Raw genomic sequence first — 56,686 nt, 5'->3', positions numbered from 1 at the left:
GCCTGTTTTCAAGCGGATCGACACCTGCGCCGCCGAATTCGAGGCGAAGACGCCTTATATGTATTCGACCTACGAGGCGCCGAGCTTCGGCGAGCCCGAGGACGAGAGCCAGCCTTCCGACCGGCGGAAGATCGTGATCCTGGGCGGGGGGCCGAACCGGATCGGGCAGGGGATCGAGTTCGATTATTGCTGCTGCCACGCCTGCTACGCGCTGGGCGACGCTGGCTTCGAAACGATCATGATCAACTGCAATCCGGAGACGGTATCGACCGATTACGACACGTCGGACCGGCTCTATTTCGAGCCGCTGACCGTCGAGGATGTGCTTGAGATCCTGCATGTCGAGCAGACCCGAGGCGAACTGGTCGGCGTCATCGTTCAGTTCGGCGGGCAAACGCCCCTGAAACTTGCAGCCGCCTTGGCGAAGGAGGGGATTCCGATCCTCGGCACCTCACCCGATGCCATCGACCTTGCCGAGGACCGGGAGCGGTTTGCAGGGCTGGTCGACAAGCTGAAGCTGAAGCAGCCCGCCAACGGCATCGCCCGGAGCCGGGAGGAGGCGCTCAGCGTTGCGGAGCGCATCGGCTACCCGGTGCTGACGCGGCCAAGCTACGTTCTCGGCGGGCGCGCAATGGAGGTGGTCGACGGCCCCGCCCAGCTCGAAGATTATATCGTCACCGCCGTGCAGGTGTCGGGAGACAGCCCCGTCCTGATCGACCAGTATCTCCGCGACGCCATCGAGGTGGACGTGGACGCCATTTCGGACGGCACCGAAGTCGTCATCGCCGGCGTCATGCAGCATATCGAGGAGGCGGGCGTCCATTCGGGCGACAGCGCGTGCTCTCTGCCGCCCTATAGCCTTGACCCCGCCATTGTGATTGAGATCGAGCGGCAGGCGAAGGAGCTTGCGCTGGCGCTCGGCGTCGTCGGCCTGATGAACGTCCAGTTCGCGGTGAAGGAGGGGCAGGTCTACCTCATCGAGGTGAACCCGCGCGCCAGCCGTACCGTGCCGTTCGTCGCCAAGGCGATCGGCACGCCCATCGCCAAGATCGCGGCGAGGGTAATGGCGGGCGAGCCGCTCGCTACCTTCCTGCCGATCAAGCGTGACGTTCCGCATATGGCGGTGAAAGAAGCTGTCTTCCCGTTTGCGCGCTTCCCGGGCGTCGATCCGGTGCTCTCACCGGAAATGAAGTCCACCGGCGAAGTCATGGGAATATCAGGCGATTTCGCTACCGCGTTCCTGAAGTCACAGATGGGCGGCGGCATCGAACTTCCGACTGCAGGCACATTGTTCGTGTCGGTGAAAGACAGCGACAAAACCTATATCGTGCCGCCGGTGCGTGCGCTTATGGAGTTCGGCTTCCGTGTCGTCGCCACGGGCGGAACCGCCGATTATCTTGAGGCTGAAGGGCTGGAGGTCGAGCGGGTCAACAAGGTCGCGCAGGGCCGCCCGCACATCGTCGACAAGATTAAAGACGGCGAGATCGACCTTATCTTCAACACGACCGAAGGGTGGCAGAGCCACAAGGATTCGGCGTCCATCCGCGCCTCGGCGCTGATGGCGAAGGTGCCTTATTTCACCACCGCCGCGTCCAGCGCCGCGGTCGTCCGTGCGATCGGAGCCCTCCGGAAGCACAGCCTTGAAGTCCGATCGCTTCAGGACTATTATTCCGCCTCCAGGGCATAATCTCACCACAACCTAATCGAGATTGAGTTGTCTTAGTAAAAGGCAGCTAAAACAGGGTTTTGACGAAAGGCGTAAGTTATGGCGACGGTAGACAAGATGCCGATGCTGGCTGAAGGCTATGAGAGGCTTCAGAACGAAGTGCGGCACCTGAAAACCGTTGAGCGGCCGTCGATCATCGACGCGATCGAGGAAGCGCGCGCCCATGGCGACCTTTCCGAAAACGCTGAATATCACGCCGCCAAGGAGCGCCAGGGCCAGGTCGAGGCGCAGATCGCCGACCTTGAGGACCGCCTCAGCCGCGCGATGATCATCGACCCGACGACCTTATCGGGCGACAAGGTGGTGTTCGGCGCCACCGTTCATCTGCTCGATGAGAATGACAAGAAGATCAAATATCAGATCGTCGGCCAGACCGAGGCGGACGCGAAGATCGGGCGCATCAGCTATTCCTCGCCGCTCGGCCGCGCCCTCATCGGCCGCAGCGTCGGCGATGAGGTCGAGGTGTCGGCGCCGTCGGGTGACAAATATTACGAGATTGAAAAGATCGAGTTCATCTAAGCTCCGGCTGCGATGAGGCCTCCGGAGAGCTGGCGCCGTGCCCGGGCGACGCTTGTCATCGCCGCAATTATCGCCGTCGCCTGGACCATAGCGGCGGCACTGGGCATCAATGATTATTTCGCGATTGGCGGCGGGTTCATTCCGGCGCGTGCGAGCGGCCTTGGGGTGGATTTTCCCGCCGCGCCGGTTTTCCTGACGCCGCTTACAGCCACCTTCGTGCATGCCGGGTTCGTGCACTTGGCCTTTAATCTTCTGATACTGCTGTTCTGCGGCAGGGCGGTGGAGAATATCCTTGGACCGGCGGCTTTGGTTGTCCTGTTCGTCACCGGAGCCTATGCGGCCGCCGCCGCGCAATATCTGGTCGGACCGCAGGACGTGACCCCGATGGTGGGGGCGAGCGGCGCCATCTCGGCGATCATCGGCACCTATGCGATCCTGTTCGGCCGCAACCGGGTGAAGATCGCCAATCCGAAACTTGCTCTATGGGTGAATGCGCTCTGGCTTGCTGCCGCCTGGGTGGCGCTGCAACTGCTGATCGGCCTGACGCTTGGAGACGGCGTGGAGCGCATAGCCTATGCAGCCCATATCGGCGGCTTCCTGTCGGGATTGCTGCTGGCCAAGCCGCTGCTGATCTTCCGCTACCGGAAGGCTTAAGCCTTCTTCTCGGCCAGTTCCGGCTCGAGGAGGCGGTGGAGGTGGACGACGACATATTTCATCTCGGCGTCGTCGACCGTGCGCTGCGCATTGGCGCGCCACGCATCAAGCGCGCTCGCATAATTGGGGTACACGCCGACGAGATCGATGGTAGAAAGATCGAAGTCGGTTCCCTGCGGATCCTTCACCCGCCCGCCGAAAACGAGATGCAGTCTGCTCATGCCGTGCCTCTGAAAGGAAAGTGGCGACCGCACCTAGCACGGTCGCCACTTGAGGCAAGGCCGCGAAGCCCTGCCAAGCCGAAGCTTATTGCTGAGAGGTGCTCTTCGCTTCCTGAGCGGCAGCGCTCGCCACCTCACGTGCGTCTCCCTTCAGTCGCTGGGCGGCAGCGCCGGCGATGTCGGCAAAGTCGCTGCGAAGCGTTTCGAATTTCTGCTTGGCGTTTTCCTTGTTGTAGCCAAGCTCGTCGAGCTTGCTGGTGCCGGCTTCCTTTGCGGCACGGGCCGCTTCGCGGGCGCGGCTGTTGATCTGCCGGCTATAGTCGCCGAGCATTTCTTCCTCGCGCCGCGTCTTCGGCAGGATCGCTGCAAGCAGGCCGCCGAGGGCGAGGCCGCCGATCAGCGCCGCCACCGGATTGGCGTCGATCCCTTCCGACGTCTTCTGGCGGGCGCGGCTCGCGCCGTCGCGGGCGCTGCCATAGGCCGAGCTGGTCCGTTCGCGGGCAGCATAATAAGCATCGCTCGCCTTGGTGCGGGCGCCGCTGAGGCGGCCACCACGGCCGTCGGTGCTGCTGCCCGTGCCGGTGTAGTTGTCCGTTTCCGTCATCGTCATGCGCTCACTCCTTCTTTCACGGACCTCGAGACCGTCGGAGCGGCGAGGTCGTAATTTTCGTCTTTCTTGTGGATCTTCGTCTTGACGAGGTCACTGTCGTCCTCGCCGCGGATCAGCTTGGAAATCGCGGTCCAGAGCGAATCCCGGGCGAGGAAGATCACGATCGCGGCGATCACGCCCGACACTGTGAGCCGCCTGTCCTTCACGGTCTGAAGGGCGCTGTCCGTCATGGTGCCCGTCTTGTCCTTGACCCCGGTCCAGGCATCGTTGGCGAGCGTTCCAGGCTTCAGCCGGTACTGAAGCGTGTGAAGCGTTGTAGTGAAGCGCTGGCGGGCCAGCTCCTGCTCGCGCTTCGCGCGCTCCAGCGCTTCGGCGTCGGGATGGGGCTTGTTCTTGCTCATAACCTCGTCTCCCCGGCAGCGAGCGCCTGACGCTCTTCATTGTCGCCCGACAAAGCCGCCATCTTGCCCGAGCCCCAGCGGACCAGGAGGAAGGCGATGATGCCCGTGACTGCAAAGACGATCAGGCCCGCCGCGACGCCGCCGACCAAGTCGGTGAGGCCGATCACAAAGCCGACTAGGAGGGCGATGAGACCGGCAAAGGCGAGCAAGCCGCCCGCCACCAGCGCGGCGACGCCGAGCTTCGCCTTGTTCGCCCGGTAAACAGCGATCTGCTTGTAAAGCCCGACCTCGGCACGGACGAGCGCGCGGCCGTCATCGGCGAGGCGCCCGAACAGCTCGCCTATCGAGCTGTCGGTTGGGTTCTGAACCCGCGCATCCATGATCAGATCTCCGAGCCGCTGGTACCGGTGCCGCCGACCGTGGTAGTGCCGGTGGTCGTGCCGGCGCTCCCGCCGGTCGAACCGGTGCCCGTGCCGGTGCTTCCGGTGGCGCCAAGACCGCTCGTACCGGTAGTGCCGTAACCGGTGGACCCGGTGGAGCCGAGCTGCGCGTCGGGCTGGAACTCAATCTCGCGTTCGCCGCGGCTTCCGCCGCCGCCATTGCTGTCCATGCCGGCCTTGATCAGCCGGACGAGCGAGAAGCCGACCACCGCCGCGACGCCGAGCGCGACGCCCGGACTTTTGCGGACGAGGTTGCGGCCGTCGTCGAAGAGCTCGTCCACTTCCTTGTTGCGGAGCGTGTCGGCAAAGCCTGCAACCGCATCGGCCGCGCGGCGCGCATATTCACCATATTCGGAGCCGAGCTTTTCATCGATCGTGCCTGCGGCCTCGTCGACGATCTGCCGGAGGTCGTCGAGCGCGCTTGTCGCACGGTCCTTGCCGGTTTCGGCATAAGCGCGGATCTGCTCGCCCGCCTTGTTCTGCAGGTTGCCGACGCCGTCGCGAAGCTGCGCCTTGATGTTGCCGCCGCTCATTCCGCCGGAGGAGCCGGAGCCGCCCGTGGAGCCGCTGCCGAAGCCGCCGCTGCCGCCGCTGCCGCCGCTGCCGCCGCCGAAATCGCCTCCGCCCGAGCCGCCAAGGCCCGAAGATCCAGTCGTTCCGCCCATATTGCCACCTCCCGTGCCAGTGCTCATGCCGCCCGTATCGTCGCCGCTTCCCGTGCCGACGAAGCCGGAACTGGCGCCGCCGCTGCCAAGGTCATCCATGTTGCTTCCTTCCGTCTCCATCGCGCCGTTGATGATGTGATCGGTACCTTCGGGAAGTTCCGGATTGCGAGGGGGCATGGCTGTTATCTCCATCGTTTGAGGGGGACGTAATTCGTTGATGCGCAAACACATGTCGCGTGCCTTCCGTTCCGTTCCCGGAAAGGAAAGTTGCGTCTGCGCACCCGCCCAGATAAGCGGCCTCATCAACCCCAATATAGATCATAACGAGGCCGTAACAATGACCGCCATTCTCGACGTCCACGCGCGCCAGATCCTCGACAGCCGCGGCAATCCGACGGTGGAGGTGGAAGTCTATCTGGAGGATGGCAGCTCGGGCCGCGCGGCAGTGCCTTCGGGCGCTTCGACCGGCGCCCATGAAGCGGTCGAAAAACGCGACGGAGACAAGGGCATCTATCTCGGCAAGGGTGTCATTCAGGCGGTCGAGGCGGTGAAGGGCGAGATATTCGAGGCGCTGGTCGGCCTCGAAGCGGAAGAGCAGGGCGAGATCGACCGGCTGCTGATCGACCTCGACGGCACGCCCAACAAGTCGCGGCTCGGCGCCAATGCGATCCTCGGCGTCAGCCTTGCCGTGGCGAAGGCAGCAGCGGATGCCCGCGGCCTGCCGCTCTACCGCTATGTCGGCGGCGTCGCGGCCAACGTTCTGCCGGTGCCGATGATGAACATCATCAATGGCGGCGAACATGCCGACAACCCGATCGACTTCCAGGAATTCATGGTGATGCCGGTCGGCGCGGAAAGCCTCGCTGAGGCGGTCCGCTGCGGCGCCGAGATCTTCCATACGCTGAAGAAGAATTTGCACGACGCCGGCCTTGCCACGGCCGTTGGCGACGAAGGCGGCTTCGCGCCGAACCTCGCCTCGACGCGCGATGCATTGGACTTCATCATGAAGTCGGTCGAGCAGGCCGGCTACAAGCCCGGCGACGATGTGGTGCTCGCGCTCGATTGCGCGGCGACCGAATTCTTCCGCGACGGCGCCTATCACATCCCCGGCGAGGGCAAGGTTCTGAGCCCCGGTGAAATGGCCGAATATCTCGCCGCGCTTACCCGAGACTATCCGATCCTTTCGATCGAGGACGGGATGAGCGAGGACGATTTTGAAGGCTGGAAGGCGCTGACCGACCTCGTCGGAAACAAGGTGCAGCTGGTCGGCGACGACCTCTTCGTCACCAATCCGAAGCGACTTGCCGAGGGCATCGAACGCGGCCTCGCCAACTCGCTGCTCGTGAAGGTCAACCAGATCGGAACGCTCACCGAGACGCTGGATGCGGTCAACATGGCGCATCGCGCCCGCTATACTGCCGTCATGTCGCACCGTTCCGGCGAGACCGAGGACACGACCATCGCCGACCTCGCCGTCGCCACCAATTGCGGGCAAATCAAGACCGGCAGCCTCGCCCGCTCGGACCGGCTCGCCAAGTACAACCAGCTCATCCGGATCGAAGAGGAACTGGGCGATCAGGCGAAATATGCGGGCCGGGTGATCTTTTCTTCAAAAACCGCTTGATTCCGGGGCCTTTTCCTGATTCTGTTAACCACATGGCCGGGGCAACGCGAAATTCGCTGGAATTGATCAAACGGGCGGCGCTGCCAGCGATCGCCGTGCTGATCATCGCGAACTTCCTCGGCTATGCGATCTTCGGCTCGAACGGCATCCTCTCTCTCGGCGATTACAAGCGGCAGAAGGAAGATCGGGCGGTGCAGCTCGCGGCGCTGAGCGAAGAGCGGGCGCGGCTCCAGCACCGGGCCCAGTTGCTCGACCCGCGCAAGGCCGATCCCGATCTCGCCGACGAGATGGTACGGAGCGAACTCGGCCTCGTCCGCCCGGACGAAGTGATCATCCCGCTCGAGGAATAATCCTCCCGCATTTCCGGCGTGCAGCCATGTTGCGCGTCCCGGCGTTTGCCGCCATAGAGCCGCCACTTTAGAGACGTGAAGGAAGGGCCGTTACCTTGGCCAAGGCATCCGCGCCGAAGCGCTCCGAATCCAAATCCGCCGCACCGCCGGCCACGCCAAACCGGGAACGTCCGCCCGAGCCGCAGCGGCATTCGGCCGACAAGGCGGAACTGCTCGAATATTATCGGCAGATGCTGCTCATCCGTCGCTTCGAGGAAAGGGCGGGGCAGCTTTACGGCCTCGGCCTGATCGGCGGCTTCTGTCACCTCTATATCGGCCAGGAAGCGGTCGCCGTGGGCCTTCAATCGGCGCTCGATCCTGACAAGGACAGCGTCATCACCGGCTACCGCGACCACGGCCATATGCTCGCCTACGGCATCGATCCGAAGGTGATCATGGCCGAGCTGACGGGACGCCAGGCCGGCATCTCCAAGGGCAAGGGCGGCTCGATGCACATGTTCAGCGTCGAGCATAAATTTTACGGCGGCCACGGCATCGTCGGCGCGCAGGTGAGCCTCGGCACCGGCCTTGCCTTCAAGCACAAATATGCGAACGACGGCGGCGTCTGCATGGCCTATTTCGGCGACGGCGCCGCGAACCAGGGCCAGGTTTACGAGAGCTTCAACATGGCCGAGCTCTGGAAGCTGCCGATCATCTTCGTGATCGAGAACAACCAGTACGCCATGGGCACCAGCGTCAACCGCGCCTCGGCCGAGGACCAGCTTTACAAGCGCGGCGAAAGCTTCCGCATCCCGGGCCTGCAGGTGGACGGGATGGACGTGCTCGCGGTCCGCGGCGCCGCCACGACTGCGCTTGAATGGGTGCGGGCGGGCAAGGGCCCCATCCTGCTCGAGCTCAAGACCTACCGCTATCGCGGCCATTCGATGTCGGACCCCGCCAAGTACCGAAGCCGCGAGGAGGTGCAGGCGGTGCGCGACAAGTCCGACCCCATCGAGCTTGTGAAGCGGGAGCTTGCTGCGCTCGGCGTCGGCGAGGAAGAGGTCAAGAAGATCGACAACGAAATCAAGCGGATCGTCGTCGAAGCTGCGGACTTCTCCGAACAGTCGCCCGAGCCCGATCCTTCCGAACTTTACACCGATGTTCTGGTCGAGACTTACTGATGCCCATCGAACTCAAGATGCCCGCTCTCTCTCCGACGATGGAGGAAGGCACGCTCGCCAAATGGCTGGTGAAGGAAGGCGACACCGTCGCGTCCGGCGACATCCTCGCCGAGATCGAGACCGACAAGGCGACGATGGAGTTCGAGGCTGTCGACGAGGGCACTGTCGCCAAGATCCTGGTTGCCGAGGGCACTGACGAAGTGAAGGTGGGCACCGTCATCGCCATCCTTGCCGGCGACGGTGAGGAGGCGAACAGGGCCGGGGCGGCGCACGAGGTCGCCTCGAACGAAGATAACGGCCAGGCCATCGCCGCTTCACCCGCCGAGGAGGAGCAGGCGCAGCAATCGACGGTCAATTTCTCCGCTAAGGAAGAGCATCGGCCCGAAAGCCTTCGCGTCGAGCCGGACGTTCCGGAAGGCACGGAGATGGTCCGCACTACTGTGCGTGAAGCGCTCCGCGACGCCATGGCGGAAGAGATGCGCGCCGACGACCGGGTCTTCGTGATGGGCGAGGAAGTCGCCGAATATCAGGGCGCCTATAAGGTGACGCAGGGGCTGCTGGAGGAATTCGGCGCCCGCCGCGTGATCGACACGCCGATCACCGAATATGGCTTTGCCGGCGTCGGCACCGGCGCAGCGATGGGCGGTCTGAAGCCCATCGTCGAGTTCATGACCTTCAACTTCGCCATGCAGGCGATCGACCACATCATCAATTCGGCGGCCAAGACCAATTATATGTCTGGCGGCCAGATGCGCTGCCCGATCGTGTTCCGCGGCCCGAACGGCGCCGCGTCGCGGGTGGCCGCACAGCACAGCCAGAATTTCGGTCCTTGGTACGCCAGCGTCCCGGGCCTGATCGTGGTCGCGCCTTACTCGGCGGCAGACGCGAAGGGGCTGCTCAAGGCCGCGATCCGGTCCGAAGACCCGGTCGTGTTCCTCGAAAACGAATTGCTCTACGGCCAGAGCTTCGACGTTCCGAAGCTGGACGATTACGTCCTGCCGATCGGCAAGGCGAACGTGGTGCGTGAAGGCCGCGATGTGACTTTGGTCAGCTATTCGATCGGCGTCGGCGTTGCGCTTGATGCGGCGACCCAGCTTGCCGAGCAGGGGATCGAGGCGGAGGTCGTTGACCTTCGCACGCTCCGCCCGCTCGACAAGGAGACGGTGCTGAAGAGCCTTACCAAGACGAACCGCCTCGTCTGCGTCGAGGAAGGCTGGCCGGTCTGCTCCGTCTCGTCCGAGATCATGGCCATCTGCATGGAGGAAGGCTTCGACGATCTCGACGCGCCGGTGATGCGCGTCACCAATGAGGACGTGCCGCTGCCTTATGCCGCCAATCTCGAGAAGATGGCGCTGATCAAGGTCGCCGACGTGGTCGAGGCCGCCAAGAAGGTCACGTACCGCTGAGGCTTTGGCAGGTAGAGTGACTCCGCTCGACCCCGACCGAACGCTCGCCCTTTCATATGTGCCGGCGCGGCATCGGCCTGCCATAGAAGCATTGTGGCGGCTCGATGCGGCGCTGGGGGCGGTGCTCGCCGCCGGTCGAGAGCCGATGATCAGCCGCATCAAGCTGGTCTGGTGGCGCGATGCGCTCGTCAAGCTCGACATCGACAAGGCACCTTCCGAGCCCGTCCTTCAGGCACTCGGCGAGCGTGTCCTGCCGCGCGGCGTCACCGGCATCGAGCTCAGCGCCATGGAGGAGGGCTGGGCGCAGCTCCTTACCGAAGGTGCGCTGGAGCCGGATGAGTTGCACGCTTATGCAAGGCAGCGGGGTGGTGTCCTGTTCCGTCTGTCGGCGCGGCTGATTGGTGGCACCGCTACGACCCAAGAAGAGTTAGCAGGGGAAGTCTGGGCTCTGTCCGATCTCGGCCGTCACAGCGGAGAGCCGGATGCGTCTGCCGCCTTCGAAGCGGCCCGGGCGATAGAACTGCCAGCGCGTTGGCCGACCGCCCTACGGCCGATCGGTATGCTGGCGGTACTTGCCCGCCGGGATGCCGCGGGACCGCCGCCGGAGCCGCAGGGCTCGCCGGGCCGAATGCTCCGCATGCTGCGGCACCGGATCACCGGGCGCTGATCGCGCTTGGCTCGACAGAGGCAGTCGGTTAGCCTCGGTGCCAAACAGGAGGGGGCATGCTGAAATTCGTGTACGGCGCCGTGTCGGCGATGCTGCTGATGGCTGCCGGCTTCTTCATCTGGAAGAGCCAGGCCCAGAGCGACAATCCCGTTCCACCCGCGCCGCCGCCTGCCGCCAATTATGTGACGCCGCTCCAGCAGCCCGTGCCGATGCCGCCTTCGGCGCCTGCCAAGTCGAAAGAAGAGAAGCGCTTCGCCCGCGCCGACAAGGATGACGATGGGCGCATCACCCGCGCCGAGCTGATGCAGCCGCGCCAGAAGGCCTTCGCCAAGCTCGACAAGAACGGCAATGGCAGCCTCAGCTTCGAGGAATGGGCGGTGAAGACGGGCGAGAAGTTCGCCGGCGCCGACAAGGACCGCTCAGGTTGGCTCACGCCCGCCGAATATCAGACCACGGCGCCCAAGCCTGCGAAGCCGAAACGCTGCGCCTGCTAAACGCGGCCTGCCACTCCTTCAGCGCGTCACGGGCGCGCGAGGTGTAGGCCGCCTTACGGTCCGATTTTTTCTTTCCTTCCACCGGCGGGAAAAGGCCGAAATTGACGTTCATCGGCTGATAGCTGTCGGCCTCCGCTCCGCCGGTGATATGACCCAGCAGGGCCCCAAGCGCCGTCTCGGGCGGGGGCGGGGCGATGTCGAAGCCGAGGATCTCGGCGGCTGCGAAGCGCCCCGCCAGCAGGCCGATCGCCGCGCTCTCGACATAGCCTTCGCAGCCGGTGATCTGGCCTGCGAAGCGGATGTGCGGTGCAGCCTTCAGGCGTAGCGTGCGGTCGAGCAGCTGGGGCGAATTGATGAAGGTGTTGCGGTGGAGGCCGCCGAGCCGCGCGAACTCGGCATTTTCGAGGCCGGGAATGGTGCGGAAGATGCGGACCTGCTCGGCATATTTCAGCTTGGTCTGGAAGCCGACCATGTTCCAGAGCGTGCCGAGCGCATTGTCCTGGCGGAGCTGCACGACGGCATAAGGCCAGCGCCCGGTGCGCGGGTCGTCGAGGCCGACCGGCTTCATCGGTCCGTAGCGGAGTGTATCGACGCCGCGCTCCGCCATCACTTCGATCGGCATGCAGCCTTCGAAATAAGGCGTGTCCTTCTCCCACTCGCGAAACTCGGTCTTCTCCCCGTCCATCAGCGCCTGGTGAAAGGCGAGATACTGCTCCTTCGTCATCGGGCAGTTAATGTAATCCTTGGTCTCGCCCTTATCCCAGCGCGAGGCCATCCAGCAGACGTCCATGTCGATGCTGTCGCGATAGACGATGGGCGCGATGGCATCGAAGAAGGCGAGGGCGTCGCTGCCTGTCGCCGCGCCTATCGAGCCCGCGAGATTGGCGGCAGTAAGCGGGCCGGTTGCCACGATGGTGGAGCCGGACGAGGGGAGGGCGTCCACCCGCTCCCGCACCAGTTCGATGTTCGGGTGCGCCGCAAGTTTCGCGGTCACCGCTTCCGAAAAGCCGTCCCGGTCCACGGCCAGCGCCGAACCTGCAGGAACCTTATGTGCGTCGGCCGAAGCCATAATGATGGAGCCGAGCGCCCGCATCTCAGCGTGGAGCAAGCCGACGGCGTTGCTCACCGCGTCGTCCGAACGGAAGCTGTTTGAGCAAACCAACTCGGCAAGCCCGTCAGTCTGATGCGCGGGAGTCATCTCGCCCGACCCGCGCATTTCGCTGAGCCGCACCTTCACGCCTGCCTCGGCAAGCTGCCACGCCGCTTCCGAGCCTGCGAGACCGCCGCCGATGATGTGTACCTGATGACTCATGGCCTCGAAATGCACGGTTCTGCGTCGAAGTGCACGATGTGCATGGGGTGAGGCGCCTTTTCCGTGAACTTTGCGGCGATTGAAGATGAGCCCGAGACACTTGGCTGCAGATATGAAGCTTTTATGTGAGTTCCGGTGCGCATCATATTGAAATAAATAGCAAATCCATTCTGAACCATGTAACAGCCTAACGCACAGCCCTCCTGTAGGAAAGCCGGGCTACCGGCTTCCTGCAGGGGGTGGCGCGTTACAGCCGGAGGTTCAGCCTTCCTCGTCGCCGCTGATGACCGCATCGCTCGCGGCAAGCGTCTGATCCTCGACATCGACCACGGCTTCGGCTTCGTCCTCGCTCTCCTCGATCCGGGCGGCGGAGACGACATGCTCGTTCTCGGCGACGCGGAAGAGGGTGACGCCCTGCGTGTTGCGGCCCGCAATGCGAATGTCGCCGACAGTGGTGCGGATGAGCTTCGCCTGATCGGTGACCAGCATCAGCTGCTGCCCGTTATGGGCGGGGAAGCTTGCCACTACGCAGCCGTTCCTGGCCGATGTTTCAATATTGGTAATGCCCTGCCCGCCGCGATTGGTGCGGCGATATTCATAGGCCGAGGTGCGCTTGCCGTAGCCGTTGGCAGTGACGGTGAGGATGAACTCCTCCGCTTCCTGGAACTCGGCCATGCGCTCGGGCGAGAGGGTGGGGGCGTTCTCATTCTCCTTCCACGGCGCGGCGCGGAGATAGGCGTCGCGCTCCTCGGTCGTCGCGGGGAAGCCCTTGAGGATCGAGAGCGAGATCACCTCGTCGCCGTCGCGGAGGGTGATGCCGCGGACGCCGGTCGAGGTGCGGCTCTGGAATTCGCGTACCGCAGTCGCCTCGAAACGGATCGCCCGGCCCTGCTTGGTCGCGAGCAGGACATCGTCCTCCTCGGTCAGGAGCGCGACGCCGATCAGGCAGTCGGTCGCATCCTCGTCGAACCGCATCGCGAACTTGCCGTTCGACGGCACGTTGGCGAAGGCGTCCATGCTGTTGCGACGGACGCCGCCATGCGCGGTGGCGAAGATGACGTGGAGATTCTTCCACTCCTCCTCATTCTCCGGAAGCGGAAGCACGGTTGAAATCGTCTCGCCCTCGGCCAGAGGCAGAAGGTTCACCATCGGCCGCCCGCGGGCCTGCGGATTGCCTTCGGGCAGGCGCCAGACCTTCAGGCGATAAACCTTGCCGTGGGTCGAGAAGAACAGGACCGGCGTGTGCGTCGAGGTCACGAACAGGTTGGTGACCGCATCCTCGTCCTTCGTGTTCATGCCGGCGCGGCCCTTGCCGCCGCGGCGCTGGGCGCGGAAGGCGTCGAGCGGCGTGCGCTTGATGTAGCCCGACATGGTGACGGTCACGACCATGTCCTCGCGCTCGATCAGATCCTCATCCTCGATCCCGTCCCAAGCCGGCGCGATCTCGGTGAGGCGCGGGGTCGCATATTGCTCCGCAATCTCGTCGAACTCCTGCAGCATGACCTCATAAAGTTTCTGCCGGTCGCCGAGGATTTCGAGCAGCTCTCCGATCGAGGTCGCAAGCTCTTGAAGCTCGCCGCCGATCTCGTCGCGTCCGAGTGCCGTCAGGCGGTGGAGGCGGAGTTCTAGGATGGCGCGGACTTGCGCATCGGAGAGAGTATAGCTGTCGCCTTCGACCTCATGTTCGACCGCTTCGACGAGGCGAATGTAGGGCGCGATCTCCGCCACCGGCCAAGCGCGAGCGAGAAGGGAGGCGCGTGCCTCCGCGGGCGAGGCCGAGGCGCGGATCATCCGCACCACTTCGTCGAGATTGGTGACGGCAATGACGAGACCGAGCAAGATATGGGCGCGGTCGCGCGCTTTGTTCAGCTCGAACTTCGTCCGGCGGGTGATCACTTCCTCGCGGAATTTGACAAAGCTTTCGATGATGTCGCGGAGGTTCAGCGTTTCAGGGCGGCCGCCGCGAATGGCGAGCATGTTGGCCGGAAAGCTTGATTGCGCCGGCGTGTGCCGCCAGAGCTGGTTCAGCACCACTTCCGGCGTGGCGTCGCGCTTTAGGTCGATGACGACGCGGACGCCTTCCCGGTTGGACTCGTCGCGAATGTCGGCGACACCCTCGATGCGCTTGTCCTTGGCCGCCTCGGCGATCTTCTCGACGAGGCCGTTCTTGCCGACCTGATAGGGGATGGCGGTCAGCACGATCGAGCGGCGGTCGTTCCGCCCTTCCTCGACAATGTGGCGCGAGCGCATGATGATGGAGCCGCGGCCCGTATGATAGGCGCTGCGCGCACCCGCCTGGCCGAGGATCAGCGGTCCGGTCGGGAAGTCAGGGCCCGGCACGATCTCGATCAGCTCTTCGATCGTGATGCCGGGATTGGCGATATAGGCCCTGCAGGCGGCGATCACCTCGCCGAGATTGTGCGGCGGGATATTGGTCGCCATGCCGACGGCGATGCCACCGGCACCGTTGACGAGGAGGTTGGGGAAGCGGGCGGGGAGCACCTGCGGCTCTTCGCGGCTGCCGTCATAGTTGGGCGTGAAGTCGACCGTATCCTTGTCGAGATCGTCGAGTAGGGTCATGGCGACCTTGGCGAGCCGCGCCTCAGTGTAACGCATGGAGGCTGGCGGATCGGGATCCATCGAACCGAAATTGCCCTGGCCATCGATCAGCGCCACCCGCATCGACCAGTCCTGCGTCATGCGCGCAAGTGCGTCGTAGATCGCGCTGTCGCCGTGCGGGTGGTAGTTGCCCATCACGTCGCCGACGATCTTGGCCGACTTGCGGTAGGGACGTCCGGGGACGAAGCCGCCTTCCTGACAGGCGAAGAGGATGCGGCGATGCACCGGCTTCAGGCCGTCGCGCACGTCCGGAAGCGCGCGGGCGACGATCACCGACATCGCATAGTCGAGATAGGAGGTCTTCATCTCGTCGACGATGGAGACGGGCGTGATGTCGCTGGGTTCGATGGTCGGCGGTGCGCTGGCCAATGTCTGTTCCTAAGGCTTTCTTGAATAGGAGGCGCTTGGCGCCGGATAGAGGCTGGAGCCTAGCCGATGCCTCGGCCCGGCGCCACCCCACGCGCGTACGCGCGCGAGAATTTCTGGGGACAAAAAGCGGCGGCAGGGGCCGGGTAGAGGCCCCCGTCATTCGGGTCAAACGGGCGGGATTTTTCCCGCTTTTCCGGCTGCTTGCGGTTCAAGCGGGGTTCAGCGCCTTTCGGATAGCAAGCCCATGCGATTGGCGATAGAAGCAGCCCCGTCCTCAAGGAGGCGTGACTCGCCAGGGGCATCGGAGAGAGAAAGACATGAAGCTGGGTAAGCGCGCTGCTTTCTGCGCCGCATTGTTCGTAGGTGCCGCGACGTTCGCAGGCCAGTCCGCAACGGCGCAGCAGGGCCGCACCTTCACCCTCAACGCGCAGGAGCGGGCGGCAATCTTGCCGCTTCAGAACGCGATCCTCACCAACAATTTCGCAGCGGCGGCGGCGGCGCTTCCCGCGGCGCGTTCGGCAGCGCAGGGCGCCGATGCACGCTATATGGTCGGCCAGTATCAGCTCCGCACAGGCATCGCGACGGCGAACCTCCAGATGCAGGCGCATGCCATTGAGATCATGCTGAGCAGCGGTGTTGTGCCCGCCGCCGACCTTCCGCAGCTGGTCGCCAATCAGGCGGCGCTTGCGATCCGCAATAACGATATCAAGAGAGCCGAAGCGGCTTATGCACGCTATGTCGAGTTGGCTCCGAATGATGCCAATGCGGTTATGGCGCTCGCCGAGATCCGGCACGACATGGGCAATGTCGCGGCGTCGGTACCGCTAATGGAGCGGGCAATCGACCTTCGCCAGGCGTCAGGCCAGCCGGTGCCGGAAAGCTGGTATAAGCGTGCGCTGAAGACCGCGTTCGACGCCAAGGTGGCGCCTCAGAGCCTGAAGTTCAGCCGCGCGCTGGTCGCGACCTATCCGAGCGACGAGAATATCCGTGACGCGGCGCTGGTCCACCGGGACCTAGGCGGGTTCGACAATGATGCCCGGCTCGACCTCTATCGCCTGCTTCGTGCATCGAAGTCGATGGCGGGGGAGCGGGATTATTTCGAGAGCGCGCAGGCGTTCACGGCTGCGGGCCTCGGCAACGAAGCCAAGTCCGTGCTGGACGAGGGCGTTTCGCAGCGCATGGTCGACGCCAGCAAGGGTGCGGCCAAGGATCTGCTGGCGGCCTCTGCGAAGCGCGCGACCGGCAAGGCCGCGCTTACGGGACTCCAGACCAAGGCCATGGCCTCGGCGACCGGCACGGCCGCCCTTTCGGCGGGCGACACCTTCTTCGGAAGCGGTGACTATGCCGCTGCGGCTTCGCTCTATCAAGCGGCGCTGCAGAAGGGGTCAGTGGACCCCAACGTGGCCAACACCCGCCTCGGCATCGCTCTTGCAATGGCCGGGCAGCGGGCGGAGGCGGAGACCGCCTTCCGCGCCGTCACCGGCCCCCGCGCCAACCTCGCTTCGCTCTGGCTTGCCTGGCTTAGCCGCCGCGCCTGACGCTCAAGTCCAAACAGGAGAAAAGTTCTCATGAAGTCGATCTCGACCCTCGCCCTCGCGGCTGCCCTTGCCGCCGCCGGTGCCTCGGTTCCCGCAGCCGCCCAGAACAAAGCGGCAGCGCCCGCCGAAGCGCCAACGCGCAAGTTCGACCTGAGCGCTGAAGGGCGTAAGGCGATTGCCCCGCTTCAGGCGGCGGTGAACGCCAAGGATGCAGCAGCCTATGTGGCGGCGCTTCCGGCGGCCCAGGCGGCGGCGAAGACGGCGGACGATCGCTACGTTATTGCTCAGCTTCAGCTCAGCCAGGCGATCAACATCAATGACGATGCGGCCAAGCTCGCCGCCCTCGAGGCTCTCCTTGCTAGCGGCGGTGCGACGGCTGCGGAGCTTCCCCGCCTCTACCGGAACATCGGCGCTCTGAGCTACAACGCCAAGAATTTCGACCGTTCGGCGACGGCCTTGGAGAAGGCTATCGAGCTCGAGCCGAACCACACGGATTCGGTATTGCAGTTGGCGGAAGTCCGGGCTCAGCAAAAGCGGCCTGCGGATGCAGTCGCTCTGATCGATCGCGCGATCGGCCTCAAGAAGGCTGCGGGTGAGACTGTTCCTGAGACCTGGTACAAGCGCGGCCTGAAGTTCGCTTATGAAGGCAGGCTTGCGCCGCAGAGCCAGAGCTTCAGCCGGAGCCTCGTTCAGGCTTACCCGACTGCAGACAACTGGCACGATGCGCTGCTGATCTTCCGTCAGGCCGGGGGCCTCGATGCCGAGGCGGAGCTGGACCTGCTTCGCCTGTCTCGCGCGACCAAGTCGCTCCGGTCCGAAAACGATTATTACGTCCTTGCCAGCACGCTTGACCGCGGCAGCTATTTTGGCGAGCTGCAGGACCTTGTCCGTGAGGGAACTGCCGCCGGTAAGGTCAAGGCAAGCAATCCGAGTTTCGGCGAACTGACGAAGAGAGCGTCGGCAAGAGCGGCGGAAGACAAGGCGGCGCTTGCGGGTCTCGTCGCCAAGGCGCAGGCGGATGGCTCCGGCCGCACCGCCCTTCGCGTTGCCGACGGTTATTTTGGCCATGGCGACTATGCGAAGGCGGCGGAGCTTTATCGCACTGCTGCCGCCAAGGGATCGATCGACACCGATCTCGCAAAGACGCGGCTCGGCATCTCGCTCGCTATGCTCGGACAAAAGGCTGAGGCCGAGGCCGCCTTCAAGTCGGTCGGAGGCAAGCGGGCCGATCTCGCTGGGTTGTGGTCGCTCTGGCTCGCCCAGAAGAGCTGATCTTCCTTCAGATTTGACGAGGGGCGCCTGCGGCAAGCGGGCGCCCCTTTCTTTTGCTTGCCGTCCCAAAACGTTACGGTCCGTTTTGCGGGCTTCCGCATGGGTGAACGCAGCGCTAACCAACGCCTTTACAAGCGGGGGATGGGGTGCGTTTCGACGACAGGATCGCGACGGTGCTTGCGCAGCCGGAAGGCGGCGAGGCAATCGTTCGCGCCAAATGGCACCAGCTCGTCGATCTTCTCGCACAGCGCCCGGACAGCGCCGGCGGTCCCCAAGTCGATCAGGCGCTCGCCTATATCCAGTCGCAGCGCGCATATATTCCGGTAGAACAGCGCCGGCGTATCGCTGCCTCTTTCGTCGGCAGGATCTCGCCGGAGCTCGACAGGATACTGAAAGACGAGGAAGAGAAGGCGACGCCTGAGCCTGCCGCTCCTTGGCCTATACCGGCTCCGGCGTCGCCGGAGCCAGCTCTCAGCCCTGCAGCCGCCAAGAGCGAAGCACATATCAGGGACTTGCTCGCCCGCATCGAAGCGGTTCGAAAGCGAAAGCATGAGGCAGACGCTCCGCCGCAGGGGCCGCTGAAGAGCTTCCGCTGGGAAACGGGTGCGGACGGCGTTCTCCTTTGGGTCGATGGCGCGCCGCGGGAGCCGCTGGTGGGGCAGAGCATCGCCAGCGCCGCGGCCCCTGGCGAATTCGGCGTGGACGGGCAGGCGGTCGGCGCCTTCAAGCAACGGTCTCCCTTCCGGGATGCGCGCTTCACCGTGGCGGGGGAGGGGCCGGCTTCCGGCGATTGGCGCCTGTCGGGCGTGCCCTTCTTCGATGCCGCGCAGGGCCATTTCGTCGGTTATCGCGGCAGCGCCCGAAGGCCTCGCCTGGACGAAGTCGCCGCCCCCGTCGCACCGCTCGCCGCTCGGGCGGAAGGCATGTTTGGAACGAAGATGGAGCCAGACGCGCTTCGGCAGCTGGTGCACGAACTTCGCACCCCGCTCAACGCTATCATGGGCTTTGCCGAGATGATCGACAGGCAGTTCCTTGGACCCGCCGCTGAAAATTACCGCGCCCGCGCCGCCGCTATTCGGGAAGAGGCTGCGCGTCTTCTATCTTCAGTCGACGATCTAGACACGGCTGCCCGGATCGAGACGCATCGACTGCCGCTTGACGAGAGCGCGGTCGATGCCGTGGTGCTGCTCTTCTGCCTCTACGACGATTATGAGCGGGTGGCGACGCAGCGGAACGCGACGCTGCAGATCGACTTCGCGCCGGACCTGCCGCCGGCGAAGATCGAAGCTTCGGCCGCCGAGCGGATGTTCGCCCGGCTTCTCGCCGCCACGATCGGCCTTGCAGGCGAAGGCGAGACGTTGCTCGCCAACCTGGCCTGCGAGAACACCGCGAAGGGGCCGATGCTCTGCCTCTCCATCGCCCGTCCGCGCGCCATTTCCGGGCTGTTCGAGGCGGAGTTGCTCGACCCCGGCTACACCCCGGAAGGCGATTGGCCAGAGGCGCCGTCGCTGGGGCTCGGCTTCGCGCTTCGACTTGTCCGGAGCCTTGCCGAGGCGGTGGGTGGAAGCCTCGACATCGGCCCCGACCGCTTCAATCTTTATCTGCCACCATTGCTGCCGGCCAACGGGAGCGCCAGCCGGAGCGGCTGAGCCTTGCCAAGTACCGCCGGCCCTCCTATCCGCCCTATTCCTTCGCCTTTGGGCCTGTAGCTCAACGGTAGAGCCGGCCGCTCATAACGGCTAGGTTGGGGGTTCGAATCCCTCCGGGCCCACCAGGCGGCGAGGGAGGTTGATGTCGGGGAGTAGCGCAGCCTGGTAGCGCATCTGCTTTGGGAGCAGAGGGTCGCAGGTTCGAATCCTGTCTCCCCGACCATCACGCATCAGCGAACAGTCCGAGGGACTGTTCGCGCGTGATGATCCGCCGGCTGGTGGTCCGTGTAGGAAGAGATTTACTGCCCCGCAGCCGCTACCCGCCCGATTTCCTCGGGCGCGTTGGCGACCGTTGCAAGCATAGTTGTCCAGGCAGCGACATTCTGCCGGAGCTGTTCCTGGTCGATCTTGTCGAGCGTGTCGTCGGGCGTGTGGTGGTAGTCGAAATAGCGGATGCCGTCCTGGCTGAGGTCGATCGCGGCGCGGCCGTTCCGCACCCAGATGCCGGTGTCGGGGCCCCCGCCAGCGTCCCCGGGCGCGACGGCGATGCCGAGCGGCGCCAGCAGGTCGGCTACACGAACGCCGATGGCGCGCGCTGGCTCGGCGAAGCGGGTCCGCATCCGCCAGATGCGGTCGGCGCCAAAATCCGATTCCGCAACCATGACGATATTTTCGTCCTTGTGCCGTTCGTAATAAGCGTTGCTGCCAAAGAGGCCCACTTCTTCTGCCCCGAACAGGACGACGCGGATGGTGCGCCGAGGCCTTCCCGCATCCATGATCCGCTTAGCCGCGGCAGTAGTGATTGCGACGCCTGACGCATTGTCGAACGCGCCGGTGCCAAGATCCCAGCTGTCGAGATGGCCGCCGATCAGGATGATCCCGGCATTGGGATCAGTGCCCGGCACTTCGGCGACGACATTGCCCGACGGCTGCATGCCGATCTGACGGGGGGTCATGGTGAGGTGCATGGTCACCGGGCGGTTGCCGGCCCGCTCCAGGATGCGTTCAAGCTGCTCGGCATCGGGAATGGACAGCGCGCCAGCCGGGATCGGCGCGACGCCTTCGGCGAAATTCTGGACGCCGGTATGCGGATTACGGTGATAGTCGGTACCGATCGATCGGATCACGATCGCGGCTGCGCCCTTACGGCTGGCAACGGTCGGCCCGGCACGGCGCGGCGCTCCAAACTGACCGTAGTGAAGCCCGTCCTGGCCGCGCATCATCCGATGTGTGATGAAGACAATCTTACCTCGGATTGCCGCGTCGGGTGCAGCTTCCAGTGCGGCGACGCTGTCGAAGCCAACAACTTCTGCGGTCACCCCTTGAGCAGGGGTAGCGCCGCTGTTGCCGAGCGCCGTAATCACAAGCGGCTGCGGGAAAGGCGCAATGATTTCTGCCTTCTCCACGCCGCGGACCCATGTGGGCATCTGATAATCTTCGATGCGGACGTTCTGAAAGCCGAGCGCTCGCAGTCGCTCCGCAGCCCATTGCCGCGCGCGCGCTTCGGCCGGAGTGCCGGCGGGCCGAGGTCCGACCTCGGTCGTGAGGTCTTCGATCATGTCGAAGGCAAGATCGTCCTTCAGTGCGGCATCGCGCAGGCGCTCGACATTTGCCTGAGCAGCGATCGTCGAGGGGAGGGAGAGGAGGGCGGCAGCGAGGAGGAGCTTCTTCATGGGTTGTCGGCTTAAGCGGCTATTGGCGGTTTGCCAATGCTTCTCCGGCGCTCTAGAGGAGCCGCAAATCCACTCACATTCCTGGAGCGAAGCGCCGCCATGGCCGCACAATATAGTTTCGTCATGAAGGGCATGACCAAGTCCTTCCCCGGCGCCCCCAAGCCGATCCTCAATAACATCAACCTGCAATTCTATCCTGACGCGAAGATCGCGATCATTGGGCCTAACGGGTCGGGCAAGTCGACCCTGATGAAGATCATGGCCGGCCGTGACACCGAATTTCAGGGCGAGGCATGGCCGGGCGAGGGGATTCGCGTCGGCTATCTGGAGCAGGAGCCGCATCTCGACCCGTCCAAGACGGTGAAGGAGAATGTCATGGACGGCGTCCGCCCGGTCGCCGACATGATGGACCGCTTCAACGAAATCTCGACCATCATGGCCGACCCGCCCGAAGACGCCGACTTCGACGCGCTGATGACGGAGATGGGCGAGCTTCAGGAGAAGATCGACGCGGTCGACGGATGGACCCTCGATAACCAACTGGAGATCGCCATGGACGCGCTTCGCTGCCCGCCGGGCGATGCGTCCGTCACTAATCTGTCCGGCGGTGAGAAGCGCCGCGTCGCCTTGACCCGGCTGCTGCTCGAAAAGCCGGAAATCCTGCTGCTCGACGAGCCGACCAACCATCTGGATGCCGAGAGCGTCCATTGGCTCGAAAAGCACCTCATTGATTATCCCGGGAACGTCATTCTCGTCACCCACGACCGTTACTTCCTCGACAATGTCGTGAACTGGGTGCTCGAGCTAGATCGCGGCCGCTACTACATCTATGAATCTAACTATTCCGGATACTTGGAGAAGAAAGCCAAGAGGCTGGAGCAGGAGGAGCGAGAGGAAGAAGGCCGCCAGAAGGCCATCCAGGAGGAGCTGGACTGGATCCGGCGCAGCCCGAAGGCGCGGCAGACCAAGTCGAAGGCCCGTATCCGCGCATTCGACGAACTGGTCGAGGCGCAGGAGAACCGCACGCCCGGCAAGGCGCAGATCCTCATCCAGGTGCCGGAGCGTTTGGGCGGCAAGGTGATCGAGGCGAAGGGCCTCACCAAGGCCTATGGCGACAAGCTGCTGTTCGAGAACCTCTCATTCTCGCTTCCGCCGGGCGGCATCGTCGGCGTGATCGGGCCGAACGGCGCCGGTAAGACGACTTTGTTCAAGCTCATCACGGGCGCTGAGCAGCCGGATGCCGGGGCGATCGACATCGGCGATACCGTGCATCTCGGCTACGTCGACCAGAGCCGCGATGCGCTCGACCCGAAGAAGAACGTTTGGGAGGAAATCTCCGACGGCTTAGACGTCTTCAAGCTCGGCAAGCACGAAGTTGCGACCCGCGCCTATGTCGGCGCGTTCAATTTCCGTGGGTCTGACCAGCAGAAGAAGGTGGGGCAGCTTTCCGGCGGCGAGCGCAACCGCGTTCACATGGCGAAGATGCTGCAGAAGGGCGGCAACGTGCTCCTGCTCGACGAGCCGACCAACGACCTCGACGTGGAAACGCTACGCGCTCTCGAAGAGGCGCTTGAGAATTTCGCTGGCTGCGCCGTGGTGATCAGCCACGACCGCTTCTTCCTCGATCGCCTCGCCACCCACATTCTCGCCTTCGAAGGCGACAGTCACGTCGAGTGGTTCGAAGGCAATTTCGAAGCTTATGAGGAGGATAAGCTTCGTCGTCTGGGCCCTGAGGCGGATAGGCCGCACCGGGTTACGTACCGCAAGCTGACCCGCTAGGAACCTCCGTCAGGACAGCCGGTCCTGACGGAATGGCTGCTCGTTCGCTCCTGTGCGTTGCCGCTGTTCTAGGCGTCGCTGCTTGCACCGCTCCCAGGCCGCCCTGGCCCGACGGCGCAGTCGTTACCGAACGGCGAGCAGCGGGTGAGCAGGACTTATCGAGCTTTGCTGAGCGAACGCTTGCGGCACATAATGTCGAGCGGCAGCGGGTCGGCCCGTCGCCGCTGCGCTGGGACCCTGCGCTCGCCTCAGCGGCTGCCGCTTATGCAGCGGTGCCGCTTATGCAGCGGAATTGGCATCCTCTGGCAGCTTCCGACACGCACCGCGCGAGGCGCGGCCGGGGCAGGGCGAAAATCTCTGGATGGGGACGCGCGGCGCTTATTCGCTTGAGGACATGATCGGCGGCTGGTCGGGCGAGCGACGCTACTTCCGATCCGGCTTTTTCCCCGACGTCAGCACGAGCGGCAATTGGAGCGATGTCGCCCACTACACGCAGATGATCTGGCGGAGCACGACCAATGTCGGTTGCGCGCTTCATCAAGGCCGAAGCGACGATTACCTCGTCTGCCGCTATTCGCCACCGGGCAATGTGACAGGGCAGCCGGTGCCTTAGACGGCGCTAAACTCGCCAGTTTGCTCATCCAGTAAATGGAGTACGCCTTCCGCGATTGAGAAGAACGCGCCGTGGAGGGCCAGTTGGCCGCTGTCCTCGCGGTCCTTGAGCCATGGGAAGGTGCGAAGGTTATTGAGGGAGGTGCGGACGCCTTCCTGCTCCATCGCGCGGAAGGCGGGGCGGTCGAAGGGTTCCGAATGTTCGGCGCGCACATGGGCTCGCGCTTCATCCAGAAGATCGATCCAGTGGGCGATGAAATGGCCTTCGCCATGATCGGCAAGATCGAATTGACCGGTGAGCGCCGCGGCGCAGCCGCCGCAAAAGCCGTGACCCATTACGATAATCTCCTCGACGAGGAGTTGAGTCACGGCGAACTCTAGCGCGGCTGAAACGCCATGGTAACCGCCGCCCGTCTCGAAAGGTGGAACGAGCGCCGCGACGTTTCGAACGACGAACATCTCGCCAGGTCTCGCGTCAAATATCTGGGCCGGTTCGACGCGGCTGTCGGAGCAGGCGATCACCATCACCTTTGGACTTTGGCCCTCCGCGAGTTCGGACCAGCGCTGCCGCTCCTTTGCCCAGCCGTCCGCCCGGAAACGGCGGTATCCGTCGATCAGCGCATTGAAGTCGGCCATAATGCTCCCCTTGCAAGTGCGCGCCGGTTAAACGCAGGCAGGGAGGGGTGGCAAGAGCGGCGTGAGGTCGCTATCTGCGCCTCATGAACGAGATCGCGCCGATCGTGCAGCCGAAGCAGCGCAAGCCCGACTGGATTCGCGTGAAGGCGCCGACCAGTGTGGGCTTTGCCGAAACCAAGAAGCTGATGCGCAGCCTGAACCTCGCAACGGTGTGCGAGGAGGCGGCCTGTCCGAATATCGGCGAGTGCTGGACGAAGAAGCACGCGACGGTGATGATCCTCGGAGACACCTGCACCCGGGCCTGCGCCTTCTGCAACGTGAAGACCGGAATGCCGCGCGCGGTCGACCCGCTCGAGCCCGAGCACGTGGCCGTAGCCGCCGCCGAGCTGGGGCTCGAGCATATCGTGGTTACCAGCGTCGACCGCGACGACCTGCCGGACGGCGGCGCGGGGCAGTTCGTGAAGGTGATCGAGGCGCTCCGGCGGAACACGCCCTCCACCACGATCGAAATCCTGACGCCCGATTTTCGCAACAAGGCGGAAGCGGCGGTGGAGAAGATCATCGAGGCACGGCCCGACGTCTACAATCACAATCTGGAGACGGTGCCCAGGCTTTACCCGACCATTCGCCCTGGCGCACGTTATTATGCCTCGCTCCGCCTGCTGGAGAGCGTGAAGCGGCATGACCCGTCGATCTTCACCAAGTCCGGCGTGATGGTAGGACTCGGCGAGGAACGGCTCGAGGTTCATCAGGTGATGGACGACATGCGCTCGGCCGACATCGATTTCCTCACCATGGGTCAGTATCTGCAGCCGACACCGCGCCATGCGAAGGTTGCGGAGTTCGTCACCCCGCAGGCATTCAGCGCTTATGCGGCGATTGCACGAGCGAAGGGCTTCTTGCTCGTGGCCGCGTCCCCGCTCACCCGGTCCAGCTACCATGCGGGCGACGACTTCGCGAAGATGAAGGCGGCGCGTGAAGCAAAGCTGGCGGCGGCGCGTTAGTTAAGGGCGATGCCCCGCCACAGCGAAACCAGGAATCTTCCTTACACTCCCGAGCAGATGTTCGATCTGGTCGCGGACGTGAAGCGTTATCAGGAATTTCTGCCGTGGGTCGCGGCGACCCGCATCCGGTCGGACAGCGAGACGGCGATGATCGCGGACCTGGTGGTCGGCTTCAAGTCCATCAAGGAGACCTTCACATCGAAGGTGAACAAGCGCCGGCCTGAGAGCATCGTCATCGACTATGTCGAAGGGCCGCTTAAATATCTGCACAATAGCTGGACGTTTGAGGCGGACGGCAAGGGGGGTACGAACGTCGGCTTCTGCGTGGATTTCGCCTTCCGTTCTCGCATCTTCGAGGCTTTGGCCGGGCAGGTGTTCGACCGGGCGCTTCGCAAGATGACGAGCGCCTTCGAGGAACGGGCGCACCAGCTTTACGGCGACGGCGCCACCGGCATCAGCAGTTCGAGCGCGCAGAGCGCCGCCTGAAGGCGGACACCGCCGCGGCCGAGGTCGCCGAAATCCTTGCGGTCGGCGACGATTTCTTCGGGATCCGCGCCGCGCCTTGCCCGAGCGAAAACGACCGTACCGACGGGTTTACCGGGTGTTCCGCCCTCCGGGCCGGCAATGCCGGTGACGGCGACGGCAGTGTCCGCGCGGGTGCGGGCGAGGGTGCCCTGCGCCATGCTCCACGCGACGGCGATGGAGACAGCGCCGAAGGTCTCAAGCACGTCGAGGCTGATGCCGAGCAGGTCCATCTTGGCTTCGTTGGAGTAGGTGACGAAGCCCGCCTCGAACACGTCGGAGGAGCCGGGGATCTCGGTGAGCGCTGCGGCGACGAGGCCGGCGGTGCAGCTTTCGGCGACGGCGATGCGCTTGCCGCGGGCGCGGTTCGCCTCGATCACCTGCCGGGCCATGTCGACCAGCTCCGGGGGGAGGGTGGTGTCGCGCTTGTCGGTCATTGGTCCTCCGGCATCCGGACGGTGGCGATCGCCTGGGCAGCGATGCCTTCGCCGCGGCCTGTGAAGCCGAGCCGTTCCGTCGTGGTGGCCTTAACGCTGATGCGGGAGATTGGGAGCCCAAGGATGTTGGCGAAGTTGCCGCGCATCGCATCTTTGTGAGGACCGATCTTGGGGGCCTCGCAGATTATGGTGACGTCTATGTGATCGACCCTTCCGCCTTTTTCTTCAATAAGTTGAGCAGCATGTTTGAGAAATAGTGTTGAGGATGCGCCGCGCCATTGGGGGTCGGAGGGCGGAAAATGGTCGCCGATATCGCCCGCGCCGAGAATGCCCAGCAGCGCATCCGTTACGGCGTGGAAGACGACATCGGCGTCGCTGTGGCCTTTGAGGCCCTTTTCGTGCGGGATGAGGAGGCCGCCGAGCCAGAGCTCCTCGCCCTCGGCGAAGGCGTGAACGTCGAAGCCGAGGCCAGTGCGGGTGACGAGCAGGGCTTCGTCCATGCGGCGGAAATCCTCCGGGAAGGTGAGCTTTTCGAGGGCGGGGTCGCCTGGAACGGTGGCGACGTCGATGCTGGCGGCGCGGGCGACCTGGGCATCGTCGGTCGCTTCGCCCGTGAAGCTGCGATGTGCGCCGAGAATGGTGTCGAAGCGGAAGGCTTGCGGCGTCTGAACCCGCACGATTTCGTCGCGCGCTACGGTTTCACCGAGGGTTTCAGACGCCTTAGCCAGAGTGTCGGTCACTGGTAACACGGGTACAGCGGCCTCTGACGCTTCCAGCGCATCAAGCAGTCGGTCGATGACTGCCGCGGGGAGGAAAGCGCGGGCGGCGTCGTGAATGAGGACGTGGGTCGCACCGCCCTCGGCGGCAATCGCTTCGAGGCCGTTGCGGACCGATTGCTGGCGCGTCTCGCCGCCGGTGATGGGGGAGGGAAGGGCGCGGTCGCCGATCGCCTCGCGGTAAAGATCTTCCTGGCCGGGGCCGATCACGACGCGGATTTCGTCGATGCTCGGGTGTCGGAGACGGTCGACGGCATGGGCGAGGAGCGGCCTCCCGCCGACGTGGCGATATTGCTTGGCCAGGTCGCCGCCCACGCGGCTGCCGCTGCCAGCGGCAACCACCAAAACCACCGTCTTTCCGTTCGTCCCCATGCAGGGGCCCCTTAGCCGGGCGAAACCTTGCCCGCCAGCGCATTTCCCTCTATGTGCGCGCCTTCCCATGCAGCAGCTGAAGCCCATAGACATCGGCCCCGTCCGCATCGACGCGCCCGTCATCCTGGCGCCGATGACCGGCGTCACCGACCGGCCGTTCCGGCGGATCGTGAAGCGCTACGGCGCGGGCCTTACCGTCACCGAGATGATCGCCAGCCAGGCGATGATCCGGGAGACGCGTCAGTCGATCCAGAAGGCCGCCTGGGACCCGATCGAGGATCCGGTATCGATGCAGCTTGCCGGCTGCACGCCAAGCGAGATGGCGGAAGCGGCCAAACTCAACGAGGATCGCGGAGCGGCGATCATCGACATCAATATGGGCTGCCCGGTTAAGAAGGTGGTGAACGGCGATGCGGGCTCTGCGTTGATGCGCGACCTGCCGCTTGCCGCGTCGCTGATCGACGCGACGGTGAAGGCGGTGAAGGTGCCGGTCACCGTCAAGATGCGGATGGGCTGGGACCATTCGAGCCTCAACGCGCCTGAGCTTGCTCGGATCGCAGAAGATCTCGGCGCGAGGATGATCACCGTTCACGGCCGCACCCGGAACCAGATGTACAAGGGCGAGGCCGACTGGCGCTTCATCCGCAAGGTGAAGGAGGCGGTGAGTCTGCCCGTCATCGCCAATGGCGACATCAATTCGATCGACGATGCGATAGCGGCGCTGGAGCAATCGGGCGCGGACGGCGTGATGATCGGCCGCGGCGCTTACGGCAAGCCGTGGCTGCTGGGGCAGGTCATGCATTGGCTCCGCACCGGCGAGCGGCTGCCGGACCCCAGCATCGACGAGCAATATTGCATCATCATCGAGCAATATGAGGCGATGCTGGAGCATTACGGTCCGGTGATCGGCGCCAATTGCGCACGTAAGCATATCGGCTGGTACACACGCGGCCTTCATGGATCGGCCGAGTTCCGGAACGCCTTCAACAAGGAAGCCGACCCGAAGGCGGCGAAGGCGATGCTTCGCGACTTCTATTCGCCGTGGCTCACCAAGGCTGCAGCCTGACGACCGCCTGCGCGGTGAAAGCAACAATCCTAGCGCCGAGCCGCTGAAAATAGCGAAAAATTACTGTGTTCTTTATGCCACATCCTGTGGTACCCGAAGATGTGAACGCTGAAGCGCCGATCACCCTTCCTCGCAGACCCCGCTGGCGGCGCAGGCTTTCGGTCGCGCTGAGGCGGAGCCCGTTCATTCCGCTTATCGAGATCGGCGCAGTCGTGGTGCTGATCGCCATGGCTACGATCAGCTACTTCATCATCACCGGCGCAGGCGATGGGGAATCATTCCTGTCGCCCTCGGCGGCGGCGATGCTTCTGGTCGCGAACCTAGTTCCCGCGATGCTGCTGATGGTGTTGGTTGCCCGCCGCGTCGCCATCCGCCGCGCCGCCCAGTCGCCAGCGAGGGGCCGGGGACGGCTGCACCTCCGCCTCGTCGCCGTCTTCTCAGTGTTGGCCAGTGTTCCGACCCTGCTTGTGGTCATCTTCGCGTCTTTGCTTTTTCAAAGCGGCGTCCAATTCTGGTATTCCGACCGGGCGCGGACGGTGCTCGAGAATGCTGAGAGCGCCGCGAGTGCTTATGCCGAGGAAAATCTCGCCCGCATCCAGCGCGACGCCAATGCGATGGGCGCCGATATCGTCACCATCATCAACGATGTCGGCATCGACGGCCCGGCCTTCGAGGAGCAGCTTTTCCTCCAGACGGTCTACCGCGACCTCAGCGAAGCGGCGATCGTCACGATCGGCGAGGATAATGCACCCCGGCTGCAGGCCTTCGTCAATCTCGACGAGCGGCCGCTCGAGCAGCGCATCAACCCCGGTGTGCTCCGCAATTTGAGGGAAGGGGGCGACAGCCGCGTCGCGATCAATGCCGGCGACCGGGTGGAGGGGATCATCCGGCTCGACCCGCAGGAGGAGGTCTATCTCTATATTTCGCGCAAGGTGAATGCGGGCGTCATCCGCCAGATCGAGGAAGCGCGCACCGCTGCCAGCGACTATCAGAAGACGCTGACCCGGTCGCGGACGCTGCAATTCCGCTTCAACGCCTTCCTTTTGCTCATCTCGCTGCTGATCGTGGCTATCGCGATTTGGGTCGCGCTGACTTTGGCCGACAGGCTGGTGCGCCCGGTGGGGGAGTTGGTGGATGCGGCCAAGCGCGTCACTGCCGGCGACCTTTCCGCCCGCGTGCCGCGATCATTGGTGCAGGACGAGGTCGCCACCCTGGGCAACGCCTTCAACCGCATGACGCGCCGGCTGCAGCAACAGACCGACGAGCTTGTCACTGCCAACCGGCAGGCAGACAGCCGCCGCGCGCTCATCGAGGCGGTGCTTTCGGGCGTCACGGCCGGCGTGATCTCGGTCGACAAAGACCGGCGGGTGCGCCTGATCAACAGCTCCGCCGAAACCCTTCTGAAGACGCCCGACAATAGCGCCGTCGGGCGAACGCTGGCCGAGATTGCGCCGGAGCTCGACGAGCAGCTTGGCGACGAGGAAAGGGAAGGGATCATCCAGTTCGCGTCCGGCGGTGATCCGCGGACGCTTGCGGTGAAGAGGGTCACGACCGAGAATGGCCATGTCATCACGTTCGACGACATTACCGACCAGCTGATGGACCAGCGGAGGGCCGCCTGGTCCGACGTCGCGCGGCGCATCGCACATGAGATCAAAAACCCGCTGACGCCGATTCAGCTTGCCGCCGAGCGGCTGCAGCGCCGCTACGGCGCGGAAATCAGCTCCGATCCTTCCACCTTCGAGCGGCTGACCGGCACCATCGTCCGGCAGGTCGGCGACCTGAGGCGCATGGTGGACGAATTCTCCTCCTTCGCGCGGATGCCGAAGCCGGTGTTCCGAGAGGAGGCGATTGCCGAGGTTGGACGCCAAGCCCTGTTCCTGCACGAGGTCGCCCATCCCGACGTCAAATTCGTGCTCGATGCGCCGGAGCCGTCGCCGACCCTGGTCTGCGATCGGCGGCAGCTCGGCCAGGCGCTTACCAACGTCGTCAAGAATGCGGTGGAGGCAATCCAGCAGAAAAGAGACGGTGGCTCCGGCGGCGCGGAAGAGCGCGTTTCGATGCGGATCGCGGAAGATGCGGGGCGGCTCGTGATCGAGGTCTCCGATACCGGCATCGGCCTGCCGAGCGAGCGCGGGCGGCTTACCGAACCCTATATGACGACGCGCGCCAAGGGCACCGGCCTCGGCCTCGCCATCGTCAAAAAGATCGTAGAGGAACATATGGGCCGAATGGAGTTTGAAGACGCGCCGGGCGGGGGAAGCATCGTCCGCATGATCTTCGATTCCGAGGCGCTTGGGCGGCTCGACACGGGGGGAATGATTTTCACTGAAGACATGAAGGCAAGCGGCTGATGGCATTGGATATTCTCGTCGTCGACGACGAACAGGACATTCGCGAGCTGGTCGCAGGCGTCCTAGAGGATGAGGGCTATTCGACGCGATCGGCAGCCAACAGCAGCGAGGCGATCGACGCGCTTGCCGACCGGCGGCCGTCATTGGTGCTGCTCGACGTGTGGCTGCAGGGATCGAAGCTCGACGGGCTTCAGCTTCTGGAGGAGATCAAGCGCCGCGACCCGACCCTGCCGGTGCTGATGATTTCCGGCCACGGCAATCTCGATACGGCGGTGGCGGCGATCCGGCAGGGCGCGGTCGATTTCATCGAAAAGCCGTTCGAGGCCGGGCATCTGCTCCACCTCGTCGCGCGGGCGACGGAGACGGACCGCTTGCGGCGCGAGAATGAGACGCTTCGCGCCCAGATCGGGCAGGAGACGGAGCTGACGGGATCGAGCGCCGGGATCAACAATGTGCGCGCGACGCTGAAGCGGGTTGCGGGCACCGGAAGCCGGGTGCTGATCACCGGGCCGGCAGGCGTCGGCAAGGAAGTGGCGGCGCGCCTCCTCCACAATTGGAGCCCGCGGGTGCAGGCGCCCTTCATCGTCGTGTCCGCGGCGCGGATGACGCCTGAGCGGGTCGAAGAGGAATTGTTCGGCGTGGAGGAGGGGGGCGAGCTCGTCCGCCCGGGCCTCCTCGAACAGGCGCATGGCGGCACCCTGTTCCTCGACGAGATCGCCGATATGCCGATCCCGGCCCAGGCCAAGATCCTGCGCGTGCTGACCGACCAGAGCTTTACCCGCGTCGGCGGGCAAAGGATGGTGAAGGTCGACATGCGGGTCGTGTCCTCGACCGCGCGGCAATTGCCGGAAGAGATTGCGGCGGGGCGCTTCCGCGAGGACCTCTTCTACCGCCTCAACGTCGTTCCGGTGCACCTTCCGGCGCTTGCCGAGCGGCGCGAGGATATTCCGGAGCTGGTGAACCATTTTGCAGCGCGTTACGCCGCCGAGCAGCGTGTGCAGACGCCGAGCATCAGCGACGATGCGCTAGCCGCGCTCCAGGCCTATGACTGGCCGGGCAATGTTCGGCAGTTGAGGAATGTGGTCGAACGCACCATCATCCTTGCGCCGAGCGAGCGGCTCGGCTGTATCGAGATCGACATGCTGCCGCCAGAGATCCTGAACGAGCAGGCGCAACTCAGCCCCGGACAGGCGGTCAAGGCCATCATGGGCGCTCCGCTTCGCGAGGCGCGGGAAAGCTTCGAGCGGGAGTATCTCAGGGTTCAGATCAGGCGTTTCTCGGGCAATATCTCGCGCACCGCGACCTTTATCGGCATGGAGCGGTCGGCGCTCCACCGAAAGCTGAAGGCGCTTGGGCTCGGCGAGACGCGGGGAGGGGATGAGGGCGAGCAATAGCCGCGAACCATCATCCATGATATTGAAAGTGGGCGCGCCGCCTTTACCTTGAAGCCAAGACGCCGAGCCACGGCGCTCACGCGGGAAGCGCCCGCCAATAAGGAGAACGCGCCATGAGCGAGCGGGTCAACAACCTCCAGGACATGTTCCTGAACAGCCTTCGCAAATCGAAGACGCCGGTTACCATGTTCCTGGTGAAGGGCGTGAAGCTGCAGGGCATCATCACCTGGTTCGACAATTTTTCGGTACTGCTGCGGAGGGACGGACAGGCGCAGCTTATCTATAAGCACGCCATCTCGACGATCATGCCCGCGCAGCCGGTCGACCTTGCCGATATCGAGAAGGCGTTTGCTGAGGCGCAGGAGAAGAAGAAGCCGTCGGGCCTTCAGGAAGTGTTTCTGGGCGCGGTGCGGAAGGCGGAGGAGCCGGTCACCATGTTCCTGGTGAACGGCGTCATGCTGCAGGGGCAGGTGGCGGCGTTCGACCTTTTCTGCCTGCTGCTCCAGCGCGAGGGCATGGTCCAGCTCGTCTACAAGCATGCCATTTCGACGGTGCAGCCCGACAATCCGGTGAGCCTCGTTGAAGGGGAGGAGGGCGCCTGAGCGTTTTCAACCGGGACGCGGACGCCGACGTCGCGCGCGGCGCCCGGGCCGTGATCGCCCTCCCCGAAATGGGCGGCGAGGCGCGGCGCGATGCGGGTGCACGGCTTGAGGAGGCGGCGGGATTGGCCGAGGCGATCGGCGTGGTCGTGGCCGAGAAGCTGCACTTCAAGGTGCGGCAGCCGAAGCCTGCGACCCTGTTCGGATCGGGGCAGGTGGAGCAGATTGCGGCTGCGGCTTCCGAGGCCGAGGCCGAGCTCATCATCGTGGATTCGCCGATCAGCCCGATCCAGCAGAAGAATTTGGAGAGTGCGACCAAGGCAAAGGTGATCGACCGCACGGGTCTGATCCTCGAGATATTCGGGGAGCGGGCGGCGACGGCGGAAGGCCGGCTGCAGGTGGAACTGGCGCATCTCGATTATCAGGCAGGGCGGCTCGTCAGGAGTTGGACCCACCTTGAGCGGCAGCGCGGCGGCTTCGGCTTCCTTGGCGGGCCCGGTGAAACGCAGATCGAGGCGGACAGGCGGCTGATCCGCGACCGGATGGCGAAGCTCCGCAAGGAATTGGAGCAGGTGACGCGGACGCGGGGGCTCCACCGCGCGCGGCGGCAGCGGGCGCCGTGGCCGGTGATTGCGCTGGTCGGCTATACCAATGCGGGCAAGTCGACTTTGTTCAACCGGCTGACCAATGCCGACGTGATGGCGGAGGACCTGCTGTTCGCCACGCTCGATCCGACCATGCGCGAGATTGGCATGCCGGGCATTGAGAAGGCAATATTGTCCGACACGGTGGGGTTCATCTCGGACCTGCCGACCCAGCTGGTGGCGGCCTTCCGGGCGACGCTCGAAGAGGTGATCTCGGCCGATCTCATCGTCCATGTCCGCGACATTTCGCATCCTGACAGCGAGGCTCAGCGGCTCGACGTCGAGCAGGTGCTCGAGGAGATCGGCGCGCGTGGGGAAGGGGGCGCTCCCCTGATCGAGGCTTGGAACAAGATCGACGCTCTAGAAGGCGAAGAGGGCGAGCGGGTGCGCGCGGAGGCGGCGCGGCGCGATGATGTCGTGGTGATTTCGGCGCTCAATGGCGAGAATGTCGAGGGGCTGCTTAACTGCGCCGCCGAGAAGCTGCGGGCGGGGACGCGGGTGCGGACGGTGACCTTGCCGGCGGAAGCGGGCGAGGCGATCGCCTGGCTCTATGCCAATGGCGAGGTGGTCGAGCAAAGGCCGGACGGGCTTCAGACCGAATATGAAGTGCGGATCGCCGACGCCGATTGGGCGCGGTTTTGCGCCCATTTCGGAGAGCTGGTCTAAACCTCCCGTTTGGCACGCTGCCAGTGTGTCTCCAACTCGTCGATATTCATTTGGTCGAGCGGGCGTTCGGCGATTTCCTCGACTTTGCGAAAGCGCGTTTCGAAGCGCTGGGCTGCTTCGCGCAGGGCGGCTTCAGGGTCGATATCGAGATGGCGGGCGTAATTGACAACGGAGAAGAGAAGGTCACCGAGTTCGGCCGCGCGCTCTTCCTGCGTCATCGCCTGATCGATTTCGGCCAGTTCCTCATCGATCTTGGCGCGCGGGCCCGAGGCGTCGGGCCAGTCGAAACCGACGCGGGCTGCTCGTTTCTGCAGCTTTTCCGCGCGCTTCAGCGCCGGGAGCGCCTTTGCGACATGGGCCAGCGCGCTCTTGTCCTCACGTTCGCCGCGTTCGGCGGCCTTCAAGGCTTCCCAGCCGGGGCTTTCCTTTTCCTCGCCGAAGATGTGCGGGTGGCGGCGGATCATCTTGGCGGAAATGCCTTCCAGCACGTCCTCGATGGAGAAAGCGCCACGCTCTTCAGCGATACGCGCGTGGTAGACGACTTGAAGCTGGAGATCGCCGAGTTCGTCCTTCAGCTCCGCCATATCACCCCGTTCGATGGCGTCAGCGACTTCATAGGCTTCTTCGATCGTGTACGGCGCGATAGTTTCGAACGTCTGCTCCTTGTCCCAGGCGCAGCCGCTGTCCGGATCGCGTAGAGCGCGCATGATGGCGACGAGGCGGGAGAGGCCCCTCAGCGGCAGATCATGCTGCATCTATAAGTCCGATAATATACATTATGTAAAATACATCCATGTCTCAGGGGGTGAGGATCAGGTTGCGCCCCTCAACCCTCCAGCCGGACAGCGACGATAGAAAATTCATGCCCAGCACATTCATGTCGCCGAACGCGTCCGACATGTGAAGCGCCAGATCCTCGCGAACGATATGCCCGACCTTCAGCCGCTCGGCACGGCCGCGCTGTACCTCGACAAGGCCGTTGGCGGTCTGCACCACCGCCGGAAAACGACTCGACTGGGTTATGCCGGCGCGGCGCGCGGTATCGGCCGAAATGCTGGTCGTGGTGGCGCCGCTGTCTACCAGAAAGCGCACATTCTGGCCGTTAAGTTCGGCATCGACCCAGAAATGGCCGTCCAGCGACTGCTTGATGCGCAGTTCGCCGCCTTGGGTGACGCCGGTGCTTTCGGCCCGGCGCTCGTCCATCACCTGCTGCGCAAAGCCGACGATATCGTCCTTCAGCGTGAATGCGACAAAGGCGGCCAGGAAGATGATGACCCAGCCGGCGAACATCTTCAGCCCCTGCCCGATCGGCACCCGCCGCACCATGAAGGCGCTGGCGACGAACACTAGTATGGCAATAAGATAAATGAATTCAGCGGATTGCTCGCCGTTCATAAGATGATTTCCAAGCCGTCATAGCCGGGCTCCACATGCTCGGGAAGCTCGGCGCGCAGACCATCATAGTCCATGCTGTTGTCCATGTGCGTCAGGATAGCACGGCCCGGCTTAACCGCATCGATCCATTCCAGCGCCTGGGCCAGATGCGGATGCGTCGGGTGCGGACGCCGCCGGAGCGCATCCACGACCCACACCTCCACATCGGCGAACAAGGCCGCCATGTTTTCCGTGAAGATGTTGAAGTCGGTCGAATAGCCGACCGAGCGGCCGCCCGCGTCGAAGCGAATGCCCGCAGAGGTGATGTTGCCATGCGGCTGATCGACGATGCGGATGCGGACGCCCTCAACCTGGAGGTCGTCGGGCAGCAGATTGCCAGTGACGACCGGCGGGTAGCCGTCCTTGCCCTCGAACGCATAGCCGAAGCGGGCCTGAAGCACCTTGAGCGTCTCGGCGCGAGCATAGCCGGTGATGGGCGCGCCGCGCGCGTGGAAGAGCTGCCTGAGGTCGTCGATGCCGTGACAGTGATCGGCATGATCGTGCGTCCAGATAACGGCGGTCACATCCGATACATTGGCGTCAAGCAGTTGCTCACGAAGATCCGGCCCGGTATCGACCAGGATACGCGCGTTTTCGTGCTCGACCAGGATCGAGACGCGGCGGCGGCGGTTCTTCGGATTGGCAGGATCGCAGGCGCCCCAGTCGTTCCCGACCCGCGGCACGCCTGAAGAAGTCCCGCAGCCGAGGATGCGGAGCTTCATTCAGGCCGCCTTCGAAAACAGCTTCTGGAAGTTGGCGGACGTATATTCGGCCAGCGCCTCGACGCTTTCGCCACGGAGGTCGGCGAGGAAGCGGGCGGTATCGGCGACGAAGGCGGGTTCGCAGGGCTTTCCCCGGTGCGGCACGGGCGCGAGGAAGGGGGCGTCGGTCTCGATGAGCAGGCGATCGGCAGGAAGCGCCCTCGCGGTTTCCTGCAGATCCTTCGCATTCTTGAATGTCACAATGCCGGAAATGGAAATGTAGAGGCCGAGTTCCAGCGCCTTCGCCGCAAAATCGGCGCTGGCGGTGAAGCAGTGGATAACGCCGGTGAACGCCCCCTTCCCCATCTCCTCGCTGAGGATGTTGTGCGTGTCCTCCTCCGCATCGCGGGTGTGAACGATGATCGGAAGACTGGTTTCACGCGCTGCGGCGATATGGGCGCGGAAGCTCGCCCGCTGCCGGTCGCGGTCGGAGCGGTCGTAGTAGAAATCGAGGCCGCTTTCGCCGATGCCGACGACGCGCGGATGCCGGGCCCGCGCGACCAGAGTCTCCGCCTCCACGTCCGGGTGAATGTCCGCTTCATGTGGATGGATGCCGACCGACGCCCAGACATCCGGCTCCCGCTCCGCGACGCCAAGTACCTCATCCCACTCGCTGGCGCGGGTGGAGATGTTCAGCATCTTGGCAACGCCCGCCTCGCGCGCGCGGGCGATCACCGCCCCCTGCTCCTCCACAAGGCCTTTGTAGTTCAGGTGGCAATGACTATCGACGAACATGCTCCGCCTCTAGCGGCTGCTTCCTGGCTCGTCATCCCCGAGTCCAGGTAACCTGCTTTGAACTCCCTCCGCAGTTCAGCGACGCTGACCACCTGCTTGAATTCGACTGACTGCTTCTTCAGCGGCGTCCTTGACGCGATCGCCAAAGCGGTCGGTGTCACTATCCGACCGAAGTGCTTCAAGTGCGTTGAGAGCTTCCTTGCTTTGAAGCGCTCCCAGAGCGCTTGCTGCCGTTGAACGCACAGTCGCGTCATCATCATCAAGCGCCTCGATCAATGCCGAGACGCTTTCCGGATTGCGTATCTGGGCAAGCGCATGAGCCGCCGATGCACGGTCCTCGGCATCTGCAGTACGAAGCTGCGCAAGCAATACCGTAATTGCAGCCGGATCGCCGAATCCCGCAAGGCTGTTCGCCGCCACTGCCCGCACCGTATCGTCCGCATCGCTGAGCGCAGCTTTGAGTGCCGTGCGCACTGCCAACGTATCGGCACGCTCCAACGCGCCGGCAGCATTGATCCGGTCCCAGACGCCGCCGACGCTCAGCAGGTCGATAAGGATGTGCACGCCGGTATCACCGGTGGCGGCGAGAAGTTCCGCTGCCTCTCCTGTCTCGCCCACGAGCGCGCGGAGCCTCTCGAATGGCGGCTTGCCTAGCGCACACAATGCGCGAGCGGCACTGAGCCGGACTTGGATTTGATTGTCATCGAGCGCCGCCTCAATTGCCGCTGCGGCTTCCGGTGCGTGGTGGGTCGCGATACGCGCAATCAGCTCCGCTTTTACCTCACCGTCTTGTTCGGCGGCCGAGCGGGCCAGGAGAGTCTCGAGGATGTCGCCGCGCTCGCCCTTGCCCAACGCTTGTGCGGCGGCTCGCCTCACTTGCGGCTTCTCGTCACAAAGTGCGCGCAGCAACGCCTCGGTCGAGGTCGGATCGTCGATCCCGCCAAGCTGCTCCGCTGCAACCATGCGGGCAGTGGGGTTCCGGTCCTGTAATTCGCGACAAAGCTCATCAACGAGCCCGCTACGGCGGCTACTCATGCCACCGAAGAGCTTGCCTATCTGGCCGAGGATGCCGAAGCCGCGCCCCGGGTCCAGATCGGCATAATGATCGTTGCTTTTGCGGATCACGTCGAGTCGCGTGGAGACTTCACCGAACGACTGCATCACCAGCCCGAGTGACTTCACCGGATCGCGAGACGCGAGCAGCACGACCGCAAAGCTGCGGACGTCGAAATGTCGGCTACGGGACGCTTTCTGGATCAGCTGCAGTGCCTCGGGGCTTTCCATGCGCGAAAGCTGAGTGATCGCGCCGCCGCGAACTCCGCGGTCATCGTCCTCCAACTCACGTGCGATGATCTCCAAACGGACGGATTCCGGCTGATCCAGCGCCAGAACGCTCTCGGGAACATGTTCATTATCGCCAATGGCGAGGAGGGCCAGTTCGGCGCCCTTGTCTCCCTGTTCCGCCAAAGCTGCGTAGATCCCTTTACGGACCTCTGGATTCGGTCCGTTCTTCAGCTTTGTCAGCGTTGCTTGAGCTCTCGGCATGTCGAGTTTGAGCAACGTCTGCGAAGCGTGAAAGGCCGTGTGGTAATCATGCTTCGGAAGAACCTCGACGATCGCTTCGAAAAGGCCTTCGGTGTTCGGAAATGCCGAGAGGGCCGCCATTGCGGCCCAGCGAGCGCGCTCTTCATTCGAACGCGCAACGTCGAGCAGCGGGGCAACGCTCTCCGGCGCGCGCAAACAGGCCAGCGCCGCGGCTGCCGCATATTCCGGCGTAGAGTTGATCACCGAACCATCCGGTCGCTCGTATCGGTGCAAGCCCTCCACTTCGCGGGCCAGTTCATCGATCAGGATCGGCACGGCACGCGGATCGCTCAGAGCGCCCAGCGCCCCGACAGTTTTCGTGTGGACTTCCCAATCGGGGTCATCAAGCAGCGCCACCAGCGGCTTGAAGGCCTCCTTGTCGCCAATCCCGCCCAAGGCCTCGGCGGCACTCCGGCGGACCGCCGCCCGCGGGTTCGACAGCAGCTGGAGCAAAGGCGTTACAGCAGATTTGTCCTTGCGCTTGCCAAGGGCTGAGGCAGCACTGCGCCGCTGACTACCTTTGCCATTCGCCAGCTGTTCAATCAGTTCGTCCGTCGACTTAGCCATCGCCCACTCCCCTTCGAACGCGTTAGGAGTTCAGGCTCAAAGATTCGTAAACAGTACCTAGAGCCGGCGAGGGAACTTCGTTGACGTGTTGAGCAAGAACATGCTCAGCTCGACCAAACCTCTCCTTCTGGCGCCCCTCGCATGAGCTTGTCGGGAAGCGGTTCGCCTTCTGGAGTGAAGTCCAGCGAGACCGAGTTGATGCAGTAGCGCTTGCCGGTGGGCGGCGGGCCGTCGGGGAAGACGTGGCCCTGGTGGCCGCCACAGCGGGCGCAGACGATTTCGGTGCGGACCATGCCGTAACTGGTGTCGCGGATGTAGCGGAGATGCTCCTCGGCAAAGGGCGCGGCGAAGCTCGGCCAGCCGGTGCCGCTTTCGAACTTTGAGCCGCCGTTGAACAAAGGCAGGCCGCAGAGCTTGCAGGTGAAGACGCCCTTGCGCTTTTCATCCAGGAAGGTCCCGCAGAAGGGCGCCTCGGTGCCGTGCTGGAGAAGGACCTGCCGTTCGTCAGCGTCGAGTTCGGCCGACAGCGTCTGGAATTGCTCCTCGCTCGGCGGGGTAATGTCGAAGCCGGTGTCGGTTGGCGCGTCCGTGGCCATGTGAATTCTCCGGTTGTGGAGCCTCAGCCGTCCGCCGGCAGCTCCAGCCTGGGGAATATGGGGGCGGGCGGGGCAAGCTTGAAGCCCGAGGCGGTCTGGCGGCTGTAGCTTTCCGCATCTTCGAGTGCGGTGAAGCTCCGTTCTTCCGCTGGAATCCCCATCTGATCAAGCAACTTGCCGGCCGAGGTTGGGATGACGGGCTGGATAGCGATCGCGAGGTCTCGGATCGCCACATAAAGGGTGGCGAGGACGGCGATCATCCGATCGGGGTCCGTCTTTCGCAGCGTCCAGGGCGCCTGCGCGTCGATATATTGATTGCAGGCGAAGACAGCGCGGAGCCAGGCCTCTATCCCTTGGCTTAGTTCGAGATTTCTGAAATGATTGGGAAGCTCATGGCGTGTGGCGATAGCAACAGCGGCTAGCAGCTCTCCATCTGCCTCATCGTCTCTTCCGCCCCAGGGCAGCACGCCGTCGCAATTCTTGGCGATGAAGGAGAGCGTGCGCTGCGCGAGGTTGCCGAAGCTGTTGGCGAGGTCGGCGTTGACCCGTGTGACGATCGCCTCGGCGCTGTAGCTGCCGTCCTGGCCAAAGGTGACGTCGCGGAGGAGGAAGTAGCGGAGCTGGTCGACGCCGAATGCCTCGGCAAGCTCCAGCGGATCGACGACGTTGCCGAGCGACTTCGACATCTTCTCGCCGCGGTGGAGCAGAAAGCCGTGTCCGAACACCTGTTTGGGGAGCGGAATGCCGGCCGACATCAGGAAAGCGGGCCAGTAAACAGCGTGGAAGCGGATGATGTCCTTGCCGATGATGTGGACGTCGGCGGGCCAGTAGCGCTGCCAGCTATCCGCCTCCGTGTCCGGATAGCCGACGCCGGTGATGTAGTTGGTGAGCGCGTCGACCCAGACGTACATGACATGGTTGTCGCTGCCCGGGACCTTCACCCCCCAATCGAAGCTGGTGCGGGAGACCGAGAGGTCGGACAGGCCGCCCTCAACGAAGCGCATGACTTCGTTGCGGCGCGTTTCCGGGCGGATGAAGTCCGGATTGGCATTGTAATGGTCGAGAAGCGGCTGCTGATACTTTGAAAGGCGGAAGAACCAGCTTTCCTCGACGGTCCATTCGACCTCAGTGCCCTGCGGCGACAGGCGCTCGCCGCTGTCCGCGGTGACGAGTTCCTTTTCATCGTAATAGGCTTCGTCACGGACCGAGTACCAGCCTTCGTAGCGGCCGAGATAGATGTCGCCATTGTCGACCATCGCCTGCCAGATCGCCTGGCTCGAACGGTGGTGAGCGGGCTCTGTGGTGCGGATGAAGCGGTCATAGCTGATATTAAGATGATCAGCCATTTCCTTGAAATAGGATGACATTTCCTCCGCCAGCGCGGCAGGCTCCATGCCCCGCTCCCGCGCCGTCTGGGCCATTTTCAGGCCGTGCTCGTCGGTGCCGGTGAGGAAGAAGACGTCGCGGCCCATCTGCCGCTGGAAGCGGGCGATGGCGTCGGTCGCGATGTCCTCGTAAGCGTGCCCAATATGCGGGCGGCCATTTGGGTAGCTGATCGCGGTGGTGATGTAGAACGGGTCAGCCACGCCTCGCATTCGCCTCTTTGGGTGCAAGCGCCGCGAGCATCCCGGCAAGCTCGACGACGACGCTCTGTGGATCGAGCGAGAGGCGCGTCGCGCTCCCGGCCAGGTCGTGCGCCCTTTCCCATAGCGCAAGCGCCTCGGCAAGGGGGGCGCCCCTCCTCTCCTTGGCCGTGGCGGCGATGAAGGAGGGCGCGCGCTGGAGAAAGGCTTCGTAGCGGGGCTGCGCGGCCTTGAGGGCGAGACTCTGGGCGAGTTCGACGCGGCGGGCGTTGGTCGGGTCGCCCTTGCCGGCAAGGTCCCGCATAGCCTTGTCCAGAGCATCTATTTCGAGGCCGCGGAAGCCGATGGCGCGGCCGGGGGAGCCCTGCCCCACTTCGCGCAAAGCGCTGATTTCCGGGGTGCTTGCCTCTGGAAGCGCGGCTTCGAGCGCCGACGTCATGGCGTCATGATCCAGGCCTGAGAGGCGGAGGTGGCGGCAACGCGAGCGGATGGTGGGAAGGAGGCGCTCCGGCGCGTGGCTGACGAGGAGGAAGAGGCTGTTGGCCGGCGGCTCCTCCAGATTCTTGAGAAGCGCATTGGCGGCGGGGCGTTCGAGATCGTCGATGGCGTCGATGATGACCGCCCGCCAAGGCGACATGGACGGCGTGGTGGCGAACAGGCGCTGGAGGCTGCGCACTTGATCTACGGTGATCGAGCGAGCGAGATCGGTGCCGCTGTCCTTCGGCAGGCGCTGGAGGCGCATGAGATCGGGATGGCTTCCTGCCTCAACGAGCTTGGCGGTGGGGTGATCGTCGGGGACGTCGAGGTTCGGCGCGGCAATGGGCGGGCCGGCGCCTTCCGCGAGGAGGCGAAGCGCGGCCTTATCCGCGAACAGAGCCTTGCCGATGCCTTCCGGGCCGCTGAGCAGCCAAGCATGATGAAGGCGGCCGCTGGCGAGGCCATCGCGGAAGACGCCGATTGCTTCTGAGTGGCCATAGAGCGGCTTCACAGCAGATCCTCGATCGCGGCGAGCAATCGTGACGTCACGTCTTCGGGCGTACCGGAAGCGTCGATGGTGCGGCAGCGCTCCGGCTCGGCGGCGGCGATCTCCTCGAACGCGGCGGCCACCTTGGCATGATAGGCAGCGTCGCGGCCGCCGATGCGGTCGGCGCCTTCCGTGTCGCGGGCGCGGGCGCGGTCGGGAGCGTCCGGGAGCGTCAGGAGCAGGGTGCGGTCTGGGAGAAATCCGCGGCTGCCGAATTCGTGCAGCGCGCGGACTTGGGCGATGCCGAGGCCCCAAGCGCCGCCTTGGTAGGCGAGCGAGCTGTCGAGAAAGCGGTCCGAGAGGACCCAGGCGCCGCGTTCGAGCGCTGGCTTGATGGTCTTGGCGACATGGTCGGCACGGGCGGCAGCAAAGAGCAACGCCTCGGCCTCAGGCGTCCAGCGGTCGTCCTCGCCCTGCAGGAGGAGCGCGCGGATCGCCTCGGCGCCCGGGCTTCCGCCGGGTTCGCGTGTCTCGATGACGTCAAGACCGCGGGCACGCAGAGCCTCTGCCAGCCTCTTGAGCTGGGTAGACTTGCCGGCCCCCTCCCCGCCTTCGAGGCTGATGAAGCGCCCCCGCACGCGTGTTTACGCGAAGAGCGAGCGCAAACCCGCCATCATACGTCCGAAGAAACCCGCCTCGCCTACATCGTCCGCAGCGACGAGCGGCATGATCTGCGGCTGCGTGTCGCCGGTTTCGATAACGAGCTGGGCGACCTGCTGTCCCTTTTTAATCGGCGCCTTCAGCGGCCCGTCATAGACGACCTTGACCCGCATATTGCCGGTCATGAGGCCGGCGGGGAGCGTCACCGCCATGTTGCGCGGGGCAAGGAGGCCGACCTTGTCGTCGGAGCCGAGCTGAACCTGCGCGTCAGCGACCTTTTCCCCCTGATTGAACAGCTGCTGCGACTTCCAGCTGAGGAAGCCCCAATTCATGAACTTGACGCTCTCTTCGATGCGCTGGTTGAAACTTCCAAGCCCCGCAACCACCATCACGAGGCGGCGGCCATTCTGCTCGGCCGAGCCGGTGAAGCCGTAGCCAGCCTCCGCAGTGTGGCCGGTCTTGAGACCGTCCGCGCCCGGGACTTTGCCGAGAAGCGGGTTGCGGTTCCCCTGCGTGATCGGCTGTCCTGACCCCAGCGTCTTGCCCCAAGTGAAGCTCTCTTTCTGGTAGAAGGCCTTGTAGAGGTCGGGCGTCTCCAGAATTGTCGCTTCGGCAAGGCGGGCGAGGTCGCGGGCGGTGGTGAAGGTCCTCCCCTCGTCCGGCCAGCCGTTGGAATTGCCGAAATTGGAGTTCGTCATGCCGAGGCGCTTCGCCTCCTGATTCATCTGTGCGACGAAGGCAGGCTCCGTCCCTGCAATGCATTCGGCAAGAACGACGCTGGCGTCATTGCCGGAGAGCGTAACGATGCCGTGCAGGAGGTTTTCAACACTCACATTTTCGCCCGGCGAGAGAAACATAGTCGAGCCCGCCTGCGGCCCATGCCATTGCTGCCACGTTTCCGGGCGCACCTGACACATCTGGTTGAGCTTGATCTGCCCCTGCTTCACGAGGTGGAAGGCAAGGTGCGTCGTCATCATCTTCGCCATCGATGCGGGCGGGATGCGGCGGTCCGCGTCTTTGGCATAGAGGATGGCGCCGGAGGAGAGATCTTTAAGGAAGGCGACGGGCGCGGGCGTATCGAAAGGCGGTGCTGCAGCGGTCGCTGGAAGTGAAATGGCAATGCCGGAGGCAAGTATTATCAGCGCCTTACGCTTCATAGCTACAAATCATCCTCAAATGCGTGAGCTTCGGTCCGACGTCATTCTTAACGTCTATGACCGGCCTGTTCCACCCGCTTTAGCGGGCGATCTGGTCGGCGAGCAGCCCCACCGTCAGCGCGTAGAAGTTCGAGCAATTATAGTCGAGGATCGCGCGGTAATTGTTGGTGAGGAGATACGCGGTGCGGCCTGGCCCGTCCGGCTCGAGCAAGGTCGCCATTTCATTGTCGGCAGGCCAGCGCCCGTTCTGCGCCACGAAACCCATCCGTCGCCATTCCCCCATCGTCCGCCACTGGCTGTGACGTTCGAACACGCGCGTGCAGCGGGGCGAGACGAGCCGCGTGGTCAGGCTGTTGCGATTGAAGCCCGAAGGGACGCTCACCGGAACGCCCCAGGGCACGTTCGGCTTCCAGCCCGCATTGCTGAGATAGTTGGCTATGGAGGCGAGCGCATCTGTCTGGCTGGTCCAGATGTTGGAGCGGCCGTCGCCGTCGCCATCGACGCCGAGGCGGAGGAAGACGGACGGCAGGAATTGCGGATAGCCGGTAGCTCCGGCCCAACTGCCCTTCAGTTGGCTGCGCGAATAGCCGCGATCAACGAGCTTAAGCGTGGCGATGAACTCTTCGGTGAAGAGTTGGCGGCGGCGGCCTTCATAAGCGAGGCTGGCGAGACTGTTCAGGAGATCGAAGTCGCCGGTGATGCTACCGTAGCTCGTTTCCTTGCCCCAGATTGCTACGAGAACCGAGGGCTGAACGCCGTAACGGCGGCCGATCTCGTTGAGGCGGGAGATGTTGCCGGCATAGCGGTCCCTCCCGCGGCTGATCAGCGAGGAGGTAACGTGCCGCTGATAGTAAGGTTGAAAGGGCTCGATATAGCGGCTGCCGCTCGCGGAGGGCGCCTGAGGGCGGTCGAGCTCGATGGTCCGGCGGCTGAACTGAAGCGTCGGGAAGATGCGGTTGATCGTGCCTTCGCTGACGCCAGCGCTCCGCGCCTGCGCCCGCAGCGTGGGAAGATAGGCCTGGAAGCCGGCTTCGCTGACATAGGAACCCTGCGCGAGAGCTGCGCTCCCGGTAACGGCAGGCGGAGGCAGCCAGGCGGCCGTCATGATCGCAACGATCTGGCTCACCATACGCATACGCAACCCCATGCTTTACCCGCGAACCTTTCTATAGCGCGCAAGCTGGCCGGCCGGTTCCGGCGCTTGCGCCGAAACGCGAATGCCGCGTAAGGCGGGCCCGCGCAAGGACAGGTGGCCGAGTGGTTTAAGGCAGCGGTCTTGAAAACCGCCGTGGGTGCAAGCCCACCGTGGGTTCGAATCCCACCCTGTCCGCCACCTCACTGCTCCCGCAGCGCCGTGTCCTTGAGGCGGGTGATCGGGCTGAAGATATAGTCTAGCACGGTGCGCTTGTCGCCGAGGAGGCTGACGTCGGCAATCATGCCCGGGCCGATGGCGAGCGGCCTTCCCGCCTTGTCGAGCAGGCGGTCGCTGGTGGCGACGCGGACGGTGTAGAAGCTTTCGCCGGTCTTCTCGTTGACGGTCGCGTCGGGGGAGATGGTCACGACTTTGCCGTCGAGGGCACCGTAGACCGACGGATCGTACGCAGTGATGTTTATCTTGGCGTCTTGATCGAGGCGAACCCAAGCAATGTCGGCGGGGCGGACCTGAACTTCGACGAGCAGGCTTTCTTCGCTTGGGACGATTTCCACCAATGGGCCGCCGGGGGCAACGGAGCCGCCGACCGTGGTCACCAGCACGCGGTTGACGCGCCCAGGGAGCGGCGACCGGACTTCAGTCCTTGCGACCCGCTCGGACAGAGCCGGAAGCGAGCGGCGGAGCGCCACCATCTCGGCCTGAGCGGCGGCAAGGTCCTGCGCGGCGCGCGAGCGCCAGTCCTGACGCTGCTGGGCGAGCGAGGCTTGCGCCTCGGCCACCTGCGACTGGGCGCGTGTGATCGCTGCTGCTGCTGCGGCGGCTTCGCTGCCTGCGACGGCAGCCTGGTTCTCCGCCTGGACGAGCGAAAGGCGCGGCTCGATGCCACGCTCCACCAGCGGGCGGATGAGGTTGAGCTCGGTCTGCGCGGCGCGATAAGCGGATTGACGTGCCGCGTGAGCAGCTTGCGCTTCGCTGACGCTTCTCTGAGCCTGGGCGACGCGCGCCTGCGCGGCGGCAAGGAGACTATTGAGGTCGGCTATGCGCGAGGCATGGAGCGCGCGCTCGATCGCGATCTGCTCGGCAAGGGCGGGGTCGGTCGCGGCGGGAAAAGCCGGAGGGCGGCCTTGCACCTCGCCTTCCAGACGAGCGATGCGGGCGCGAAGAGCATTGAATTGCGATTGGTTGCTGGAAAACTCAGAGCCGCTGGCGGTGGGATCCAAGCGGACGAGCGGCTGGCCGCGGCGGACCATGTCGCCAGTCCTGACTAGAATCTGTTCGACGATGCCGCCTTCGAGGTTTGAGACGACCTGCAGCTGCGAGCTTGGGATCACCCTTCCCTGCCCCCGCACCGAACGGTCGAGCTCGGTCAGCGCCGCCCAGATGAAGAAGAGGACGACGAAGCCCAAGATGATCCAGAGCAGGATGTTGGACGCGGTCGCCGGGCGGACGCGGTCGACATAATCCTCAAGCGCGGTGTCGGTCATGCGGTTGCCGCCCTTGGGCGATTGAGCTGGGCCAGGATTTTGTCGCGCGGACCGTCGGCGACGATCTTGCCGCGATCCACGATGATGACCCGGTCCACGAGCCGGAGGAACGGCGTGCGATGGGTGATCACGATGAAGGTCCGGCCCTTCAGCTCGCCTTCGAGTCGGTTTAGAAGTCCGGTCTCCGTCTGCTGGTCCATCGCGCTTGACGGCTCGTCGAAGACGAGCACGGGCGGCTTGCCGGCGAGGGCGCGGGCGATGGCGATCGACTGGCGCTGGCCGCCGGAGAGCCCCTCCCCGCGGTCGGCGAGCTTCAGATCGTAGCCGTTCACGACCTGGCCCATGAACTGGTGCGTTCCCGACAATTCGGTGGCGCGGAGCATCTCCTGATCGTCGATCCCGGCGCGGCCGAGCACGATATTCTCGCGCACGGAGCCGGACAGGAGCAGGCTTTCCTGCATCGAGCTGCCGATGCGGCGGCGGAGATCGAGCGGATCGAGCTGACGGATGTCGGTGCCGTCGAGCAGGATTACGCCTTCTTCGGGCTCGTAGAGGTTGAGGAGCAGGCGGGCGATGGTGGATTTGCCCGAGCCGACGCGGCCGAGGATGGCGAGGTGCTGGCCGGGCTCAAGCGTGAAGTTGATGCCCTCGAGCGCCTTTTCGGAAGCGCCGGGATAGCGGAAGTGGATATTCCGGAATTCGATGCGGCCCTCGGTGGTGGCGGGAACCAGCGCATCGCCCTCGGGGCCTTCGGAGCGGGCGCTCATCATGGCGTCGATTTGGCGATAGGCGGTGCGGGTGGCCGTGACGCGGGAGAGCAGGGTCGCGATTTGTCCCAGCGGAGCGACGGCACGGCCGCCGAGGATGGAGCAGGCGATGAGGCCGCCCATAGTAAGCTCCTGCGCCGCGATCATGCCGACGCCCGCGACGACGACGCCGGCATAGGAGATCATCTGGGCGCTGCCGGCGATGGTGACGCTGATATTGGAGACGAGCCGCTGGCGGAGCGAAACCTGGCTGTGATCCTCGATGGCGCCGATCCAGCGGTCCGAGAGGATGGGCGCCGCGCCGGAGGTCTTCACGGTTTCGAGGCCGCCGATGGTTTCGACCAGCACGGATTGCTTGAGGAGGCCCTGCGACATGGACTTGGCCGAAAGCCTGTCCAGCGCGGGCTGAGTTACTACGCCAGAGATGATGACGAGCGGGATCATGGCGAGCGGCACGAACACCAGAGGTCCGCCAATTAGCGCGATGACTGCGAGCGTGATGATGATGAAGGGCACGTCGACGATTGCGGTCAGCGTCGCCGAGGCGAAGAAGTCGCGGAGCGTCTCCAGCTCGCGGATCACTCCTGCAAGGGCGCCGGTCGAGCCCTTCTTCTCATCCAGGCGGAGTGCGAGGAGCTTGGCGAACACCGTCTCGCCGACCTCCCGGTCGATCCGGGCGCCGGCTACGTCAACGAAATAAGCGCGGAGCGTCTTCAGCGCGAAGTCGAAGATGAGGACGATAGCGAGGCCGATGGTGAGCGCCACCAAAGATGAGGTGGCGTTGTTCGGAAGCACCATGTCGTAGACGACCATGGTGAAGAGCGACGTCACCAAAGCGAAGATGTTGATCACCACCGCGGCGAGCGAGACCTTGGTGTAGATGCCCTTGTTGCGGCGCATCGGCTCCATGAGCCAAGGCGCAAAGCGCTCGCGCGGCTGCACGATCAGCTTGTCGTCGCTCATTTCGTCTCCAGTACCGGCGGTGCGATCGACAAGGTGTCGAGCAGCTGCCCCGTGCGGGAGAGCAGCACGTAGCGCGCCGCGTCAAGCTCCGTTACCGCGCGAATATAGCTGGCGGCAACGTTGAAATAGGCGCTTTCGGATTCGAGGAGGTCGAACAGGGTGCCGCGCGCGACGCGAAAGCGTTCGGCAAGAACGTCGCGCGACTGGCGGCTGGCGATATAGCTGTTCTGAAGCGCGGCGAGCTGCTGCTGAAGCGCCTGGACGTCCGCCCAGGCGACGGCGGCGTCGCGTTCCGCCTCGGTGCGGATTCGGACTGCCCGGGCATCGGCGGCGTCGGCACGCGCTTCCGCCTGATGCGTGCGGGCCTCGCCGCCACCGAAAAGGCGATAATTGACGACGACGCGACCGCGGACATCGTAGTCGATTTCGCGGACGCCATATTTGCCGGCGTCGATGGCGGCGCTGACCCGCGGAAGCTCATCCGCCTTTTGCGCCCTCGCCTCCTGCCGGGTGGCGCGGGCGATGGCGTTTGCGCTTTCGACCTCGGGGATCACGCGGGCCAGAGCCTGCGCCATATCCTTGCTGATGAACGGGCCGTTGGGCCCGGGCGCACGGCCGAGGTCGGCGGGGGGTGGAACGCCAAACATCTCTTCGAACCGCGCTTCCGCATTGGCGAGAAGCCGGCGGTAGCGGGCGAGATCAGCCTCCGAGGAGGCGATGTAGCTTTCGACGCGCGGGAGATCGCCTTCGGCCGAAACGCCCTGCGAAATGCGGGTCCTCACCGCCTCGCGGAGTTCGCCCTGGTTTTCCGAGAAAGCGAGGCCGAGCGTCACCAGCGCGCGATAGGCAAAGACATCGTACCAGGCGGCGATCGCCCGGAGCGCGGTTTCGTCGGCAGCGGCTTCGGCGCGGTTGCTGGCGGCCCGAAGCCGAGCGCCTGCTGCTGCAATGCGCGCGGTGGTTGCGCCGAAATCGAAGAGGGTCTGCTGGACGCGGACGGTGGCGTCGGTTCGCCCCTCCGGCCGCGATCTTTCTATCAGGTCATCGAAGACGCCGGACGATTCGAATTCGCGCGAGATGGTCCGGTTGGAGTCCACACTCAGATCGACCACCGGATAGAGGCCGGAGCGGGCCTCGTCTTCGGCGGCTTCCGCCTCGGCAATGCCAGCCGCGACTTCGTCCACGCCAGGGTTGCGCTCCACCGCTCTCTGCACGAGCGCGACGAATTCGGCGGGCGACACGCTTCCGCGGGCCAATTGCAGGATCGGATCCGATGCGGTGTCGATATCGAGAGGCGCCTGCACCGGCCGCGGCAGCTCGGAAGGCACCGCCTGTGGCTGTGCCTGAGCAAGTGCAGCGATGGCCGCAGCCAGATGCGAAACAGAAATGCTCAATTCCCCTCACAAAGCGGGTCTCCCCGCCGCCGGTTCTCCTTGCCGAATTCTTGCAGGGCTTCAAGGTGTTATCGCCGCAGGAAGCCGGCTCTGCACCCTGAAAATCGCCTTGGAAGAGCCTTTGGCTCCGCTCCCTACTTGATGTTCCGGCACAAAATGGACATCGGACAAGCATAAGGGCAGCGCCGCCCGAAGGGAATGAACATGCTGGAATCCAAGATTACGAGCTTCGACTGGGCGGACCCGTTTGGGCTGGACGAGCAGCTGACGGATGAGGAGCGGCTCGTTCGGGACACGGCGCGCGGCTATGCGCAGGAGCGGCTGCTGCCGCGGGTTACGGAAGCTTATCTGGCTGAGGATTTCGACCGCTCGATCATGGACGAGATGGGCGAGCTCGGTCTGCTCGGCGCGACCATTCCGGTGGAATATGGCGGCGCGGGGCTCAATTATGTGAGCTACGGCCTTGTCGCGCGCGAAGTTGAGCGGGTGGACAGCGGCTACCGGTCCGCCATGTCGGTCCAGTCGTCGCTCGTCATGTACCCGATCTATGCCTACGGCTCCGAAGAGCAGCGGAAGAAGTATCTGCCTAAGCTCGCGCGCGGCGAATGGGTCGGTTGCTTCGGCCTGACCGAGCCTGACGCGGGGTCGGACCCGGCAGGCATGCGGACCCGGGCGGAAAAGGTGGACGGCGGCTACCGCCTCACTGGCTCAAAGATGTGGATCACCAATTCGCCGATCGCTGACGTGTTCGTTGTGTGGGCGAAGTCCGAAGCGCATGGCGGCCAGATCAGGGGCTTCGTGCTGGAAAAAGGCATGAAGGGGCTCTCGGCCCCCGCCGTAAAGCAGAAGCTTTCGCTCCGCGCATCGATCACCGGCGAGATCGTGATGGACGGCGTCGAGGTGCCCGAGGACGCGCTGCTGCCGAACGTGGCGGGTCTTAAGGGGCCATTCGGCTGCCTCAACCGGGCGCGATACGGCATTTCCTGGGGCTCGATGGGCGCGGCCGAGGCCTGCTACGAGGCGGCGCGCACCTATACGCTCGACCGGAAGCAGTTTGGGCGGCCGCTTGCCGCCAACCAGCTCGTGCAGCTGAAGCTCGCCAACATGCTGACGGAGATCACGCTTGGGCTCCAGGCCTCGCTCCGGGTGGGACGTCGGCTGGACGAAGGCGTGCTGATCCCGGAGACGATCAGCATGATCAAGCGCAACAACGTCGGCAAGGCGCTCGATATCGCCCGCATCGCCCGCGACATGCACGGCGGCAACGGCATTAGCGCCGAATTCCACGTCATCCGGCATGCGCTGAACCTGGAGACGGTCAACACCTATGAGGGGACGCACGACGTCCATGCATTGATCATGGGCCGCGCGATCACGGGCATCTCCGCCTTTTAGTGGATAAGCCGCTTCGAGGCTTGAAGGTCGTCGAACTGGCCCGGATCCTTGCCGGTCCGTGGGCGGGGCAGTTGCTGGCGGACCTCGGTGCGGAGGTGGTGAAGGTCGAGCGGCCCGGAAGCGGCGACGATACGCGCAGCTGGGGTCCGCCGTTCGTTGAGAAGGACGGCAGCGCTGCCTACTTCCACGGCTGCAATCGCGGCAAACGGTCGCTGGCGATCGATCTGGAGAGCACTGAGGGCCAGGAGCAGGTGAAGGCGCTCGCGGCCGAGGCCGATATCCTGATCGAGAATTTCAAGGTGGGCGGGCTGGCGAAATACGGTCTCGATTACCCTTCCCTTTCAGCGCTGAACCCGCGGCTCATCTATTGCTCGATCACGGGCTTCGGGCAGACCGGCCCCTATGCTCCGCGTGCGGGTTACGACTTCATGATCCAGGGCATGGGCGGGATCATGGATCTGACCGGCGACCCCGATGGCGAGCCGCAAAAGATTGGTGTCGCCTATGCCGACATCTTGGCGGGCGTCTATTCGGTGGTCGCCATCCTGGCAGCTGTGCGCGGACGCGATGTGACGGGCGCCGGGTGCCATATCGATATGGCTTTGCTCGATACGCAGGTGTCGGTGCTTGCGAATCAAGCGATGAACTATCTCGTCTCGGGCGAGGCGCCGCACCGGATGGGAAATGCGCATCCGAACATCGCGCCTTACCAGACCTTTGCGGCTGCGGACGGGTGGATGATCATTGCGGTCGGCAATGACGGGCAGTTCCGGAAATTGTGCGACATTCTTGGCCTGACGGCGCTGGCGGCGGATGCGCGCTTTGCCACCAATGCAGACCGAGTCCGCGAACGGCAGGCACTGGTCGCTTCCCTTGCTCCGGCCATCGCCCAGCGCCGGCGGGACGAGCTTCTGACCGCCCTCGCCTCGGCGGGCGTTCCAGCAGGGCCGATCAACGATGTGGCGCAGGTGTTCGACGATCCGCAGGTCATCGCGCGCGGCATGGAGATCCAAGCAGACGGCGTGCCGGGCGTCGCCTCACCCATTGTTATCAATGGCGTACGGCAGGTGGCGGCAGGCGGGAGCCCTCCCCTCAGCCGAGACTAACGCGCAGGACGGCGAAAAAGCAGGATCGGCTCGCCTTTGTAGGTGGCATTCTCGCGGGAGGTAAAGCCGGCCTTCTCGGCCACCCGGATCGAACCTGCATTGCCCGGATCGATGATCGCGGTGACTTCCGGTCCGCCCAGTGCTTCATCGGACCAGCGGAGGCCCGCAGCGACCGCCTCGCTCGCAAGCCCCTGCCCGTGCGTTTCGGGCGCAAGGATCCAGCCCATTTCCGGGATGCCCTCGATGGTCGGTTGCATCTCGCGCTTGAAGTCGGCGAATCCGACTTGGCCGATATAGGTGCCGGTGGATTTCAGCTCCACCGACCAATAGCCGTAGCCGAGCATATTCCAGAGCCCGCAGCAGCCGATCAGCTTACGCCAGGCATCTTCGCGGGCCGTCGGCATGTTGCCGACGAAGCGATAGACAAGGGGATCGGCAAGCATCGCGGCATGGCGATCGAAATCACCCAGCCGCTGTTCGCGCAGGATGAGGCGCTCCGTCTCGAGGACGGGCGCTACGCCCCCCGCCACTGACTTACTTCTTGCCGAGCGTCAGTCCGCCGAAGCGCTTGTTGAAGCGCGCAACCTGGCCGCCCGTATCGAGCATCTTGCCGGTGCCGCCGGTCCAGGCCGGGTGCGAGGTCGGATCAATGTCGAGCGCCAGCGTGTCGCCTTCCTTGCCCCAGGTGGAGCGGGTCTGGAAGCTGGTGCCGTCGGTCATCTGGACCGTGATCATGTGATAATCGGGATGGGCGTCGGTCTTCATGTCTGATTTTCCTGAATAATGGCTGGTTCCGACCAGCCTCATGCAAAGGATGGGCGCACTTACCGCCAGAGGCCGCGATTGACAAGCCATGCTGCACCGCAATAGCTAGCGGGCAGCGAAGGTGCCGCCGGAGACGGCGGTGAAAAGGGAAGCCGGTGAAGATCCGGCGCTGTGCCCGCAACTGTAAGCGGCGAGCTTCCCATCCGCAAAGGATGACGGAGCGTTCGAGCTGCAAGCCAGGAGACCTGCCTCCGCTTGTCGTCCGCATCCGGCCGGGTCCAGCCTGCGATGCGTGGCACCGAAGGCAATTTCGCCTGCGGTTCCTCCGAGACGGCAGCCATGTCGTTAGGAGGTATCTATGTTTTCCGTTCTTTTGTCCGCCGCTGCTCATGCGGCTATCAAGTCCCCCACCGCCAGCGCCGCCGATGAGGATATCGTCGTCACGGCTTCGCTGCTTCCGCTTGCCGAGGCAGAGGCAACGGGCTCCGTCACGTTGTTCGACGAGGCGGAGATCGAGGCGCTGGCCGAGCCATTCGTCGCTGACTATCTCCGGCTCGTGCCCGGAGGCTCGGTGTCGGTAGCCGGAAGCCCCGGCGCGCAGGCGCAGGTGCGTATCCGCGGCGCCGAAGCCAATCAGACCCTGCTGTTCGTGGACGGGATCGCCTTCAACGATGTCGCGTCGGACGGCGCCGCCCGGTTCGAGACGATCTCAGCGGACGGACTTGGCCGAATTGAGGTGATCAGAGGGCCGCAGTCAGCCTTGTGGGGCTCCGAGGCCCTCGGCGGAGTCATTGCGATCGAGACGCCCAATCCGCTCGGGGAGCGGCGCGCAAGCCTGCTCGGCGAATATGGCAGCCTCGACAGCGCCCGGCTTGCCGGTGCGTTCGTGTCGGGTGGCGAAACCGCGGGCCTCACCGCCACTGCTTCGTGGAGCCGGAGCGATGGCATCGACATCCTGGGCGGCGGAACTGGCGACCGCGACGGCTATGAGAATTATGGCGGCAGCCTAAAGGGGGTAACCCGCCTGGGTGCAGACACGGAAATCGGGGCGGTCGGCCGCTATGTCCGCCACTATTTCGAGTTCGACGGGACCGACGACAATTTCCGTCGCGCCGATACGGCGGAAAAGTCGGTCGCGGAAACCTATGCCGTCAGGGGCTGGGCCAAATATGGCCTCGGTGACAACGCTCCCTGGTCCATCCTCGCGCAAGCGCAATTTCTCGATAGCGAGAACCGCAACAGCGACGGCGAGGTCCGCACCAACGACACATTAGGTAAACGGACGCGGTTCGGCGCCCAGGGAACTCGGAGGTTTGAAAGCGGCGGCGGCCGTCATGCCCTGATCGGGGCGATCGAGCGGGAAGAAGAGGAGTTCGGCACCCGCGATCTGCTGTTCGGCGGCGGGAGAGATGTCGACTATGACCGCGGGCGTACCGCCTTCACAGGGGAATGGCGGGCGAATTGGGGCACGTCGCTGACGACCGACGTCGCGCTGCGTCACGACCGGTTCAACCGGTTCAAGGACGAGACTACATTCCGCGCCGGCGCTATTCTCGGCATCGGCGGCGGCTTTTCGCTCCTCGGGAGCTATGGCGAGGGGATCGTCCAGCCGGGCTTTGCCGAATTGTTCGGATACGCGCCGGACTCGGGCTTCGTCGGCAATCCTGCGCTGACGCCGGAAAAGTCGAACGGCTTCGAAGCGGGCCTGCGCTGGGCCGGGCAAAAGGCTTCGCTCGAACTCGTGGGATTTTCCAACAATCTGCGGAACGAGATTGTCTATTCCCAGCTCACCCCCTTCCCCGCCAGCACCTACACCTACGTGAATGCGGAAGGGAAAAGCCGCCGCCGCGGCGTGGAGCTTTCCGGCGAGTGGCGGCCAGTGGACGGGCTTTCGCTGGGCGGGAACTACACCCTGCTCGATGCCCGCGAAGCGGACAGTGGACCAGGCGAGCCGCTGAGGGAGATCAGGCGGCCGCGGCACAGCGGGAATCTCTACGGGGTTTGGGAGCGGGGTCCGCTCAGCCTCGGCGCGTCGGCAGCCTATGTGGGGAAGCGCCGCGATACCGATTTCGACACCTATTCCGACGTGACGCTTGGCGATTACCTGCTGATCGGCGCGCGCATCGGCTACGCGCTTCAGCCCAATGTTGAAGCATTTGGGCGTGTCGATAATCTTGGCGATGCCGATTATGTGGATCTGGTCGGTTATAATACGCCCGGACGAACGGTGCATGCGGGCCTTCGCCTGCGCCTTGGCCGCTAGCGCGCTCGCGCTCGGCGGAGCAGCGGAGGCGGCGCCGAAGCGCGCCGCCTCGCTCAAACTGTGCACGGACGAGATATTGCTGGCGCTAGCCGAGCCGGAGCGGATCGCGTCCGTCACCTATCTCGCCCAGGAGCCGCTCGAAACGCCGATGTGGCAGCAGGCCCGCCGCCATGTGCGGAACGATGGCAGTCTGCTTTCCGTGACCCGGCACCGGCCCGAACTCGTCTTCGACATGGGCGGCGGCGGGCGCGATGCGGAGCGGATCGCGCGGCGGCTGGGCATAAGGCTTATCACGCTCCCCTACCCTCAGCGGCTTAACGACATAAAAGCTATGATCCGGACGATGGCGGCGGAGCTCGAGCGAAAGGCGGCCGGCGAGCAGCTTGTGGCGCGTATCGCCGCCCTTGAGCGGACCGCGCCACGGCGGCAGGCCGATACCATCTGGCTCGGGGGGGGCGGGCGCAGTGTTGCAGCGGAAGGCCTGACTGCCGATTGGATGCGGTTGGCGGGCTTCAGGCAAAGGCCGCTTAGCGGCGACCGCATATCGCTCGAGCAGTTGCTGGTTTCACCGCCCGCCATTCTGCTAAGGAGCGACTATCGCGCCAACCAATATTCCGGCGAACAGCGCTGGCTTTCCCACCCAATGGCGAAGGCGAACAGGCGCGCGAAAACGATTGCCACGGATGGGCGGCGGTGGACCTGCATGGGGCCCCCGATGATCGATGAGATCGAACGGCTGCGGAAGGTGGCGCGATGAGCCGCGCAATCGCTCTCATCCTTGTTGCGGGGACAGCAGCCTTTTTCATCTTATCGGCGCTGCTCCCGTTCGATACCTTGGCTGCTCTGTTCCAGGAGGAGCGCGCGCTTGCGGCTTCCATCCTGGTCGAGCTGCGGCTGCCGCGGGCGATTCTTGCCCTCACCTATGGCGCCATGCTGGGTGCCTCGGGTGCGGCCATTCAGGCGCTCTTCGCCAACCCCCTCGCCTCGCCTGACCTAACTGGTACGACCAGCGGCGCTGCCCTTGGCGCGGTGGTCACTGCCTATCTTTTCGGCTTTGCTTCGCCGGTTGCGCTCTCCCTTGGGTCAGTGAGTGGCGCGGTCGGTGCTCTCGGATTGCTCCTGCTG

Annotated in this window: 53 protein-coding genes, 3 tRNA genes and 1 riboswitch (1 of these 57 cut by a window edge); of the genes, 29 read left to right on the top strand and 27 right to left on the bottom strand. The window is 64.4% G+C overall.

What is annotated here, in order from left to right; genetic code table 11:
• From carB to VGD10_RS08980, 3 genes are all read left to right on the top strand, one after another.
• On the top strand, nt 1-1,687 hold the 3' portion of the coding sequence (carB, locus tag VGD10_RS08990; RefSeq protein ID WP_331040479.1) for a carbamoyl-phosphate synthase large subunit. Its footprint begins 1,649 nt before the window's first position; 1,687 of the gene's 3,336 nt are visible here — the last part of the coding sequence; the start codon falls outside the window, past its left edge; the stop codon is at nt 1,685-1,687.
• A 78-nt stretch (nt 1,688-1,765) separates the two neighbouring features.
• A complete protein-coding gene (gene greA / locus VGD10_RS08985) occupies nt 1,766-2,245 on the top strand; it encodes a transcription elongation factor GreA (protein ID WP_331040478.1) in 480 nt (159 codons plus the stop codon).
• Between the two features lie 12 nt (nt 2,246-2,257).
• A complete protein-coding gene (locus VGD10_RS08980; protein WP_331040477.1) occupies nt 2,258-2,899 on the top strand; it encodes a rhomboid family intramembrane serine protease in 642 nt (213 codons plus the stop codon).
• Here the strand turns inward: VGD10_RS08980 and VGD10_RS08975 are convergent.
• The 5 genes from VGD10_RS08975 to VGD10_RS08955 form a co-directional block, all read right to left on the bottom strand.
• A complete protein-coding gene (locus VGD10_RS08975; RefSeq protein WP_331040476.1) occupies nt 2,896-3,120 on the bottom strand; it encodes a DUF4170 domain-containing protein in 225 nt (74 codons plus the stop codon). The two genes, VGD10_RS08980 and VGD10_RS08975, sit on opposite strands and share 4 nt — an antisense overlap.
• A gap of 85 nt (nt 3,121-3,205) precedes the next feature.
• Entirely contained in the window at nt 3,206-3,730 is a 525-nt protein-coding gene (locus VGD10_RS08970; RefSeq protein WP_331040475.1) for a hypothetical protein, read from the bottom strand.
• Entirely contained in the window at nt 3,727-4,131 is a 405-nt protein-coding gene (locus VGD10_RS08965) for a DUF3618 domain-containing protein (RefSeq protein ID WP_331040474.1), read from the bottom strand. The genes VGD10_RS08970 and VGD10_RS08965 overlap by 4 nt, the downstream gene beginning before the upstream one ends.
• Nucleotides 4,128-4,511, bottom strand: a complete 384-nt coding sequence (locus tag VGD10_RS08960) for a phage holin family protein (protein WP_331040473.1) — start codon at nt 4,509-4,511, stop codon at nt 4,128-4,130. Before VGD10_RS08960 ends, VGD10_RS08965 begins: the two co-directional genes overlap by 4 nt.
• Nucleotides 4,512-4,513: 2 nt before the next feature.
• Nucleotides 4,514-5,413, bottom strand: a complete 900-nt coding sequence (locus VGD10_RS08955) for a hypothetical protein (RefSeq protein ID WP_331040472.1) — start codon at nt 5,411-5,413, stop codon at nt 4,514-4,516.
• A gap of 160 nt (nt 5,414-5,573) precedes the next feature.
• Between VGD10_RS08955 and eno the strand changes: the two genes are divergently transcribed.
• The 6 genes from eno (at nt 5,574) to VGD10_RS08925 (ending at nt 10,937) form a co-directional block, all read left to right on the top strand.
• Nucleotides 5,574-6,860, top strand: a complete 1,287-nt coding sequence (eno, locus tag VGD10_RS08950) for a phosphopyruvate hydratase (RefSeq protein WP_331040471.1) — start codon at nt 5,574-5,576, stop codon at nt 6,858-6,860.
• A 95-nt stretch (nt 6,861-6,955) separates the two neighbouring features.
• A complete protein-coding gene (locus VGD10_RS08945; protein WP_331040470.1) occupies nt 6,956-7,210 on the top strand; it encodes an FtsB family cell division protein in 255 nt (84 codons plus the stop codon).
• A 95-nt stretch (nt 7,211-7,305) separates the two neighbouring features.
• Complete coding sequence (pdhA, locus tag VGD10_RS08940) at nt 7,306-8,370, top strand: pyruvate dehydrogenase (acetyl-transferring) E1 component subunit alpha (protein ID WP_331040469.1); 1,065 nt, start codon at nt 7,306-7,308, stop codon at nt 8,368-8,370.
• Nucleotides 8,370-9,776, top strand: a complete 1,407-nt coding sequence (locus VGD10_RS08935) for a pyruvate dehydrogenase complex E1 component subunit beta (RefSeq protein ID WP_331040468.1) — start codon at nt 8,370-8,372, stop codon at nt 9,774-9,776. The genes pdhA and VGD10_RS08935 overlap by 1 nt, the downstream gene beginning before the upstream one ends.
• A 16-nt stretch (nt 9,777-9,792) precedes the next feature.
• Nucleotides 9,793-10,443 carry a squalene/phytoene synthase family protein gene (locus VGD10_RS08930; RefSeq protein ID WP_331040467.1) on the top strand — a complete coding sequence of 217 codons (651 nt, stop codon included), beginning with the start codon at nt 9,793-9,795 and terminating at the stop codon, nt 10,441-10,443.
• Between the two features lie 56 nt (nt 10,444-10,499).
• Nucleotides 10,500-10,937 (top strand): EF-hand domain-containing protein, encoded by a 438-nt coding sequence (locus VGD10_RS08925; RefSeq protein WP_331040466.1) that lies wholly within the window; start codon nt 10,500-10,502, stop codon nt 10,935-10,937.
• On the opposite strand, the gene trmFO is transcribed toward VGD10_RS08925, so the two are convergent.
• Together trmFO and gyrA are read right to left on the bottom strand one after the other, a co-directional pair.
• Nucleotides 10,873-12,249, bottom strand: a complete 1,377-nt coding sequence (trmFO, locus tag VGD10_RS08920; RefSeq protein ID WP_331040465.1) for a methylenetetrahydrofolate--tRNA-(uracil(54)-C(5))-methyltransferase (FADH(2)-oxidizing) TrmFO — start codon at nt 12,247-12,249, stop codon at nt 10,873-10,875. The genes VGD10_RS08925 and trmFO overlap by 65 nt on opposite strands.
• A gap of 261 nt (nt 12,250-12,510) precedes the next feature.
• Nucleotides 12,511-15,237, bottom strand: coding sequence for a DNA gyrase subunit A (gene gyrA, locus VGD10_RS08915; RefSeq protein ID WP_331040464.1), 2,727 nt, complete (start codon nt 15,235-15,237; stop codon nt 12,511-12,513).
• A gap of 317 nt (nt 15,238-15,554) precedes the next feature.
• Between gyrA and VGD10_RS08910 the strand changes: the two genes are divergently transcribed.
• From VGD10_RS08910 to VGD10_RS08890, 5 genes are all read left to right on the top strand, one after another.
• Nucleotides 15,555-16,775: a tetratricopeptide repeat protein gene (locus VGD10_RS08910; RefSeq protein ID WP_331040463.1), complete on the top strand. Its 1,221-nt coding sequence runs from the start codon at nt 15,555-15,557 to the stop codon at nt 16,773-16,775.
• Nucleotides 16,776-16,805: 30 nt separating this feature from the next.
• On the top strand, nt 16,806-18,047 hold the full coding sequence (locus tag VGD10_RS08905; RefSeq protein WP_331040462.1) for a tetratricopeptide repeat protein: 1,242 nt from the start codon (nt 16,806-16,808) through the stop codon (nt 18,045-18,047).
• Between the two features lie 146 nt (nt 18,048-18,193).
• Nucleotides 18,194-19,696: a sensor histidine kinase gene (locus VGD10_RS08900; RefSeq protein ID WP_331040461.1), complete on the top strand. Its 1,503-nt coding sequence runs from the start codon at nt 18,194-18,196 to the stop codon at nt 19,694-19,696.
• A 50-nt stretch (nt 19,697-19,746) separates the two neighbouring features.
• Nucleotides 19,747-19,821 (top strand) — tRNA-Ile (locus VGD10_RS08895).
• A 21-nt stretch (nt 19,822-19,842) separates the two neighbouring features.
• Nucleotides 19,843-19,919 (top strand) — tRNA-Pro (locus VGD10_RS08890).
• Between the two features lie 76 nt (nt 19,920-19,995).
• On the opposite strand, the gene VGD10_RS08885 is transcribed toward VGD10_RS08890, so the two are convergent.
• Nucleotides 19,996-21,369: a M20/M25/M40 family metallo-hydrolase gene (locus VGD10_RS08885; protein ID WP_331040460.1), complete on the bottom strand. Its 1,374-nt coding sequence runs from the start codon at nt 21,367-21,369 to the stop codon at nt 19,996-19,998.
• Between the two features lie 99 nt (nt 21,370-21,468).
• On the opposite strand from VGD10_RS08885, the gene ettA reads away from it, so the two are divergent.
• Both ettA and VGD10_RS08875 read left to right on the top strand, forming a co-directional pair.
• Nucleotides 21,469-23,148, top strand: coding sequence for an energy-dependent translational throttle protein EttA (gene ettA / locus VGD10_RS08880; RefSeq protein WP_331040459.1), 1,680 nt, complete (start codon nt 21,469-21,471; stop codon nt 23,146-23,148).
• Nucleotides 23,149-23,440: 292 nt separating this feature from the next.
• A complete protein-coding gene (locus VGD10_RS08875; protein WP_331040458.1) occupies nt 23,441-23,761 on the top strand; it encodes a CAP domain-containing protein in 321 nt (106 codons plus the stop codon).
• Here VGD10_RS08875 and VGD10_RS08870 read toward each other — a convergent pair.
• Nucleotides 23,758-24,396 (bottom strand): carbonic anhydrase, encoded by a 639-nt coding sequence (locus tag VGD10_RS08870; RefSeq protein ID WP_331040457.1) that lies wholly within the window; start codon nt 24,394-24,396, stop codon nt 23,758-23,760. The genes VGD10_RS08875 and VGD10_RS08870 overlap by 4 nt on opposite strands.
• 83 nt (nt 24,397-24,479) lie before the next feature.
• On the opposite strand from VGD10_RS08870, the gene lipA reads away from it, so the two are divergent.
• Nucleotides 24,480-25,400 (top strand): lipoyl synthase, encoded by a 921-nt coding sequence (gene lipA / locus VGD10_RS08865; RefSeq protein ID WP_331040456.1) that lies wholly within the window; start codon nt 24,480-24,482, stop codon nt 25,398-25,400.
• Nucleotides 25,401-25,409: 9 nt separating this feature from the next.
• Nucleotides 25,410-25,886: a type II toxin-antitoxin system RatA family toxin gene (locus VGD10_RS08860; protein ID WP_331040455.1), complete on the top strand. Its 477-nt coding sequence runs from the start codon at nt 25,410-25,412 to the stop codon at nt 25,884-25,886.
• Here the strand turns inward: VGD10_RS08860 and VGD10_RS08855 are convergent.
• Both VGD10_RS08855 and VGD10_RS08850 read right to left on the bottom strand, forming a co-directional pair.
• A complete protein-coding gene (locus VGD10_RS08855) occupies nt 25,832-26,359 on the bottom strand; it encodes a CinA family protein (RefSeq protein ID WP_331040454.1) in 528 nt (175 codons plus the stop codon). The genes VGD10_RS08860 and VGD10_RS08855 overlap by 55 nt on opposite strands.
• Complete coding sequence (locus tag VGD10_RS08850) at nt 26,356-27,507, bottom strand: bifunctional 2-C-methyl-D-erythritol 4-phosphate cytidylyltransferase/2-C-methyl-D-erythritol 2,4-cyclodiphosphate synthase (RefSeq protein ID WP_331040453.1); 1,152 nt, start codon at nt 27,505-27,507, stop codon at nt 26,356-26,358. The genes VGD10_RS08855 and VGD10_RS08850 overlap by 4 nt, the downstream gene beginning before the upstream one ends.
• A gap of 67 nt (nt 27,508-27,574) precedes the next feature.
• Here VGD10_RS08850 and dusB point away from each other — a divergent pair, with 67 nt between their 5' ends.
• The 5 genes from dusB (at nt 27,575) to hflX (ending at nt 34,230) form a co-directional block, all read left to right on the top strand.
• Entirely contained in the window at nt 27,575-28,573 is a 999-nt protein-coding gene (gene dusB, locus VGD10_RS08845; RefSeq protein WP_331040452.1) for a tRNA dihydrouridine synthase DusB, read from the top strand.
• A 74-nt stretch (nt 28,574-28,647) separates the two neighbouring features.
• Nucleotides 28,648-30,927, top strand: a complete 2,280-nt coding sequence (locus tag VGD10_RS08840) for a PAS domain-containing sensor histidine kinase (protein WP_331040451.1) — start codon at nt 28,648-28,650, stop codon at nt 30,925-30,927.
• Nucleotides 30,927-32,321 carry a sigma-54 dependent transcriptional regulator gene (locus tag VGD10_RS08835; RefSeq protein WP_331040450.1) on the top strand — a complete coding sequence of 465 codons (1,395 nt, stop codon included), beginning with the start codon at nt 30,927-30,929 and terminating at the stop codon, nt 32,319-32,321. Before VGD10_RS08840 ends, VGD10_RS08835 begins: the two co-directional genes overlap by 1 nt.
• A gap of 113 nt (nt 32,322-32,434) precedes the next feature.
• Entirely contained in the window at nt 32,435-32,923 is a 489-nt protein-coding gene (gene hfq, locus VGD10_RS08830) for an RNA chaperone Hfq (RefSeq protein WP_331040449.1), read from the top strand.
• Nucleotides 32,920-34,230, top strand: coding sequence for a GTPase HflX (hflX, locus tag VGD10_RS08825; protein ID WP_331040514.1), 1,311 nt, complete (start codon nt 32,920-32,922; stop codon nt 34,228-34,230). Before hfq ends, hflX begins: the two co-directional genes overlap by 4 nt.
• Here the strand turns inward: hflX and mazG are convergent.
• From mazG to VGD10_RS08770, 11 genes are all read right to left on the bottom strand, one after another.
• Complete coding sequence (gene mazG, locus VGD10_RS08820) at nt 34,227-34,985, bottom strand: nucleoside triphosphate pyrophosphohydrolase (RefSeq protein WP_331040448.1); 759 nt, start codon at nt 34,983-34,985, stop codon at nt 34,227-34,229. The genes hflX and mazG overlap by 4 nt on opposite strands.
• A 43-nt stretch (nt 34,986-35,028) precedes the next feature.
• Nucleotides 35,029-35,625 carry a retropepsin-like aspartic protease family protein gene (locus VGD10_RS08815; protein ID WP_331040447.1) on the bottom strand — a complete coding sequence of 199 codons (597 nt, stop codon included), beginning with the start codon at nt 35,623-35,625 and terminating at the stop codon, nt 35,029-35,031.
• Nucleotides 35,622-36,386, bottom strand: coding sequence for an MBL fold metallo-hydrolase (locus VGD10_RS08810; protein WP_331040446.1), 765 nt, complete (start codon nt 36,384-36,386; stop codon nt 35,622-35,624). The genes VGD10_RS08815 and VGD10_RS08810 overlap by 4 nt, the downstream gene beginning before the upstream one ends.
• Entirely contained in the window at nt 36,387-37,160 is a 774-nt protein-coding gene (locus tag VGD10_RS08805) for a TatD family hydrolase (protein ID WP_331040445.1), read from the bottom strand.
• A gap of 75 nt (nt 37,161-37,235) precedes the next feature.
• Nucleotides 37,236-39,311: a HEAT repeat domain-containing protein gene (locus tag VGD10_RS08800; RefSeq protein WP_331040444.1), complete on the bottom strand. Its 2,076-nt coding sequence runs from the start codon at nt 39,309-39,311 to the stop codon at nt 37,236-37,238.
• Nucleotides 39,312-39,415: 104 nt separating this feature from the next.
• The gene (gene msrB, locus VGD10_RS08795; protein ID WP_331040443.1) at nt 39,416-39,907 is read right to left on the bottom strand and encodes a peptide-methionine (R)-S-oxide reductase MsrB; all 492 of its coding nucleotides are present in this window, start codon (nt 39,905-39,907) and stop codon (nt 39,416-39,418) included.
• Nucleotides 39,908-39,930: 23 nt separating this feature from the next.
• Nucleotides 39,931-41,493, bottom strand: a complete 1,563-nt coding sequence (gene metG, locus VGD10_RS08790; protein ID WP_331040442.1) for a methionine--tRNA ligase — start codon at nt 41,491-41,493, stop codon at nt 39,931-39,933.
• On the bottom strand, nt 41,486-42,478 hold the full coding sequence (locus VGD10_RS08785) for a DNA polymerase III subunit delta' (RefSeq protein ID WP_331040441.1): 993 nt from the start codon (nt 42,476-42,478) through the stop codon (nt 41,486-41,488). Before VGD10_RS08785 ends, metG begins: the two co-directional genes overlap by 8 nt.
• Nucleotides 42,475-43,092: a dTMP kinase gene (gene tmk / locus VGD10_RS08780; RefSeq protein WP_331040440.1), complete on the bottom strand. Its 618-nt coding sequence runs from the start codon at nt 43,090-43,092 to the stop codon at nt 42,475-42,477. Before tmk ends, VGD10_RS08785 begins: the two co-directional genes overlap by 4 nt.
• A 6-nt stretch (nt 43,093-43,098) precedes the next feature.
• A complete protein-coding gene (locus tag VGD10_RS08775) occupies nt 43,099-44,271 on the bottom strand; it encodes a D-alanyl-D-alanine carboxypeptidase family protein (protein WP_331040439.1) in 1,173 nt (390 codons plus the stop codon).
• 79 nt (nt 44,272-44,350) lie between these two features.
• Nucleotides 44,351-45,406 (bottom strand): lytic murein transglycosylase, encoded by a 1,056-nt coding sequence (locus VGD10_RS08770; RefSeq protein ID WP_331040438.1) that lies wholly within the window; start codon nt 45,404-45,406, stop codon nt 44,351-44,353.
• A gap of 108 nt (nt 45,407-45,514) precedes the next feature.
• Here VGD10_RS08770 and VGD10_RS08765 point away from each other — a divergent pair.
• Nucleotides 45,515-45,604, top strand: a tRNA-Ser gene (locus VGD10_RS08765).
• Between the two features lie 2 nt (nt 45,605-45,606).
• Here VGD10_RS08765 and VGD10_RS08760 read toward each other — a convergent pair.
• Genes VGD10_RS08760 through VGD10_RS08750 form a run of 3 tightly spaced genes read right to left on the bottom strand, consistent with a single transcriptional unit; the run spans nt 45,607 to nt 50,032 of the window.
• Nucleotides 45,607-46,908, bottom strand: coding sequence for an HlyD family type I secretion periplasmic adaptor subunit (locus tag VGD10_RS08760; RefSeq protein WP_331040437.1), 1,302 nt, complete (start codon nt 46,906-46,908; stop codon nt 45,607-45,609).
• Complete coding sequence (locus VGD10_RS08755) at nt 46,905-48,638, bottom strand: type I secretion system permease/ATPase (RefSeq protein WP_331040436.1); 1,734 nt, start codon at nt 48,636-48,638, stop codon at nt 46,905-46,907. The genes VGD10_RS08760 and VGD10_RS08755 overlap by 4 nt, the downstream gene beginning before the upstream one ends.
• On the bottom strand, nt 48,635-50,032 hold the full coding sequence (locus tag VGD10_RS08750; RefSeq protein WP_331040435.1) for a TolC family protein: 1,398 nt from the start codon (nt 50,030-50,032) through the stop codon (nt 48,635-48,637). The genes VGD10_RS08755 and VGD10_RS08750 overlap by 4 nt, the downstream gene beginning before the upstream one ends.
• A 204-nt stretch (nt 50,033-50,236) precedes the next feature.
• Between VGD10_RS08750 and VGD10_RS08745 the strand changes: the two genes are divergently transcribed.
• Entirely contained in the window at nt 50,237-51,427 is a 1,191-nt protein-coding gene (locus VGD10_RS08745) for an acyl-CoA dehydrogenase (protein ID WP_414639517.1), read from the top strand.
• A gap of 20 nt (nt 51,428-51,447) precedes the next feature.
• Nucleotides 51,448-52,533 (top strand): CaiB/BaiF CoA-transferase family protein, encoded by a 1,086-nt coding sequence (locus tag VGD10_RS08740; RefSeq protein WP_331040433.1) that lies wholly within the window; start codon nt 51,448-51,450, stop codon nt 52,531-52,533.
• Here the strand turns inward: VGD10_RS08740 and VGD10_RS08735 are convergent.
• Together VGD10_RS08735 and rpmE are read right to left on the bottom strand one after the other, a co-directional pair.
• Nucleotides 52,530-53,063, bottom strand: coding sequence for a GNAT family N-acetyltransferase (locus VGD10_RS08735; protein ID WP_331040432.1), 534 nt, complete (start codon nt 53,061-53,063; stop codon nt 52,530-52,532). The genes VGD10_RS08740 and VGD10_RS08735 overlap by 4 nt on opposite strands.
• A 4-nt stretch (nt 53,064-53,067) precedes the next feature.
• A complete protein-coding gene (rpmE, locus tag VGD10_RS08730; protein ID WP_331040431.1) occupies nt 53,068-53,298 on the bottom strand; it encodes a 50S ribosomal protein L31 in 231 nt (76 codons plus the stop codon).
• Nucleotides 53,299-53,400: 102 nt separating this feature from the next.
• Nucleotides 53,401-53,565, top strand: a riboswitch (cobalamin riboswitch).
• Between the two features lie 91 nt (nt 53,566-53,656).
• Here rpmE and VGD10_RS08725 point away from each other — a divergent pair.
• The 3 genes from VGD10_RS08725 to VGD10_RS08715 all read left to right on the top strand — a co-directional run.
• Nucleotides 53,657-55,561 (top strand): TonB-dependent receptor plug domain-containing protein, encoded by a 1,905-nt coding sequence (locus VGD10_RS08725; protein ID WP_331040430.1) that lies wholly within the window; start codon nt 53,657-53,659, stop codon nt 55,559-55,561.
• Nucleotides 55,530-56,318 carry a hypothetical protein gene (locus tag VGD10_RS08720; protein ID WP_331040429.1) on the top strand — a complete coding sequence of 263 codons (789 nt, stop codon included), beginning with the start codon at nt 55,530-55,532 and terminating at the stop codon, nt 56,316-56,318. Before VGD10_RS08725 ends, VGD10_RS08720 begins: the two co-directional genes overlap by 32 nt.
• A partial coding sequence (locus VGD10_RS08715) for an iron chelate uptake ABC transporter family permease subunit (protein ID WP_331040428.1) occupies nt 56,315-56,686 on the top strand: 372 nt, incomplete at its 3' end. The genes VGD10_RS08720 and VGD10_RS08715, both read left to right, overlap by 4 nt.

Source organism: Allosphingosinicella sp., assembly GCF_036402135.1.
Classification (GTDB): Bacteria; Pseudomonadota; Alphaproteobacteria; order Sphingomonadales; family Sphingomonadaceae; genus Allosphingosinicella.
The sequence above is the reverse complement of the archived record's forward strand: the minus strand, read 5'-3'. Positions and strand labels throughout refer to the sequence as shown.

Coding starts and splice junctions, on each gene's coding strand:
- VGD10_RS08835 (WP_331040450.1), top strand. CDS start 30,927: ATGGCATTGGATATTCTCGTCGTCGACGACGAACAGGACATTCGCGAG.
- VGD10_RS08745 (WP_414639517.1), top strand. CDS start 50,237: ATGCTGGAATCCAAGATTACGAGCTTCGACTGGGCGGACCCGTTTGGG.
- VGD10_RS08775 (WP_331040439.1), bottom strand. CDS start 44,271: ATGAAGCGTAAGGCGCTGATAATACTTGCCTCCGGCATTGCCATTTCA.
- VGD10_RS08910 (WP_331040463.1), top strand. CDS start 15,555: ATGAAGCTGGGTAAGCGCGCTGCTTTCTGCGCCGCATTGTTCGTAGGT.
- VGD10_RS08870 (WP_331040457.1), bottom strand. CDS start 24,396: ATGGCCGACTTCAATGCGCTGATCGACGGATACCGCCGTTTCCGGGCG.
- VGD10_RS08955 (WP_331040472.1), bottom strand. CDS start 5,413: ATGCCCCCTCGCAATCCGGAACTTCCCGAAGGTACCGATCACATCATC.
- mazG (WP_331040448.1), bottom strand. CDS start 34,985: ATGCAGCATGATCTGCCGCTGAGGGGCCTCTCCCGCCTCGTCGCCATC.
- VGD10_RS08815 (WP_331040447.1), bottom strand. CDS start 35,625: ATGAACGGCGAGCAATCCGCTGAATTCATTTATCTTATTGCCATACTA.
- greA (WP_331040478.1), top strand. CDS start 1,766: ATGGCGACGGTAGACAAGATGCCGATGCTGGCTGAAGGCTATGAGAGG.
- lipA (WP_331040456.1), top strand. CDS start 24,480: ATGAACGAGATCGCGCCGATCGTGCAGCCGAAGCAGCGCAAGCCCGAC.
- VGD10_RS08905 (WP_331040462.1), top strand. CDS start 16,806: ATGAAGTCGATCTCGACCCTCGCCCTCGCGGCTGCCCTTGCCGCCGCC.
- VGD10_RS08860 (WP_331040455.1), top strand. CDS start 25,410: ATGCCCCGCCACAGCGAAACCAGGAATCTTCCTTACACTCCCGAGCAG.
- VGD10_RS08855 (WP_331040454.1), bottom strand. CDS start 26,359: ATGACCGACAAGCGCGACACCACCCTCCCCCCGGAGCTGGTCGACATG.
- msrB (WP_331040443.1), bottom strand. CDS start 39,907: ATGGCCACGGACGCGCCAACCGACACCGGCTTCGACATTACCCCGCCG.
- ettA (WP_331040459.1), top strand. CDS start 21,469: ATGGCCGCACAATATAGTTTCGTCATGAAGGGCATGACCAAGTCCTTC.
- VGD10_RS08960 (WP_331040473.1), bottom strand. CDS start 4,511: ATGGATGCGCGGGTTCAGAACCCAACCGACAGCTCGATAGGCGAGCTG.
- VGD10_RS08885 (WP_331040460.1), bottom strand. CDS start 21,369: ATGAAGAAGCTCCTCCTCGCTGCCGCCCTCCTCTCCCTCCCCTCGACG.
- VGD10_RS08800 (WP_331040444.1), bottom strand. CDS start 39,311: ATGGCTAAGTCGACGGACGAACTGATTGAACAGCTGGCGAATGGCAAA.
- trmFO (WP_331040465.1), bottom strand. CDS start 12,249: ATGAGTCATCAGGTACACATCATCGGCGGCGGTCTCGCAGGCTCGGAA.
- hfq (WP_331040449.1), top strand. CDS start 32,435: ATGAGCGAGCGGGTCAACAACCTCCAGGACATGTTCCTGAACAGCCTT.
- VGD10_RS08805 (WP_331040445.1), bottom strand. CDS start 37,160: ATGTTCGTCGATAGTCATTGCCACCTGAACTACAAAGGCCTTGTGGAG.
- VGD10_RS08970 (WP_331040475.1), bottom strand. CDS start 3,730: ATGACGATGACGGAAACGGACAACTACACCGGCACGGGCAGCAGCACC.
- VGD10_RS08935 (WP_331040468.1), top strand. CDS start 8,370: ATGCCCATCGAACTCAAGATGCCCGCTCTCTCTCCGACGATGGAGGAA.
- VGD10_RS08770 (WP_331040438.1), bottom strand. CDS start 45,406: ATGCGTATGGTGAGCCAGATCGTTGCGATCATGACGGCCGCCTGGCTG.
- rpmE (WP_331040431.1), bottom strand. CDS start 53,298: ATGAAGACCGACGCCCATCCCGATTATCACATGATCACGGTCCAGATG.
- VGD10_RS08810 (WP_331040446.1), bottom strand. CDS start 36,386: ATGAAGCTCCGCATCCTCGGCTGCGGGACTTCTTCAGGCGTGCCGCGG.
- VGD10_RS08980 (WP_331040477.1), top strand. CDS start 2,258: ATGAGGCCTCCGGAGAGCTGGCGCCGTGCCCGGGCGACGCTTGTCATC.
- VGD10_RS08975 (WP_331040476.1), bottom strand. CDS start 3,120: ATGAGCAGACTGCATCTCGTTTTCGGCGGGCGGGTGAAGGATCCGCAG.
- VGD10_RS08840 (WP_331040451.1), top strand. CDS start 28,648: ATGCCACATCCTGTGGTACCCGAAGATGTGAACGCTGAAGCGCCGATC.
- VGD10_RS08755 (WP_331040436.1), bottom strand. CDS start 48,638: ATGAGCGACGACAAGCTGATCGTGCAGCCGCGCGAGCGCTTTGCGCCT.
- eno (WP_331040471.1), top strand. CDS start 5,574: ATGACCGCCATTCTCGACGTCCACGCGCGCCAGATCCTCGACAGCCGC.
- VGD10_RS08925 (WP_331040466.1), top strand. CDS start 10,500: ATGCTGAAATTCGTGTACGGCGCCGTGTCGGCGATGCTGCTGATGGCT.
- dusB (WP_331040452.1), top strand. CDS start 27,575: ATGCAGCAGCTGAAGCCCATAGACATCGGCCCCGTCCGCATCGACGCG.
- VGD10_RS08965 (WP_331040474.1), bottom strand. CDS start 4,131: ATGAGCAAGAACAAGCCCCATCCCGACGCCGAAGCGCTGGAGCGCGCG.
- VGD10_RS08760 (WP_331040437.1), bottom strand. CDS start 46,908: ATGACCGACACCGCGCTTGAGGATTATGTCGACCGCGTCCGCCCGGCG.
- VGD10_RS08850 (WP_331040453.1), bottom strand. CDS start 27,507: ATGGGGACGAACGGAAAGACGGTGGTTTTGGTGGTTGCCGCTGGCAGC.
- VGD10_RS08720 (WP_331040429.1), top strand. CDS start 55,530: ATGCGGGCCTTCGCCTGCGCCTTGGCCGCTAGCGCGCTCGCGCTCGGC.
- VGD10_RS08725 (WP_331040430.1), top strand. CDS start 53,657: ATGTTTTCCGTTCTTTTGTCCGCCGCTGCTCATGCGGCTATCAAGTCC.